The organism is Rummeliibacillus sp. POC4 (assembly GCF_003576525.1).
Taxonomy (GTDB): Bacteria; Bacillota; Bacilli; order Bacillales_A; family Planococcaceae; genus Rummeliibacillus.
The window spans coordinates 1-57,671 of sequence record NZ_QWUA01000018.1; the positions used below are offsets into that span (position 1 = coordinate 1).

General features: G+C 34.5%; 53 protein-coding genes, 2 tRNA genes and 1 other RNA gene (1 of these 56 running past the window's edge). 11 read left to right on the plus strand and 45 right to left on the minus strand.

Annotated features, from left to right (window positions below; genetic code table 11):
• Window positions 1-72: 72 nt before the first annotated feature.
• From D1606_RS07255 to D1606_RS07280, 6 genes are all read right to left on the minus strand, one after another.
• Window positions 73-161: transfer RNA gene (locus tag D1606_RS07255), tRNA-Leu, on the minus strand.
• Between the two features lie 8 nt (window positions 162-169).
• Window positions 170-244 (minus strand) — tRNA-Gly (locus D1606_RS07260).
• A gap of 196 nt (window positions 245-440) precedes the next feature.
• A complete protein-coding gene (locus D1606_RS07265; protein WP_119415342.1) occupies window positions 441-1,601 on the minus strand; it encodes a hypothetical protein in 1,161 nt (386 codons plus the stop codon).
• 172 nt (window positions 1,602-1,773) lie between these two features.
• Window positions 1,774-2,709, minus strand: a complete 936-nt coding sequence (locus D1606_RS07270; RefSeq protein ID WP_147414469.1) for a C39 family peptidase — start codon at window positions 2,707-2,709, stop codon at window positions 1,774-1,776.
• A gap of 157 nt (window positions 2,710-2,866) precedes the next feature.
• On the minus strand, window positions 2,867-3,685 hold the full coding sequence (locus D1606_RS07275; RefSeq protein ID WP_119415344.1) for a sulfurtransferase: 819 nt from the start codon (window positions 3,683-3,685) through the stop codon (window positions 2,867-2,869).
• Window positions 3,685-7,311, minus strand: coding sequence for a dynamin family protein (locus D1606_RS07280; protein WP_119415345.1), 3,627 nt, complete (start codon window positions 7,309-7,311; stop codon window positions 3,685-3,687). The genes D1606_RS07275 and D1606_RS07280 overlap by 1 nt, the downstream gene beginning before the upstream one ends.
• 357 nt (window positions 7,312-7,668) lie before the next feature.
• Here D1606_RS07280 and D1606_RS07285 point away from each other — a divergent pair, with 357 nt between their 5' ends.
• Window positions 7,669-8,127, plus strand: a complete 459-nt coding sequence (locus D1606_RS07285) for a chemotaxis protein CheX (protein WP_119415346.1) — start codon at window positions 7,669-7,671, stop codon at window positions 8,125-8,127.
• 293 nt (window positions 8,128-8,420) lie between these two features.
• On the opposite strand, the gene cysI is transcribed toward D1606_RS07285, so the two are convergent.
• The 8 genes from cysI to D1606_RS07325 form a co-directional block, all read right to left on the minus strand.
• Complete coding sequence (cysI, locus tag D1606_RS07290) at window positions 8,421-10,136, minus strand: assimilatory sulfite reductase (NADPH) hemoprotein subunit (protein WP_119415347.1); 1,716 nt, start codon at window positions 10,134-10,136, stop codon at window positions 8,421-8,423.
• A gap of 13 nt (window positions 10,137-10,149) precedes the next feature.
• The gene (locus tag D1606_RS07295; RefSeq protein ID WP_119415348.1) at window positions 10,150-11,904 is read right to left on the minus strand and encodes an assimilatory sulfite reductase (NADPH) flavoprotein subunit; all 1,755 of its coding nucleotides are present in this window, start codon (window positions 11,902-11,904) and stop codon (window positions 10,150-10,152) included.
• Window positions 11,905-11,922: 18 nt separating this feature from the next.
• Window positions 11,923-12,666, minus strand: a complete 744-nt coding sequence (locus D1606_RS07300) for a sirohydrochlorin chelatase (RefSeq protein WP_119415349.1) — start codon at window positions 12,664-12,666, stop codon at window positions 11,923-11,925.
• Between the two features lie 11 nt (window positions 12,667-12,677).
• The gene (gene cobA / locus D1606_RS07305) at window positions 12,678-13,457 is read right to left on the minus strand and encodes a uroporphyrinogen-III C-methyltransferase (protein ID WP_119415350.1); all 780 of its coding nucleotides are present in this window, start codon (window positions 13,455-13,457) and stop codon (window positions 12,678-12,680) included.
• Window positions 13,458-13,579: 122 nt separating this feature from the next.
• Window positions 13,580-13,744, minus strand: a complete 165-nt coding sequence (locus D1606_RS07310; RefSeq protein WP_119415351.1) for a YezD family protein — start codon at window positions 13,742-13,744, stop codon at window positions 13,580-13,582.
• Between the two features lie 162 nt (window positions 13,745-13,906).
• Window positions 13,907-14,491: an adenylyl-sulfate kinase gene (cysC, locus tag D1606_RS07315; protein ID WP_119415352.1), complete on the minus strand. Its 585-nt coding sequence runs from the start codon at window positions 14,489-14,491 to the stop codon at window positions 13,907-13,909.
• A gap of 12 nt (window positions 14,492-14,503) precedes the next feature.
• The gene (gene sat, locus D1606_RS07320) at window positions 14,504-15,643 is read right to left on the minus strand and encodes a sulfate adenylyltransferase (RefSeq protein ID WP_119415353.1); all 1,140 of its coding nucleotides are present in this window, start codon (window positions 15,641-15,643) and stop codon (window positions 14,504-14,506) included.
• Between the two features lie 18 nt (window positions 15,644-15,661).
• Window positions 15,662-16,366 carry a phosphoadenylyl-sulfate reductase gene (locus tag D1606_RS07325; protein WP_119415354.1) on the minus strand — a complete coding sequence of 235 codons (705 nt, stop codon included), beginning with the start codon at window positions 16,364-16,366 and terminating at the stop codon, window positions 15,662-15,664.
• A gap of 525 nt (window positions 16,367-16,891) precedes the next feature.
• Between D1606_RS07325 and D1606_RS07330 the strand changes: the two genes are divergently transcribed.
• Genes D1606_RS07330 through D1606_RS07345 form a run of 4 tightly spaced genes read left to right on the plus strand, consistent with a single transcriptional unit; the run spans window position 16,892 to window position 20,749 of the window.
• The gene (locus D1606_RS07330; protein WP_119415355.1) at window positions 16,892-17,938 is read left to right on the plus strand and encodes a sulfate ABC transporter substrate-binding protein; all 1,047 of its coding nucleotides are present in this window, start codon (window positions 16,892-16,894) and stop codon (window positions 17,936-17,938) included.
• A 14-nt stretch (window positions 17,939-17,952) separates the two neighbouring features.
• Entirely contained in the window at window positions 17,953-18,786 is an 834-nt protein-coding gene (gene cysT, locus D1606_RS07335; RefSeq protein WP_119415356.1) for a sulfate ABC transporter permease subunit CysT, read from the plus strand.
• Window positions 18,787-18,797: 11 nt separating this feature from the next.
• A complete protein-coding gene (gene cysW / locus D1606_RS07340) occupies window positions 18,798-19,664 on the plus strand; it encodes a sulfate ABC transporter permease subunit CysW (RefSeq protein WP_119415357.1) in 867 nt (288 codons plus the stop codon).
• A gap of 11 nt (window positions 19,665-19,675) precedes the next feature.
• Window positions 19,676-20,749 (plus strand): sulfate/molybdate ABC transporter ATP-binding protein, encoded by a 1,074-nt coding sequence (locus tag D1606_RS07345; protein WP_119415358.1) that lies wholly within the window; start codon window positions 19,676-19,678, stop codon window positions 20,747-20,749.
• A gap of 247 nt (window positions 20,750-20,996) precedes the next feature.
• Here D1606_RS07345 and D1606_RS07350 read toward each other — a convergent pair whose 3' ends face one another.
• Genes D1606_RS07350 through D1606_RS07370 form a run of 5 tightly spaced genes read right to left on the minus strand, consistent with a single transcriptional unit; the run spans window position 20,997 to window position 24,662 of the window.
• Window positions 20,997-21,932: an ABC transporter permease gene (locus D1606_RS07350; RefSeq protein WP_119415359.1), complete on the minus strand. Its 936-nt coding sequence runs from the start codon at window positions 21,930-21,932 to the stop codon at window positions 20,997-20,999.
• A complete protein-coding gene (locus tag D1606_RS07355; RefSeq protein ID WP_119415360.1) occupies window positions 21,910-22,824 on the minus strand; it encodes an ABC transporter ATP-binding protein in 915 nt (304 codons plus the stop codon). Before D1606_RS07355 ends, D1606_RS07350 begins: the two co-directional genes overlap by 23 nt.
• 1 nt (window position 22,825) lies before the next feature.
• Window positions 22,826-23,521 carry an ATP-binding cassette domain-containing protein gene (locus D1606_RS07360; RefSeq protein WP_119415361.1) on the minus strand — a complete coding sequence of 232 codons (696 nt, stop codon included), beginning with the start codon at window positions 23,519-23,521 and terminating at the stop codon, window positions 22,826-22,828.
• A complete protein-coding gene (locus tag D1606_RS07365; protein WP_119415362.1) occupies window positions 23,518-23,886 on the minus strand; it encodes a GntR family transcriptional regulator in 369 nt (122 codons plus the stop codon). The genes D1606_RS07360 and D1606_RS07365 overlap by 4 nt, the downstream gene beginning before the upstream one ends.
• A complete protein-coding gene (locus D1606_RS07370; protein ID WP_119415363.1) occupies window positions 23,883-24,662 on the minus strand; it encodes a hypothetical protein in 780 nt (259 codons plus the stop codon). The genes D1606_RS07365 and D1606_RS07370 overlap by 4 nt, the downstream gene beginning before the upstream one ends.
• A gap of 291 nt (window positions 24,663-24,953) precedes the next feature.
• Between D1606_RS07370 and D1606_RS19195 the strand changes: the two genes are divergently transcribed.
• From D1606_RS19195 to D1606_RS07380, 3 genes are read left to right on the plus strand one after another with little or no spacing between them, the layout of a single operon-like run.
• Window positions 24,954-25,076: a hypothetical protein gene (locus D1606_RS19195; RefSeq protein ID WP_255416305.1), complete on the plus strand. Its 123-nt coding sequence runs from the start codon at window positions 24,954-24,956 to the stop codon at window positions 25,074-25,076.
• 23 nt (window positions 25,077-25,099) lie between these two features.
• Window positions 25,100-25,582 (plus strand): cytochrome c oxidase subunit II, encoded by a 483-nt coding sequence (locus tag D1606_RS07375; RefSeq protein ID WP_119415364.1) that lies wholly within the window; start codon window positions 25,100-25,102, stop codon window positions 25,580-25,582.
• 59 nt (window positions 25,583-25,641) lie between these two features.
• The gene (locus tag D1606_RS07380; protein ID WP_119415400.1) at window positions 25,642-27,300 is read left to right on the plus strand and encodes a b(o/a)3-type cytochrome-c oxidase subunit 1; all 1,659 of its coding nucleotides are present in this window, start codon (window positions 25,642-25,644) and stop codon (window positions 27,298-27,300) included.
• 68 nt (window positions 27,301-27,368) lie between these two features.
• Here the strand turns inward: D1606_RS07380 and D1606_RS07385 are convergent, their stop codons facing one another.
• The 9 genes from D1606_RS07385 to D1606_RS18705 all read right to left on the minus strand — a co-directional run bounded on the left by D1606_RS07385 (window position 27,369) and on the right by D1606_RS18705 (window position 37,465).
• Window positions 27,369-29,270, minus strand: coding sequence for an ATP-dependent DNA helicase (locus tag D1606_RS07385; RefSeq protein WP_119415365.1), 1,902 nt, complete (start codon window positions 29,268-29,270; stop codon window positions 27,369-27,371).
• Window positions 29,271-29,427: 157 nt separating this feature from the next.
• Complete coding sequence (locus D1606_RS07390; RefSeq protein WP_119415366.1) at window positions 29,428-30,567, minus strand: THUMP domain-containing class I SAM-dependent RNA methyltransferase; 1,140 nt, start codon at window positions 30,565-30,567, stop codon at window positions 29,428-29,430.
• Between the two features lie 2 nt (window positions 30,568-30,569).
• The gene (locus D1606_RS07395) at window positions 30,570-32,309 is read right to left on the minus strand and encodes a putative bifunctional diguanylate cyclase/phosphodiesterase (protein WP_119415367.1); all 1,740 of its coding nucleotides are present in this window, start codon (window positions 32,307-32,309) and stop codon (window positions 30,570-30,572) included.
• Between the two features lie 80 nt (window positions 32,310-32,389).
• Window positions 32,390-32,779: RNase P RNA component class B (gene rnpB / locus D1606_RS07400), an RNA gene on the minus strand.
• Window positions 32,780-32,910: 131 nt separating this feature from the next.
• On the minus strand, window positions 32,911-33,237 hold the full coding sequence (gene gpsB, locus D1606_RS07405) for a cell division regulator GpsB (RefSeq protein ID WP_233548046.1): 327 nt from the start codon (window positions 33,235-33,237) through the stop codon (window positions 32,911-32,913).
• 88 nt (window positions 33,238-33,325) lie between these two features.
• Window positions 33,326-34,585: a ribonuclease H-like domain-containing protein gene (locus D1606_RS07410; protein ID WP_119415369.1), complete on the minus strand. Its 1,260-nt coding sequence runs from the start codon at window positions 34,583-34,585 to the stop codon at window positions 33,326-33,328.
• Window positions 34,586-36,868 (minus strand): DEAD/DEAH box helicase, encoded by a 2,283-nt coding sequence (locus D1606_RS07415; RefSeq protein WP_119415370.1) that lies wholly within the window; start codon window positions 36,866-36,868, stop codon window positions 34,586-34,588. It lies immediately after the preceding gene.
• Window positions 36,861-37,223 carry a YppE family protein gene (locus D1606_RS07420; RefSeq protein WP_367269415.1) on the minus strand — a complete coding sequence of 121 codons (363 nt, stop codon included), beginning with the start codon at window positions 37,221-37,223 and terminating at the stop codon, window positions 36,861-36,863. Before D1606_RS07420 ends, D1606_RS07415 begins: the two co-directional genes overlap by 8 nt.
• Window positions 37,224-37,288: 65 nt before the next feature.
• Window positions 37,289-37,465: a hypothetical protein gene (locus tag D1606_RS18705; protein WP_158582333.1), complete on the minus strand. Its 177-nt coding sequence runs from the start codon at window positions 37,463-37,465 to the stop codon at window positions 37,289-37,291.
• A 174-nt stretch (window positions 37,466-37,639) separates the two neighbouring features.
• Here D1606_RS18705 and recU point away from each other — a divergent pair, with 174 nt between their 5' ends.
• Window positions 37,640-38,245, plus strand: a complete 606-nt coding sequence (gene recU / locus D1606_RS07425; protein WP_119415371.1) for a Holliday junction resolvase RecU — start codon at window positions 37,640-37,642, stop codon at window positions 38,243-38,245.
• A gap of 35 nt (window positions 38,246-38,280) precedes the next feature.
• Window positions 38,281-40,893, plus strand: coding sequence for a PBP1A family penicillin-binding protein (locus D1606_RS07430; protein ID WP_119415372.1), 2,613 nt, complete (start codon window positions 38,281-38,283; stop codon window positions 40,891-40,893).
• A 140-nt stretch (window positions 40,894-41,033) separates the two neighbouring features.
• Here the strand turns inward: D1606_RS07430 and D1606_RS07435 are convergent, their stop codons facing one another.
• The 14 genes from D1606_RS07435 to dapB all read right to left on the minus strand — a co-directional run bounded on the left by D1606_RS07435 (window position 41,034) and on the right by dapB (window position 54,929).
• Window positions 41,034-41,381, minus strand: coding sequence for a YpoC family protein (locus D1606_RS07435; protein ID WP_119415373.1), 348 nt, complete (start codon window positions 41,379-41,381; stop codon window positions 41,034-41,036).
• Window positions 41,382-42,038 carry an endonuclease III gene (gene nth / locus D1606_RS07440; protein ID WP_119415374.1) on the minus strand — a complete coding sequence of 219 codons (657 nt, stop codon included), beginning with the start codon at window positions 42,036-42,038 and terminating at the stop codon, window positions 41,382-41,384.
• Between the two features lie 13 nt (window positions 42,039-42,051).
• The gene (locus D1606_RS07445) at window positions 42,052-42,786 is read right to left on the minus strand and encodes a DnaD domain-containing protein (protein WP_119415375.1); all 735 of its coding nucleotides are present in this window, start codon (window positions 42,784-42,786) and stop codon (window positions 42,052-42,054) included.
• Between the two features lie 98 nt (window positions 42,787-42,884).
• Entirely contained in the window at window positions 42,885-44,180 is a 1,296-nt protein-coding gene (gene asnS, locus D1606_RS07450) for an asparagine--tRNA ligase (RefSeq protein WP_119415376.1), read from the minus strand.
• A gap of 318 nt (window positions 44,181-44,498) precedes the next feature.
• Entirely contained in the window at window positions 44,499-44,981 is a 483-nt protein-coding gene (locus tag D1606_RS07455; RefSeq protein ID WP_119415377.1) for a cell wall elongation regulator TseB-like domain-containing protein, read from the minus strand.
• Window positions 44,982-45,046: 65 nt separating this feature from the next.
• Window positions 45,047-47,824 (minus strand): ATP-dependent DNA helicase DinG, encoded by a 2,778-nt coding sequence (dinG, locus tag D1606_RS07460; protein WP_119415378.1) that lies wholly within the window; start codon window positions 47,822-47,824, stop codon window positions 45,047-45,049.
• A 288-nt stretch (window positions 47,825-48,112) separates the two neighbouring features.
• The gene (gene panD, locus D1606_RS07465) at window positions 48,113-48,499 is read right to left on the minus strand and encodes an aspartate 1-decarboxylase (RefSeq protein WP_119415379.1); all 387 of its coding nucleotides are present in this window, start codon (window positions 48,497-48,499) and stop codon (window positions 48,113-48,115) included.
• Complete coding sequence (gene panC / locus D1606_RS07470) at window positions 48,499-49,353, minus strand: pantoate--beta-alanine ligase (protein WP_119415380.1); 855 nt, start codon at window positions 49,351-49,353, stop codon at window positions 48,499-48,501. The genes panD and panC overlap by 1 nt, the downstream gene beginning before the upstream one ends.
• Entirely contained in the window at window positions 49,350-50,189 is an 840-nt protein-coding gene (panB, locus tag D1606_RS07475; RefSeq protein ID WP_119415381.1) for a 3-methyl-2-oxobutanoate hydroxymethyltransferase, read from the minus strand. The genes panC and panB overlap by 4 nt, the downstream gene beginning before the upstream one ends.
• A 218-nt stretch (window positions 50,190-50,407) precedes the next feature.
• Window positions 50,408-51,391 carry a biotin--[acetyl-CoA-carboxylase] ligase gene (locus D1606_RS07480; protein ID WP_119415382.1) on the minus strand — a complete coding sequence of 328 codons (984 nt, stop codon included), beginning with the start codon at window positions 51,389-51,391 and terminating at the stop codon, window positions 50,408-50,410.
• Window positions 51,375-52,565, minus strand: coding sequence for a CCA tRNA nucleotidyltransferase (locus D1606_RS07485; RefSeq protein ID WP_119415383.1), 1,191 nt, complete (start codon window positions 52,563-52,565; stop codon window positions 51,375-51,377). Before D1606_RS07485 ends, D1606_RS07480 begins: the two co-directional genes overlap by 17 nt.
• On the minus strand, window positions 52,558-53,694 hold the full coding sequence (gene bshA, locus D1606_RS07490; protein WP_119415384.1) for an N-acetyl-alpha-D-glucosaminyl L-malate synthase BshA: 1,137 nt from the start codon (window positions 53,692-53,694) through the stop codon (window positions 52,558-52,560). Before bshA ends, D1606_RS07485 begins: the two co-directional genes overlap by 8 nt.
• A gap of 15 nt (window positions 53,695-53,709) precedes the next feature.
• Window positions 53,710-54,114, minus strand: coding sequence for a methylglyoxal synthase (mgsA, locus tag D1606_RS07495; RefSeq protein WP_119415385.1), 405 nt, complete (start codon window positions 54,112-54,114; stop codon window positions 53,710-53,712).
• A gap of 17 nt (window positions 54,115-54,131) precedes the next feature.
• Window positions 54,132-54,929, minus strand: a complete 798-nt coding sequence (dapB, locus tag D1606_RS07500) for a 4-hydroxy-tetrahydrodipicolinate reductase (protein ID WP_119415386.1) — start codon at window positions 54,927-54,929, stop codon at window positions 54,132-54,134.
• A gap of 320 nt (window positions 54,930-55,249) precedes the next feature.
• On the opposite strand from dapB, the gene D1606_RS07505 reads away from it, so the two are divergent.
• Window positions 55,250-56,116, plus strand: a complete 867-nt coding sequence (locus tag D1606_RS07505) for a YitT family protein (RefSeq protein ID WP_119415387.1) — start codon at window positions 55,250-55,252, stop codon at window positions 56,114-56,116.
• Window positions 56,117-56,191: 75 nt separating this feature from the next.
• On the opposite strand, the gene D1606_RS07510 is transcribed toward D1606_RS07505, so the two are convergent.
• The 3 genes from D1606_RS07510 to D1606_RS07520 form a co-directional block, all read right to left on the minus strand.
• Window positions 56,192-56,872 (minus strand): zinc metallopeptidase, encoded by a 681-nt coding sequence (locus D1606_RS07510; protein WP_119415402.1) that lies wholly within the window; start codon window positions 56,870-56,872, stop codon window positions 56,192-56,194.
• A 47-nt stretch (window positions 56,873-56,919) separates the two neighbouring features.
• A complete protein-coding gene (lhaT, locus tag D1606_RS07515) occupies window positions 56,920-57,531 on the minus strand; it encodes a lipoprotein heptaprenylglyceryl N-acetyltransferase LhaT (protein ID WP_119415388.1) in 612 nt (203 codons plus the stop codon).
• 108 nt (window positions 57,532-57,639) lie between these two features.
• Window positions 57,640-57,671 carry the 3' portion of a menaquinol-cytochrome c reductase cytochrome b/c subunit gene (locus D1606_RS07520; protein WP_119415389.1) on the minus strand. It continues 736 nt past the right edge of the window, so 32 of the gene's 768 nt are visible here — the last part of the coding sequence; its start codon lies off the right edge, out of view; it ends in the stop codon at window positions 57,640-57,642.

Consider the following 57,671-nt stretch of genomic DNA (forward strand, 5'->3'; position numbering starts at 1 on the left):
AAAAAATTATTGTATAAAAGCTTTATCTCACACTTTAAACATTTCAATATAATAATAAACTATTTATAGAGATGGTGCCGAGGACCGGAATCGAACCGGTACGGTAGTCACCTACCGCAGGATTTTAAGTCCTGTGCGTCTGCCAGTTCCGCCACCCCGGCATCTCTTATGGAGCGGAAGACGGGGTTCGAACCCGCGACCCCCACCTTGGCAAGGTGATGTTCTACCACTGAACTACTTCCGCTTAATGACAAGATTTATTATATATTATATTTTTTAAGAAGGCAATACTTTTTTGAAAAAATATTTTAATTTATTTTTATTATAGTAATAGATATTTTGAAACAATCTTTTTAAATCAGAAAAAATATATCATTATTCTTCTTCATCTATGTCCGGCCAAGGGAAATCATTTTCATAATACACTTCTTTTAATCGATTTAAATCAAATCTCCACTTTTCAATAGCATTTGCATATCTTTTTTGTCTTCTTCTCTTCCTAACTTTAGCCTAATTCTTTTATTTAGTTCATTTACAGTTTCTTGTAAGCTATGTTCATTCAAATACTTTTGTAAAGATTTCCACCTTTGTTCGTCTGTACGATTTGTTATTTGATATCCATAATTACGTAACTCGCTATAATTTGGGTGACGATAAATATAATCTTCAGGCTTAATATAAGTTTCTTTTACATAAAGATTATTGAAATGTTCAATTTTAATATTAAATATTTTGTTCAAAACTTTTTTAATCATCTCTGTTTTAAATAAATCAATACATGCTTCTTTATTACGAAAAATTTCAACAATAGATTGTAGAATACTAATATCCTTTTTTATCGAATATAGTTTATACAAACTGTAGATTTTTCTAGAATAATAAATTCGTTCACTATTAAAATATTTTTGAAACCTATCATACTTCTTAAATTGTTCGATTTTATCGTAATATATTATGTATAGAAAAATGTTCAATGCATCTTCATCAATATAATTATATAAGCATTCTGAATGTATCAGTTTTTCTAATAAATCATCAATTGGATCGATCAATTTTTCAGAATGATATACAATTAAAATTTTCCTAATATCCGATAGTTGAGCATTTAGGAATAATTGGTTGAAAACATCATAATTCTTTTTAAGTTCTCTTTTAATAGTCCTTTTTTGATAGTAATCCATAAAAGTAAAGGCATTACAGATAACATGAATAAATTCTCTTATATACTTAGTTATTTTTTCTTCATGTATTGCTAACTTAAGCAATTCTTTTAACAGTTCGATCTGTTTATCATTTTCCAGTTCATCTTCGCAAAGTAAGATGGTGAGGATTCCTGTAACGCTTGACCTACTTAATTTTTTATCAAGCTTCTTTAACAGCATTTCTCGATCATTATTTAACTCAAGATTTATTTTTTTCAGGGTTTTAATCGTTACAAGTAAAGCTTCTTTTTCCTTCTGCATTTCCTCCATTTGATGCTTCTTATGTTCAGTTTCTAGTTCAAGGTTTTTGATTCTTTCGTTAAAAAAATCATCCATCTCCCATAATCCTTGTTTTAATTGAAATGTCAACGATTCGAATAAAGTTTCTTTTGTTTTCATCAAGTCACCTCATTACAAATGATTGAGTAATACAAAAATATGGTTACAATCTTTATTCGACATAATAATTGTTTTTCCCTTTTATTTTTTAGATTTAACCTATTTTAAGTTACTATTCGAAGTCATATTATAAAAACAGCGCTGTTCTTTTTAAACACCGCTGTGAAAGTTATTAGCGTACTACAACTGCATATTTCAATGCATTATAAGCACGTTCAAATTCGTATTTATTGACCCAATATTCCCCTTTATTATTTGGATCTATTACTTTATAGCGTTTTGTCTTACTGCTATAGCCTGCTAATGTCATAACATGAAGGTTATCAACCATTTTCACTTTTTTTCCTGCAGCACCCATATTCCATTTTGTCCATATAGGTTTTGAGAAATCTAAGGTGACGTATACTACTATTGGGTTTCCTGCAGATAGTTCTTGGCGTAAATTCTTTGCAGATGCCCCTGTAATATTTTTCACAGAACTACTATACTTCTTACCATAATTCGCTAAAGGCTTAGGGAAAATAGATTGAAATACGCCATTAATCGAATAATAAGGAGATCCTGCAAATCCTTTATAAGGATTACGCTTTGTTTTCGGCATGTTGTTTAAAAATTTTTTATAACTAGTTTTTTTAGCATATCCTTTAAATTGCAAGGCTTGTAGCAAACTTGCTCCTTCGCATCCAAACGGGGCATAAATCGGTTTTAACTGATTGATATAGGGAACCTTTAATGAAATGGCTTTACTATCTCCGCTTGTTTTATAGATGATTTTTTTCGTCAATAGAGTACCTGAAATCCAACCATATGAAGAACCAATCTTTATCTTATACCAATATGTATTTTGAGAATTTTGCTTACGAACAATTGGTTTTATGGTTGTCCCTTTCTTAAGTGTTTTTAATATTTTATGATTTGTTCCAATCCCATTGCGTACATTACCATTTGCCTTTAACATATATTGGCTTGATACAGACTCTTCAACTGAAGCTGCTTGTGCAGATATAGGTTTTATAAAATCTGTGACAAAGGTCGTTGCCATTAGCGTTGTACTCAATGCGACAACGGTAAGTACTCTTTTGTATTTTCTCGTTGTGATATTAAACACTGTAAACCAACTTTCTATTTAAAACTCTATTATTTAATAAAAGAAGTGGAATCAACTTCTTTCTAAATCTCATTTTGAAATCTCTTTTGTATAAAGAAAAGAGTGCCATTGATTCCACTTCTATCATTTAATTTATTAGATATAGTTCTATTTAAATCTATCTATTTCCTTTTTCAACTTCATATTTTGTAATCCAGTCACTAAAACTGCCTGTGTATAGTTGGACATTTTTATAGTCCATTTCTTTTAACATCGCAAAAAGTGGAGATGCAGTTACTCCACTACCGCAATACACCGTAATAGGATCATTTTTCGATACTACGTTTAAAATAGTATCATTAGGAGCGAGATAACCGTGTTGCTTTAGTTGTTCCCAATCATAATTTAATGCCCCTGGAATGTGACCAGCTACTTTATCGATTGGCTCTTCTTCTCCTCTATAGCGGATATTCGATCTTGCATCTAGTAAAGTACGTTTCACTTTTCCATCTACAATTTCTTTTACCCCATTTCGGTCTATATAAAGTTGCTCTTGCCAATCAATTTTTAGATGTGTTGGCTCAATTACTTTGCTTTCGTTTGTAGTATTAAATCCAGCTTTGACTAATACATCATAGCCTTCTTGAACAACTTTAACATTCGTAAATCCACCATATTGCAACATCCACCATGCTCTTGTAGCAAATGGAGCGCCACCTTGATCGTATACTAAAATATCTTGATCTTGTTGTAGACCACTTTGCTCAAATAATTTTTTAAGTTGTTCTTTACCCGGCATTGGGTGTCTTCCTGCATCCTTTGTCATATCAGATAAATCTTCAACCAAATCCCAATATACAGCATTTTCAATATGACTCTCTTTATACAAAGTTTGTCCTTCAGACGTATCTTGTAAGTTGAAGCGTGCATCAATCCATTTATACTCATGTTGTTTAGCTAGTTCAATATCTTTTACTGAAATAAATACATTCCCCATCAATTTTCCACTCCATCCATTAATGATTCATATATTGCTTTCCATTCATCTAGTTTGCTACTTTCATGAAGTAAAGATTTTTCAATTTCGATTTGTTCTATAGCTTGTTTACTAATGTATAAACGTAATTCTTCAGCTTCTTTTGTAATGACATCTTCTGACCATTTTTTCATTCGTTCAGATTGTTCATCAAGATATGATTTTGCAGCTGGTTTTGTTAACTCTTCAAGAGCTTCTCGTAATTTCATATTATCACCTTTTTCAAAGAAGGCCTTGTTATTCTTGTAATATGATTTTACAGATTCATATGGTTTCGTAGATGTAAACGGACCTGTAAATTCTAATATTTGAGGTTCCTCTACTTCAAATGGCATAAATGAGAAGCTTGCGTTTAGATCTTTCAATTGCTTTGTATCATAGACATAGCGCTCTTGAATTTTTTTCAAAATAAATTTAGCTAAGCGGAAATTTGTAACACGCATTTCTTGTTCAAAGTCAAAGCTTAAACTTGCTAATACTTCTTTCAAGGCTAGTCCTAATGCGATAGACGATGCTTTAGAAGCAAATGTTGTAGGATTATAACCTTCTTTAAAGAAATCAGGATAACGATAATAAACACGTTGTAAAACAAAGTACACTAGCTCACTTAACTCTTGCAATGTATCTTTTCCAATTGTTTGTGCTGCTGAATTTGTAAAACGAGTATGAATATATTGCTCTAATTTTGCTAATTCTACTAATCGTTCATCTTTACGTTTTAAATTTTCTTCTGTTTGCTGGATCAACAATCGTAACCGCTCTTGGGCTTTTTCCGTTTCTTCGACTAAAGCTTGTACAGCAAGTGCTGTCAATTCTTCAGATAAAAACTGATGGAAGTTTTCTTCAAATAGAGGCATTCCTGAACTCAAATTGTTTTTTTCTACTTTTTCTTGCAATGCTAGTAAACTTGAAACACCAAATAATCTTGGTTTACGTATACCAAATCGTTGTAATTCTTGTTTAACATAAGTTTTAACATCTTCTGCTTCCTCTTCAGTTGCAGCAAGATCAATCGCATTGACAACGAAGAACATCTTATCAAGTTCAAAGGCATCTTTTACACGGCCTAACTGAATTAAAAATTCACGGTCAGCTTTTGCAAATGCATGGTTGTAATATGTGATAAACAATATGGCATCTGCATTACGAATATATTCAAATGCTACCCCTGTATGGCGTGCATTGATGGAGTCTGCTCCTGGGGTATCTACTAAAGTAACTCCCATACGTGTAAGTTCACAATCAAAATAGAAATCGATTGTATCAACGAAACAGCTTCTATTTTCCTGAGCAACGAATTTTTCAAACTCTTCACGGTTTGTACGAATGGTATTGCCTAATTGTTCCTTAAATCCAGGATATCCTTCTTTAAATGCACGGATAAATGATTTATGGACATGTAATCGTTCGTCTTCTAATTTCTTCATTAATGCCTCATCAGCTTTATCGTAAGCAATCTCTAGTGATGAAACTTGAATACCAATTGCTTCATAGCTTGCAATGATATCTTCTTGTAATTGTTCAGCTGTTTTCAAGTGTACATCAGCTGTTTCATGCGGATGTTCAGGTGTAACAGGACGAATTTTATTGATCGCAGCAGTTGTTGGATTTGGTGATACAGGCAATACCTTTTGGCCCATCAAAGCATTTGAGAAAGAAGATTTCCCTGCACTAAAAGCGCCAAATAATGCAATTGTAAAATCTTTTTTCTCTAATCGCTGCACTTTATTTTTTAAATAATTAGCTACTTCTGAAAATCCATGTATTGGAGATACGGCATTAGCTGTTCTTACAGCATTTTGAAGAGCGGTCGCTGTATGAACTGACACGCCTTTTTCACTTTGTTCTTCATCTATACCTTCTAAATCTGATGCTTCTTCTTTTACTAACATAGATGGATCAAATTTACGCATGTTATCGTAGGCCTCTTCATGTTCTTTTGACCAATTAGAAACAAATCGATCTGCTTCTGGATTTACAGTCTCGAATGATACTGTTTTTTGGATTTCAAAATATCTTTGTTGTTGTTCAATTGCTTCTGCAGCTACGATAATCTCTACTTTTTCTTTTAATAATGCACATTTTTTCTTTAATGGTTCTACAGTTGCCATTGATAATTCTTTAATATACTCTGCTTTTTCAAATTTCCAATCGTCTGTATTTTGCTTGTACCATCTTTTAGTTGCATCAGCTACTCGTTTTGCAAAGTTTAATAATGCATCACCTTTAATACCAGAGTCTAACCTTACTTGCTCCTCTATTAAACTCATTGGTGGTGTCAATGCTAGTTCATCAATTTCTAGAGAAGTTTCATCGGATAACGCATTCACAACTTTCAAGGAGTTCTTCATCAATGCTCGCAAATGGCCTGAAATTTGAGAAGCAGTAATAGAACAATATAATTCGTAAAGGCTTTCTTTACGCGCTAATTTTTCTGCTTGTGTTTTCTTTCCTGCAAAAAAAGTACCTACTTTGAAGTTAGGTTGAATACTCTCTAAATATAATTCTAGTTTTTCACGTAACTCGAATGGTACGATTGCAGCTTCAGCATTATCTAAAAGTTCATCACGTTTTAGATCAAAACTATGTTGCCAATTTGTAGATGAATAAAGTTTTAACTGATTCAAAACAGTGTCGTATTCTTCTCTGATTTCTTTATGATTTTTCCATTCTTCATTTGAAAGCTTATCTATATTGTTTTCTAATAATTCTTGTTTGTTTGTTTTCAAATAACTTTCATGCTCTATGTGGAGCTGTTGCAACGTTTTTTCAGCTACGTTCAACAAATTTTCTTGCCAACCATTCATACTATTCATCACAATTTCTTTTACTTGTTTGAAATCATTATGAATATTTGATGGATCTCGCAGTGAAGTAAAGAAGATACCTTTTGGATTTACGCCCCAATTTGCAAAAGAAGTGTAAACAGATTGTGAAAAGTCATCAAAGGATAGCTCATTTTCTTTGTGTTTATCGATTTGGTTTACGATTAGGAAAACATTTGGATTATATTTCATTAGATTTTTTGTGAATTGGAAATTCAACTCAGATTGCACATGATTGTAATCCATTACATAAAAGACAATATCAGCCAAGTGTAAAGCTGATTCAGTTGACATCCTGTGTGCATCATCAGTTGAATCGACTCCAGGTGTGTCCATTACAGTAATTCCTTCAGGTAAAACTGAATCTTCGTGTCCAATCTCTATTTGAGAAACAAGTGCTCCATTTTTCGCAAATTCCTTTACTGTCCGAATATCATAATTTTCATCGAACAATACAGGATCTTGGTCCGTTAAATACGCAATGGCATAATCTTTATCAGATTTATGTACTTTTACAACATTGGCGCTTGTAGGGATTGGACTTGATGGTAAAAGTTCTTCTCCTGTTAATGCATTAATCATACTTGATTTACCAGCAGAAAAATGTCCAGCAAATGCAATCATATATTCCTTATTTAAAAGCTTCTCAGCAAATAATTTTGTCTTTAGTAATCGCTCTTGATCTTCATTTTTTTGATAAATTAAGTATTGAACTGCTGTCTGTTTTAAAAGTTTTTGTAATTGCTGTTCGAAATCTTTCATAACGTTCATTTACCCCTTTAATAAGTGATAAATTCATTCTACCATGCAAATGCAAAAAAAATCCCCCTATTTAATAGAAGGATTAGAGAAATTATTTTAAATGTGCGGTTGTTTGATTAAAAACATGTTTTCCAATAGCCCCATAGATCAATAATGTAGCACCAATAAATGCATAAACCACTTTCACCGCTCCTTTTTATAATTATTCTTATTTTAAATTCATTGTTGAATATGAAAATCATTCTCAATTGATTGATTTAATCATAATAAATATTTTAAAATTCGTCAAGGTTTGCTATTAAATTTTTTGTTAGCATGATAATATAATTAAAAGGTCACATTAAAAAGGAGATAACAATGAGCACATCGGAGCAAATAAAAGCTATTTTGAATAGTACAATTCTTTCACTAAAAGCTGTACTACCTAAAGAAGTTCATGTTTCATCTCCCGCCATTACTTCTGACCCTTATCAACAATCCGAAATCGGTGTATTAATAGGAATGGTTGGAGATATTAAGGGACGCATTATCATTGACTCTACAACAACTACATTTAGTGCAATTGGCGAAGCGATGTTTGGCATGCAACTTGATGGAGAAATGTTAGAATCATTTACTGGTGAATTTGGAAATATGGTTGCCGGAAATCTTTGTACATATGTTGCTGAACAAAATTTAGAACTAGATATTACACCGCCTACAGTAATGGTGGGCAATACAAAACTTGTCGGCTTTAAACACGCTTTTAAACTTCCTGTAAATGCTGATGGTATAGGCGATTTAACTGTTTTATTGACAGTCGATCCTATTGAATAGCATATGCAGTCCAAAATTATTCATAACATGATCTATATATATTTCAAAAGAAAGTTGAAATATACGAAATTTAAATCTATTGAAAATGGGAAATTGCTTTCACGATGCAGTTTTCCATTTTTTTATATTGAAACTTGAAAATACAATCGCACAATAACAGAAAATGATAGCTACAATTTAGAAAAAAACAAGCCATGGAAATTTCATTACGTAAAATTCCGGTGGCTTGTTATAGGTATTTTGTTCTAAAACATTCTACTATTGTGCTTTTAATAAAAAATTTTCAAATTATTTTACGCATGAAAATTAGTGCCATCTGTTGTAGCTTTAATAATACCCTTGCGTACTACAAAATCTCCGAAATGTTCTCCGTCTTCCCGTTCTTTTGCAAATTGATTTAATAATGGTTTTAACTCCGTTAAAATTTCTGCCTCACCTATATTCTCACGATACATTTTACTTAAGCGATCACCTGTGAAGGATGCTCCCAAATACATATTATATTTCCCCGGTCCCTTGCCGATAAAACCAATTTCAGCAAGCGCTGCACGTGAGCAACCATTAGGACAGCCTGACATACGAATAACAATTTCCTCATCATGTAACCCTGCTGCATCAATAATTTCTTCGATTTTGGTTATAAGCGATGGTAAATAGCGTTCCGCTTCAGCCATTGCAAGTCCACATGTAGGAAGCGAAGTACATGCTATAGAATTTCTGCGAAGTGCTGAATAATGCTTACCATCCGTTAAATGATAGCGTTCGATCAGTGATTGAATTTTTCGCTTACTTTGAGGCGAAATATTGGAAATCATTACATTTTGGTTTGGCGTCATACGAAATTCACCTTTATGCACTTTAGCAATTTCTCTAAGGCCTGTCATAAGTGGATAATCTTCTGTATCCTTAATACGACCATTTTGGATAAACAACGTATAATGCCATTTTCCATCATTTCCTTTTATCCAGCCATATTCATCACCAGTTCTAGTGAAATGGAATTCTCTCGTTTCTTCTAATTCAAAGCCGGTTCGACGTGTTAACTCTTCTTTAAACCAATCAATTCCTACACGATCGATTGTATATTTGAAGCGCGCGTTTTTTCGGTTTGAGCGGTTCCCATAATCACGTTGAATTGTGACAATTTTTTCTGCTGTTATTAATAACTTTTCCTTAGGAACAAATCCGATTAAACGTCCAAGTTGTGGATACGTGGATTCCTCACCATGTGTCATCCCCATACCGCCGCCTACTGCAATGTTAAACCCAACTAAATGTCCATTTTCTTCAATTGCAATAATTCCAATATCTTGTGAAAAAACATCTACATCATTACTTGGTGGAATTGCTAAGCCTATTTTAAATTTACGAGGTAAATAATGCTCTCCATAGATTGGCTCTACATCCTCCGTTTGAGGTGTATCGAGAACTTTTTCACCATCTAACCAAATTTCATGATATGCCTTCGTGTGTGGAAGTAAATGTTCACTAAGTTTCACTGACCATTCATATACTTCTTGATGAAAAGCAGATTGATGTGGATTCACATTACTCATTACATTTCTATTTACGTCTCCACATGCAGCTAGAGAATCTAGTAAAACAGAATTCATTTTTTGCATATAGGCTTTAACATTCCATTTCAAAATGCCATGAATTTGAAATGTCTGGCGAGTTGTCACTTTTAACGTATTATTACCATAAGTATTGGCCATTTCATCCATCATTAACCATTGTTCGGGTGTAGCAACTCCTCCAGGTACTCGAACTCGAACCATAAATTGATAAGATGGCTCAAGCTTTTTACGCTGACGTATTAACCGTTCATCACGGTTATCTTGCATATAGCTACCATGGAACTTTATAAGCTGCTGATCAGATTCTGGAATCTTCCCCGATAAAGGCTCTTTGAAAGATTGGGCTATTGTACCTCTTAAGTAATTACTATCTTCTTTATATTTTTCATTTACACTTGGTGTGCCCTTTGATGCTTCAATTTTTCCAGTCATGAATCTGCCCCCTTTAGTAAACATCACGTTGGTATCTTTTTTCTTTTTGTAATTCAGTTAGCTTCTTTTCAGCTTCTTCAAGGGACACCTTTCCTTGTTGCTGAATAATTTGAATAAGTGTGTTGTGTACATCTTTAGCCATCGATTTTTCATCGCCACATATATAAATAACTGCTCCATTTTCTATCCATGCGTAAACTTCTTCTGCATTCTCAAGTAAACGGTGCTGAACATATATTTTTTCTTCATGATCTCGAGAAAAAGCTACATCCATTTTCGTCAATGTTCCCTCTTCTAAATAGCGAAGCCATTCAACTTGATAAAGAAAATCTGTAAGGAAGTGCTGTTCACCAAAGAACAACCACGAATCTCCCGCATCCTGCTCTGCTCTTTCTTCAATAAATGATCGGAAAGGCGCAACACCTGTACCTGCTCCAATCATGATAATCGGTGTTTTGGCATCTGGAAGCTTAAAGTTTGGATTTTCTTGGACAAAAATTGAAACTGTATCTCCAATTTCTAGTTGCTCTGCAATCTCACCTGAGGCAACTCCAATTCGCTTGTGATCATGTGCAGTATAAGAAACTTTACCTATTAACAATGAAACTTCATCTGGATTTGCTGTATAACTAGATGCAATACTATAAAGTCTAGCTGGAATTGGACGTAGTATATCAACAAGATCCTGTGGTGATCCTGTAAAATTATAATCTTTGAATAAGTCAGCTAAGTAGCGCCCTTCCTTGTACTCCTTCCATTTCCCATTTAAAAGATCCTCCGCACCGTTCGTATAAGGTGCAAGCTTTTCAATCAATGGTTTTGTAAGAACTGTAATTTCAACGGAATTTTTTAACACTTCTTTAATTGGCAATGTTTCTTTTTTGTATTGAACAAATTCATCGCCACTCAAACCTGCTGTTTCGATCAACTCATCGACAACTGACTGATGATTATGTGGGAAAATTCCTATGCTATCACCCGGTTGCCATTTGATATCTGACTCTTCTAATGAGAGCTCTAGATGATACGTTTCTTTGTTGGAACCATCCATGTTTAAGTTGATTTTTTCTATTATTTCTGCCTGATAAGGATGTTTTTTTGAATAATTAGATTCATTCGTATTTTGTGTAGCTGATGGAGTTATGTCTCTTGCAGGTACAAGCTTCTGTGACAATGATTTAAACCACTGCTCAGCTGATTCTTCATAATCTAAATCACAATCTACGCGCTCTATAATTTGCTGTGCGCCAAGTTCCTTAAGTCTCAGATCGAAGTCTGCACCTGTTTTACAGAACCATTCATAAGAACTATCTCCAAGTGCAAGAACAGCGTAATGCAAATCTGGAAGCTTCGGAGCCCGTTTACTATGTAAAAATTCATAAAAGGCTATTGCGTTATCTGGTGCATCTCCCTCACCATGAGTGCTTGAAATGATCAATAAATTATCCAGTTTCTTTAAATTTCTCACTTTAAAATCAAGCATCGAAGAAACTTCAACTTCAACAGACTGTTCTTCTAGTAAAGCACCGAGTTTCTCAGCTAGTTTTTGGCAATTCCCTGTTTGCGAACCATATAAAATTGTTGCTGTTACTGTTTGCTGTGAAACTGGAATCTCTAACTCTTCTTTAATATTTACCTCAACTTGTTGTGCCGCACTTAAATAGCCATTTAGCCAAATCTTCTGCTTTTCCGTTAAATTTGGTAACAATTCATTTAATAATTGAACTTGCTTTTCTGTAAATGGACTATTAATCACTTGTAATGTCATTTCTTCACCTCTTCTATATTAACTTGCACAGGATGTATGTAATCCTTTTATAGCCTCTCTTGTACGTTCTACTAAAACATCAAGTACTAAATCACCATAACCAAGACTATTACATACCGTCACAACCTCTATTCCCTCTAATTCTTTTTCTATATGCTTTCTAAGGAGTCCCTGGAATAATAGATATGGGACGATAAACAACGGTTTATCTGGTGAATTGGTCATTTTTTCTACAACATTACTAAATGAAGGTCCATTTCCATATAAAAAAGCAATGTTGACATGACGAAAACCATATCTTAGTTTAAAGCGTGTAGCAATTTCCAAAAAATCTCGAACAACTGATGGATCACTGCTACCCCTACCAATGAGCAGTATCTCTGCATCAGAAGTTATTTCAGTTGTTTGTTCTTCTATACGCTCATAAATTTGGACAATTAATTTATGATGGATTCCGAAAGGTTTACCATAAGAAAAAACAATATGTGGATATTTTATTTGTAATGGTTTAACTATTTCTGGAATATCCTTTTTTGCATGATTTGCAGTAAGTAACAAAATAGGAATAAGCGCAATTTGAGTTGCACCTTTGTTAATACAGTACTCGATTGTTTGCTCAATCGATGGTTTTACTAATTCTAAAAAACAAATTTCTTGTAATGGTATTGCAATATGTTTTTTAGCCCGTTCAACAAAAGCCTTAGCCTCTTCAATGCCTTCCTGAACACGAGTACCATGTGCAATATAAATAACTGCCTGCATATAGTTCCCTCCTAGAGAGCTACTGATTCAGAGAAATTTTTACTATTGTCCTTTTGTTCCTGAATCCATTGTATTTTTTCATGTAGTTTGACAACGTCACCTACAACAATCATTGAAGGGTTCGCAATATTGGATTCTTGTACTATAGTTTCAATGGATTCTAGAGTTCCCGTTACTGTTTGCTGTTTGTCATAGGTACCCCAATGTATTAGTGCAACAGGAGTCTCTTTTGCACGTCCAAACTTTAGAAGTTGTGATACGATATATGGCAAATTTTTCACCCCCATATAAATAGCAAGTGTTTCGATATGAACGAGCGCTTCCCATTTTAAATTGTCATCCTTATCTTTTTGCCGATGACCGGTTACAATAGCAAAACTTGAACTTAGTTCACGATGTGTTACTGGAATACCTGCATAGGCTGGTGCAGCAATACCTGATGTAATACCAGGTACAATTTCAAATGGAATTTCCTTATTGGCAAGTACTTCAGCTTCCTCTGCACCTCTTCCGAAAACGAAAGGATCACCACCCTTTAAGCGAGTAACTGTCTTCCCTTCCATTGCAAATCGTACTAGAGACTCATTTATACTTTCCTGAATCATTGCATGACGGTTCGGAAGCTTACCGCAAAATATAAGCTCTGCTCCAGATTTTGCATAATTTAATAACTCCTGATTTACTAATCGATCATATAGAATAACGTCTGCCTCTTTTATGCAGCGAAGGCCTTTCACCGTGATAAGCTCGATATCGCCTGGCCCTGCGCCAACAATGTATACTTTCCCCATGTCATCACCTCTATGATGTAGAATTTTAGTTTTAAAAAAAGGCACCCAGCTATAAAAACCTCCACAGCAATTCTGTGAAAGATTCATATAGCTGAATGCCTCTAGTTGTCTAGTCGGCTATCCTAGTCTCTTATTTTATGTTTTGTATTCTTATGAAATCGTTGTTTTTCAACTCGATTGATCTGTACAATCACACCATCTTGAATCGTAATTTGTACTTCTCCGAATTGAATACCTTCAATAGCTTTCTCAATGGCTTTTAACTTTTCCTGCTTAGTTAATGGCATTTGCTTCCCCCTCGTCCAAATACTTAGTAAACTAATAGGTTTTATGAATTTTATATTAATCTTGTAATTATTCATTGTCAATGTTTTTTACAAAATTTTTTCAATTTTGAAAGTAAAGCCACCTAGCTTATAGCTAGGTGGCTCAGATGTTCGACTAATCCACTAGTTGATGTTTAGTTCTTTTAATAACTGCTGTACACATTCCTCTAAAGAGTATTTTTCTGTATCTAGTATAATTTCTGGATCAATAGGTGCTTCATAAGGTGCTGAAATACCTGTAAAGTTTTGTATTTCTCCTGCTTTAGCTTTTTTATACAAGCCCTTTGGATCACGCTTTTCACATTCCTCTACCGATGCCTTTACATATACCTCGATAAATTCGCCATCTTCTACTAATTGTCGAACGACTTCTCTGTCTTGTCGATAAGGAGAAATAAAGGCTGTACAGACGATTTGTCCTGCATCTATAAATAATTTTGCAACCTCTCCAATTCTACGAATATTTTCCTTACGACTTTCTTCATCAAATCCTAGATCCTTATTTAAACCATGCCTAATATTATCACCATCGAGTACATAAATCTCTTTACCACGATTGAAGACCTGACGAGCAAAAGCATTAGCAATGGTTGATTTGCCCGATGCCGAAAGACCTGTAAACCATAGAATCACACTTTTTTGGCCACTCTTCTTCTGACGTTCTTCTTTTGTAACTGATGCCTCATGCCACACAATATTTTTTGCCATCTAGCACTCCCCCTATGCTTTCGCCTTTTCTTTCATACCTTTAATAAGCACTTCGACAACTTCTTTACGACTAAAGGTTGCTGGTGGTACCTCTCCATTTCGAAGCATTTCACGGACTTTAGTGCCAGATAGAATAATATGATGTGCATGATCATGAGGACATGTCTTAGTTGTGGCCATTCCTTCACATGCTGTGCAATAGAAACTATGTTCAAATTTAAGAGGCTGAATGCCTAACTCCTCTGTTGTAAATTGATCAAAGATTTTTTGCGCATCATAAGTTCCATAATAATCACCTACACCTGCATGATCGCGGCCAACGATGAAATGTGTGCATCCATAGTTTTTACGAACAAGAGCATGGAATATTGCCTCCCTTGGCCCTGCATATCGCATAGCTGCTGGGAAAATACCTAAATGAACACGATTTTGAGGATAATAATTTTCAAGTAATACTTGATAACTTTCCATCCGCACTTCTGCAGAGATATCGTCAGATTTTGTTTCCCCTACTAATGGATTTAAAAATAGACCATCAATGGTTTCTAACGCAGCCTTTTGGATATATTCATGTGCACGATGAACAGGATTTCTAGTTTGGAAACCAACGATTGTATTCCAACCTTTTTCATCAAAAATAGCCCTTGTTTCAGCGGGTGTAAATGTATATTCTTCAAACTCAGGTTTTTGTCTATGAACTAAAGTAACTTCTCCTCCAACATAAGTATTTGGTCGTGAGTAAAGTTTTGCGACACCTGGATGCGCTGCATCATTTGTACCATAGACATTCTTTGCTTCTAATTGTTTATCTGGTATATAAATAGAAGATACCTTAATGACTCCATAAGTAACTCCATCTTTTTCTAGTTTTACCTTATCGCCTATTTCTATATTAACCAGTTCTTTATCTATAACAGGTAAAGTAATGGGTATACTCCAAACCGTTCCATCAGCAAGTCGTAAACGTTCAACAACAGAAGTATAATCCTCCTCATTAAAGAACCCCGTAATTGGACTATATCCCCCAATACCTATAAGCTCCAAATCACTCAAAGCAATTGCATCAAGTGTAATCGATTTACTAATCGAAGAAGTTTTTAATGATGGATTGTAACGTGATATCAAAGTACCTCCATGTGGTGCATTTGTCATATTTAGTTCCTCCTCCAGTTAGCTGTGTAGGCCACATTCTGTTTTTCCTGTATTTTGCCAACGACCTGACCGTAAATCTTCAGCTGTCCAAGCGGGCTTCGTACATTTTTCACACCCTATACTTGGATAACCCTGATCATGTAAAACGTTGTATGGTAAATTATGTTTAGCCACATATCTCCAAACATCTTTCCATGTCCAATAAATAAGTGGGCAAATTTTAACTGCCTTAAATTTTGAATCTTTATTAAAATACTCAGTATTTGCTCGTGTTGGACTTTGTTCTCTTCGTAGTCCAGATATCCAAGCTGTTGCATGCGATAATTCCTCGAATAATGGATCAATCTTCCGAATTCTGCAGCACTCATTTGGATTGGTTTCCCAAAGTTTTTCGCCAAATTGAGAAGCTTGTTCTTCGAGTGAAAGACTTGGCTGCTTCAGTTCAATTCGAAGATTTGGATATTTTTCTTTCACCTTTTTAATCGTGTCGTATGTTTCCTGAAAATGAAGATTCGTATCTAAAAAAACAATACGTGCATCGGGTTTTACTTTTGTAATGAGATCAATAAGTACAATCCCCTCAATCCCAAAGCTACATCCATATACAAGTTTGTCATTATAAGTGTCAAAGCTCCATTTTAACACTTCAAGTGCTCCTTTATATTGTGGATCTAGTTCTATTGATGGAATCTTTGATTCTTCAAATGTTTCAAAAGTAAGCATTTATTGTCCTCCTTCCATAAAAAAAGACGCTCTAATGGCTAAAACCATTAAAAGCGCCTCCAGTTGTCTGGTCAGCTTCATATGTAGTTAATTCACAAATAAGTGAATTGGTTCGAAGTATAAATCATATATAACCAACCTGTCAACTAGTATTCTAAGAATGCAGAAAATAATAATTATTTTTTAATTCATAGTTGACTAATTGGAAATACGTGTTTTAATATTACATAAAGTGAAACTTCCATCAGTGAGAGGTGCTTCATCCCTCACTGATGGTTAGTTGAACCAATCGGGCTTTTACGGGCAGTTATCCCCCACCTATCTTTCTCATTTATCTCTCAATCTTGAGGTGGGGGGACTTACTGCCCGTTAATGCGGGATAAAGCAAAGTGAGCTGATCAGACAAACTGAAGGCTACATTCAATGACAAGGTAAAAATCATTGAATGTAGCCTTTTTATTTTTTCAGCTGCTCATCAAAATCTGATGCTGTAAAAACATTAAATCTTAAAGGAGTGAAAAAATTATGAAGAAAACAAAAAAATTAGCTGCATTTTTAGCTGCAAGTTCATTAGCAATGGTGATTAGTGGATGCTCTAGTTCGGAACAAAACAGTTCAGGTAGTACAACAAACAAATCTATAAATCTACTTAATGTTTCATATGATCCAACAAGAGAATTATATGAAGAGTTCAACAAATCCTTTATTAAAGAGTGGAAAGATGAAACTGGACAGACAGTGAAAATTCAGCAATCACATGGTGGTTCAGGAAAACAAGGAAGAGCTGTAATAGATGGATTAAAAGCAGATGTTGTAACACTAGCACTTGCTTACGATATCGATGAAATTGCAGCAAATCGAAATCTGATCAACAAGGACTGGCAAGAAGAATTACCGGATCATTCCTCTCCTTACACATCAACGATTGTATTTCTTGTTCGGAAAGGAAATCCCAAAAGTATTCATGACTGGAACGATCTTGTAAAGAAAGGTGTATCAGTTATTACACCAAATCCAAAAACATCTGGTGGAGCTCGTTGGAATTATTTAGCTGCATGGGGCTATGCTGATCGTAAATATCAAGGTGATCAGGCGAAAATAAAAGACTTCATGAAAAAGCTTTATAACAACGTTGAGGTACTTGACTCAGGTGCGCGTGGTTCAACTACAACATTTACCGAGCGACAAATTGGAGATGTATTAATCGCATGGGAAAATGAGGCCTATCTATCTCTTAAAGAACTAGGTGAAGATAAATTTGAAATTATTACTCCATCATTAAGTATTCTAGCAGAACCACCTGTAGCAGTTGTTGATAAAAATGCAAAAGCAAAAGGCACTGAAAAAGTAGCGAAAGCTTATTTAGAATATTTGTATACAGATGAAGGACAAGAAATTGCTGCCAAAAATTATTATCGACCACGTAATGAGAAAATCCTTGAAAAATATAAAGATCATTTTCCAAATCTCGACCTAATTAAAATTGATGATTTTGGAGGCTGGCAAAAGGCACAAAAAGAACATTTCAGCGATGGTGGTACTTTTGATTCCATTTATACACCTAAGAATTAGTAAGGAGGGATTTGATGACGACTACTTTTTTTCATAAAAAGAGATTGACCGTTCTTCCAGGTTTTAAACTTTCTATTGGTTTTACTTTACTATACTTAAGTATTTTAATACTATTGCCACTTTCAATGCTTTTTTGGAATACCATGCAACTTAGTTGGCATGATTTTATTAAAATTATAAGTGATTCTCGTGTTGTTGCATCATATAAATTAACATTTGGAACGTCCTTTTTAGCGGCAATTATTAATGTATTTTTTGGTACTATAATTGCTTGGGTACTTGTTCGCTATGATTTTGTTGGCAAAAAGCTTATGGATGGTCTTGTAGACCTTCCATTTGCTCTTCCAACTGCTGTCGCAGGTATTGCGCTAACAGCCCTCTATGCACCAAACGGCTGGATTGGAAACCTGTTTCCTTTTAAAATCGCATTTACTCCAATCGGAATTATTATTGCCCTAACATTTATTGGGTTACCATTTGTTGTTCGAACAGTACAACCGGTATTACAAAACTTTTCAACTGAATCAGAAGAAGCATCTGCGAGTCTTGGCGCGAATCGTTGGAAAACTTTCATAAAAGTTATTTTTCCAGAACTAATTCCTGCCATTCTAACTGGTTTTACTCTTGCTTTTTCCCGAGCTCTTGGTGAATATGGATCAGTTGTTTTTATCGCTGGTAATATGCCGATGAAAACAGAAATAACACCCTTACTGATAATGACGAAATTAGAACAATATGATTATCCAGGTGCAACAGCAATAGCTATCGTTCTACTTATATCTTCGTTCATGATCTTACTGATTATGAATATTATTCAATGGCTTGCCAATCGGAAATATAGCGTATAGGAGGAGGAAACATGGAAAAATTGACGATTGAACAAACTGTGGTTACCTCTAAGCAAAAGATAGGAAATACAACTTTAAAAGAGCCCTGGCTTATACGCTTGATACTCACGACTATTTCACTTTTATTTCTTTTAATTTTCTTAGTACTACCTCTAGTAACAATTTTCATTACTGCTTTTAAAAAAGGACTAGATGTGTATATAGCGTCTATTACTGAACCAGATGCACTTTCCGCAATAAAATTAACATTACTAGTAGCAGTTATTGCTGTACCTATTAACACGCTATTTGGTATAGCTGCTGCTTGGGCAATTACTAAATTCAATTTTCGTGGAAAAAATTTATTAACGACATTAATCGATCTCCCATTTGCTGTATCTCCCGTTATTGCAGGTTTAGTATTTATTTTACTTTTCGGTGCGGAAGGGCTATTTGGGGACCTTTTATCGAATTATAATGTTCAAATTATTTTTTCACTTCCAGGTATTATTTTAGCCTCACTTTTTGTCACTGTTCCGTTTGTTGCTCGAGAGCTTATTCCACTTATGCAAACACAGGGAACTCAGGAAGAAGAGGCCTCAATTAGTTTGGGCGCTGGTGCATTAACAACTTTCTTAAAGGTTACTCTTCCCAATATAAAATGGGGACTATTATATGGAGTTATTTTATGTAATGCACGCGTAATGGGCGAATTTGGTGCTGTTTCAGTCGTTTCAGGCCATATTCGGGGATTAACAAATACTATGCCTCTACATATAGAAGTCTTATACAATGAATATCAATTTTCGGCAGCATTCGCGGTCGCTTCATTGATGTCTTTATTAGCACTATTTACGATCATTATTAAGAACATAATTGAATGGAGAACAAAGCAATAGGAGGGTTGAAAATGAGTATTACTATTCAAAATATAAAAAAGAAATTTGGAAACTTTCAAGCATTGGATGATATCTCCTTAAACATTGAAACTGGTGAACTTATAGCTTTGCTTGGCCCATCTGGGTCTGGGAAAACCTCTTTACTACGCATCATTGCCGGCCTTGAAAATTTAGATGAAGGTGCTATTTTATTTGATGGTGAAAATATAACAGAAATTAATGCAAAGGAACGTAATATTGGATTTGTTTTTCAACATTATGCGCTCTTTAAACATATGACAGTATTCGAAAATGTCGCATACGGGCTAAAGGTTCGGCCACGAAAAACCCGCCCATCAAAAAAAGAAATTGCCGATAAGGTCCATACACTTTTATCACTTGTAAAGCTTGAACATTTTGCTGACCGCTATCCCAGTCAACTATCAGGTGGCCAAAGACAGCGCGTTGCTCTTGCACGGGCTCTTGCTGTCGAACCGAAAGTTCTTCTTTTAGATGAGCCTTTCGGAGCTCTTGATGCAAAAGTACGTAAGGATTTAAGACGTTGGCTCCGTAAAATGCATAATGAGTTTCATGTTACAAGTATTTTTGTTACACATGATCAGGAGGAAGCTTTAGATGTAGCTGACAGAATCGTTGTTATGAACAAAGGGAAAATTGAACAGGTTGGTACACCAGAAGATGTATATGATCATCCAAACAGTCCATTTGTTTATGACTTTCTAGGAAACGTTAACCTTTTTAAAGGACGTTTAAAAAACGGTCAGCTTGTTCACGGTAGTTATACAGGTCCAATTGATGAAACTTTGGCAAAGCATGATACAGAAGCAATCGGTTACGTTCGTCCTCATGATATTCAAATTGAACGCACAGCTAATTTAGAGGGTATGGTGCCTGCTAAAATTATTTTTATCCATGCCATCGGTCCAATTGTGCAAATCGAGTTACATCGTCAAGATATAGACGAATACTTAGAAGCCGAGATTTCAAAAGAACTATTTCACTCTTTGAAGTTACAACGTGGCGAGCAAGTTTATATACGTCCAAAACAATTGAAGGTGTTTATTCCTGATGATTTTTCAATTTAATAAATAATTATAGGCATATAAATCACTAAATCTAAGAAGAGGCACCCTCAGTTTATCTTAAAACTGAAAGTGCCTCTATTTCATTTTATAGAATTTACTGATTCAAAATAGTAAATCCGAATACTAAAACTCCTGAGTGGAAAATAGAGAAAAAAAGAAAACCACTGTTTAAATAATACAGAGTTCTCCTTTTTTCCATTGAATTTCATTTATACAACTAAAATGTACTCAGCTTTTATTCCTAATCTTAGGCTGTTACATCTCGTTTTATAAAAGTGATAAAACTTGCTACTAAGAAAATAATTGCATAAATCACTAATATTGTTAAAGAGAATGGCATTGTTAATCCATCAACAATAGAGAATCCGCCTGGTTCAAATTGCGTTAAGTCAGTATTTGTGATCCACAAATATTTAACAAATTCATATTTACTTAAGAGCATGACCAGACTTGCGCCCATAAAATTGATAAACAGTGTAAGTCCAATTGCTAAAGAGCTAGAACGGAAAATACTACCAATCATAAATGCAAAAATTACAGACATAAAAATATCCCCAAAATTTAATACATACATATATAAGGTATGACCAATTGATGATGCTTCTACTATTTTATTACCTTCAATTACTAAATCAGTTCCGTCTGAAGATCCAAACAAGATGGAACCACAGATGAAAGTTAAAACCAAAGATAAGGCTGCCAAAGTAATTACAAAAATGAAAACTGTTAAAAGCTTAGAAGTTAATATTTTTGCTCTACTAATTGGACGAGTTAGTAGCATTTTTATCGTACCGGTTGAAAATTCGCTTGATACTATGCCCGCTGCAATAATTGTTCCAAATAAACTAATAAAAGATAATAAAATTGTACCTTCTTCCATATACGATTCTGTACTTTTTGTTTCTACTGGAGGTACATTATTCTTTAATCGATATTCAGAAATTTTGATAGAATCTTTTGCTTCTTGTAGTTCATCTTTTGATAAATCTCCAGCACTAATCATTGACTGTTGTTCTTTAATTGATTGTTCTTCCGCCGCTTTCCAATTCTCTTTTTCTAAATTACCTGTCCATTTATAAAGACCAGCAAATGCAAATACTCCTAATATTAATAGGATCAACATTACCCATGTACCTTTTTTATGCCATAATTTCATCCACTCATTTTGCAGAAGCTTTAACAATTTGGCCACCTCCAGTGATTTCTAAGAATTGATCTTCTAATGATTGATGGTGAGGTTGTATTGCGAAGATATCTATTCCCTCACTTGATAATTTTGATATCAATTTTGGAACTGCATCTCTATCAATTGAAACTAAATAACCATTTCCGAACTTTTCAAACACATAATTTTGTGTTGTTAAAAGTTGTTCACTATCTGGTCCTGCTTCAAGATAGTAAATTGGTTGTTGTTCTGTAGTCATTTCACGAATTTCAATTAATTGACCACTTTTTATGACAGCAATTCGGTCACATATCAATTCAATTTCAGCTAGTAAATGACTAGAGACAAAAATAGATACTTGTTCCTTTTGGGCAATGGTTCTAAGATGCTCTCTAAATTCACGAATACCAGCTGGATCTAATCCATTGGTTGGTTCATCTAATATTAAAAATTTTGGATGGTGTAACAATGCCTGGGCTAGTCCTAATCTTTGGCGCATTCCAAGCGAATATGTTGATACTTTCTCATGTATTCGGTTTTCAAGACCAACGAGACTAACTACTTCTCCTATTCTTTCTTTCGTTACATTATCATGCATTCTAGCAAAGTGAAGTAAATTCTTGTAGCCAGACATAAACTTATACATCTCTGGATTTTCAACAATTACTCCTACTTTACTTATCGCCTTTTCAAAATCTTTAGCTAATGAAATGCCATCGATTAATACCTCTCCACCTGTTGGTTTCATTAGTCCAGTCATTAATCGAATAGTTGTTGTTTTACCAGCTCCATTAGGACCTAAAAAACCCGTTATCTGACCAGGGAAAAGCTCAATGTTTAAATCTTTAACAATTTCTTTACCTTTAATATTTTTCGATAAATGTTTTAACTCTACGATTGGTTTCATCATATCACCCTTTACTATATTGTTTTTTCATCCATTGTGTAGCATCTTGCTGCCAATCCTCTCGAAGTACTTCTAAGTTTTCAAAAGAAGCAACTTTGCCATCTTTTAATAGAAGTAATCCATCTAGAATTGGTTCCACTTCATGTAGTTCATGTGTTGACAGAAGAATGGTTTGATTGTTACCATCTAAAAACTTTATCAATCCCTTTATTAAAACTTCCCTTACCATCGGATCAAGTCCAGAAAAAGGTTCATCCATCAAATAAACGGAAACATTTCGGCCTAATGTAGCTGCCATTTTAATGCGTCCTCTTTGCCCTTTAGACATCTTCTTCATTTTCTTGTCGATTTCAACCTGTAAGAATAACGCAATTTCCTCAGCTTTTTGTTTTGAAAAGTCATTAAATTGGGATTGATAGAAAGAAAAAATATCATCACCAGTTAAATGAGGATAGAATTCATCGATATCTGGCAAATAGGCTATTTCTTTAGCACTTTGATGTGTTATTACCTGTCCACCTAACTCTATTTTTCCTTTAGTAGGGTTTTTAACACCTGCTAACAAACGTAGTAAAGTAGATTTACCACACCCATTTTCACCGATTAGGCCAATAATCTTACCTTCGGGCAACGTAAACGTAACATCTTCAAGTACAACTTTTTTGCCATATTGATACTTCACTTGTTGGACAGAAATCATTTATTTTCCTCTCCTTGTTTTTGAAGTTGTTCCATTATTTCTTTTTTCGTAAATCCAAATTCCTCAATACTATGAAAAAATTGCTCAACTATTTTTTCTTTCATCTGCTCTCTTAAATGATCCACCTTGTTCCTGTCATTAGTTATATACGTTCCTTGCCCTCGTTTAGTTTCAGTTAATTCCATTTGTTCCAGCTCCTTGTATACTCTTTGAACTGTATTAACATTCACACCAACTTCTAACGCATACTCACGTACAGATGGCATTTTATCTCCTAATCTCCTATTTCCACGTATTATATCTCCACAAATTTTTTCTACAAGTTGTGTGTAAATAGGTTTGTCTCTTGAAAAATCCACTGTCATTCTGTAACCACCTTTTTACACCATTTAACGCTGACAATAATCATTAAAACAGATATGAATATATTTAATAGATCCTCACGCCAATATAAGTCATCAACCAATAAAGTAGCATCGTATACCTGAACAATGGGATCAATAAAGTTGTCAATATATCCTCCTGATTTCTTACCAGTTAAAAATAATTTGCTATATAATGCTGAACTTGTTATTTTGACCAAGCCATAAACAATCCCAAAAAGTATTATCAACACTGTAAAAATGGAAAGTTTCCCTATCCATTTTTTCATCTTTACATAACACGAAAACATTAATAGCGTTAAAGGTAAGAGACTGAATAAGAAACTTATAGAAAAGAAAATCATTCCAATAATAAATTCCAATTGCGCTAGTAACGAGAAATCACTTTCGGTAGAAGCAACAATAACTGCCTCAATAGACATAATCAGTGTCAAAATTATACTTGTTAAAAGACTAAAGAAACCCTTTGCCCCTATTAACTCATAAAATGGTGCTGGGGTATGTAACCAAATATCAACACGTTGAAGTTCATGTTTGAGATTTGTGAAAAATTGGAAACATACGATAAGAAAAGAAAGAATGCATACTATTATCGCCATTATAAAAATGGTACTGTCTTGATTTATAGATGCATCTATATATTTTTTTATTAAAACAGGAATGCCTACAGTTACTCCTATACAAATAATACATGTGGATAATAACCACTTATAATATGTTTGCCACTCCCGAATGAATAATCCCCAAAATCTTCTCATACTCTAGCCTCTTCCGTTATAGTGTACTATTTAGATAGTACACTAAGACAACTGTAATTTCAACCAATAATTAGAAATTATTTTCAAACCTAATTATTTTGTACTGAAAAGGGCATGACAACTGGTTAAAAAACAACTTACCACATCTCTTCACTAATTCATCATTTCTTTTTCACACTTCATTCACAAATGCAGCTTTAAGGTGTGACTTTTATCACATCGAAAGCGCTTTATATTTTATATCATGAATTCGAGCAATAAAAGAAAGCCTTAAATAAAGGAGAGGATATTATGGCTAACAAACACGAACCAGAAGAAAACTTAAAAGGCACTCTTTACCTAGTCACTGGTGTAGGTATAATAATCGTTGCCATTTGGGCTGCATGCTTTGGTCTATTTCTTGATCGCTTTTAAACTGAAAGAAAGAAGGGAAAACTATGCATCTTCATAAGTATGAAAAATATTGGTTAACATTCGGTGTTGGATCCCTAATCGTTTTTTTATTGATTACTGGTATTATGGCATTTCATAATGGGAGCCATCCACCGAGTGCAAAGAATACGATTAATCACGAAAAGGTTGATGAAATCGCACCATTCAACAAACCAGGTGTACATAAAGTATCTGGAAAGGATTGGGATTACGAAGTAGTAGTTGTGGCCTCTGCTTTCTATTACAATCCACCTGAATTAGAAGTACCTGTAGGATCCAAAGTAAAGTTTATTGCTACCTCTAAAGACGTTGTTCACGGTTTTGAGATTTCAGGAACAAACGTTAACATGATGCTAGAACCTGGTTACATTTCAGAATACACCACAACAGTAGATAAAACTGGTGAGTACTTAATCGTATGTAATGAGTATTGTGGTGTTGGTCATGCTCAAATGCACTCTATGCTTAAGGTGGTGGATAAAAAATGAGTCAAACAACAATCGATCAATCTAAAGTAATTAAAGAAAATGTAACAGTTTCAAGAAAAATGGCAAATAAAACTGCGGAAATTTTAAAAGTAGATCCTAAAGATGCTAAACTTTCAATGGCTCATATTTTTGTAGCTTTTATCGCTCTGTTATTAGGTGGTACAGCTGGTCTCTTACAAGTTTTAGTACGTTCAGGCCATTTCGAATTACCTTGGGGCATTGGTTATTATCAAGTATTAACCGTTCATGGTGTTTTACTAGGGTTGATCTTAACGACATTCTTTATCTATGGTTTCCAAATTGCAGGAGTTAGTCGTACTTCTGGTACATTAACGCCAAAACAAAGATTAATATGTTGGATAGGCTTCTGGACAATGACAATTGGTACTGCAATGTCAGCTACTATGGTCCTTTTAAATGAAGCATCTGTTCTTTATACATTTTATGCTCCACTTCAAGCACACTGGATTTTCTATTTAGGTTTAGCACTTGTTGTAGTAGGGTCTTGGATTGGTGGTCTAGGTCAAGCGCTTCGATGGATGCAATGGCGTAAAGAAAATCCAAACCAAACATCTCCACTTCTATCATTTATGGTTGTTTGTAATAATTTAATGTGGTTTGTAGCTACAATTGGCGTTGCCGTTGAAGTTTTATTCCAATTATTACCTTGGTCACTCGGCCTAGTTGAACGTATTGATATATTGTTATCACGTACACTATTCTGGTCATTTGGTCATGCATTAGTATACTTCTGGTTGTTACCTGCATACATGGTTTGGTATGTTGTCGTTCCTAAAGTTATCGGTGGTAAAATCTTCTCCGATGCATTAGCTCGTTTATCATTTATCATGTTTGTTATTTTCTCAATTCCAGTTGGTCTACATCACCAATTAACTGAACCAGGTGTTGACGGATCATGGAAGTTCTTACAAGTTGTTTTAACAATGATGGTTGTTATACCATCACTTTTAACTGCATTCTCTTTATTTGCCTCTTTTGAATTAAGAGGTCGTGAACTTGGCGGTAAAGGTTTATTTAGTTGGTTTAAAAAATTACCTTGGGGCGATGCTCGATTCTTCGCACCGTTTATGGGTATGTTAATCTTCATCCCTGGTGGTGCTGGTGGTATTGTTAATGCTTCTCACCAAATGAACCAACTGATTCATAACACAATCTGGGTAACAGGGCATTTCCATTTAACAGTTGCAACTGCAGTAGTTTTAACTTTCTTTGGCGCAACTTATTGGTTAGTCCCTCACCTAACAGGACGTACATTAACAAAACAATTAAATCAACTTGGTATTATTCAAGCCATTATTTGGGCTTTAGGTATGACAATAATGTCTAGTTCTATGCATATTGAAGGTTTACTAGGCGCACCTCGTCGTTCAGCATTCTCTGATTACGGCGGTGCTGAAATTGCTAAAACTTGGGCTTCCTATCAAGTGGCACAAGCTGTTGGTGGTACATTATTATTCATCGGGATTATCATCTTCTTATTCATCTTTGTAAAACTTTGCTGGTTTGCACCTAAAGGTGAAGAAGAATTCCCTATCGGAACAGTAGCAGAAAATGCTGAAAAAACACCAGCGATTTTAGAAAACTTTAAAATTTGGATTGTTATTTTAGTAGCATTAATCTTAATCGCTTATACTTTCCCAATCTACGATATAATTCAAAATTCTCCTTTAGGTTCTAAAGGTTATAAGCTTTGGTAATTTAAAAATTCCCCCAAAAAAGATCCGCTTCTCAAATGAGAATGCGGATCTTTTTATAATTATTATAGTTATTTATATTCTTGTGCTGGGACAGCAAATATAGGCTCTATTTGATCTTTATATTGTGCTTCGTTTTCATTTAATAATATGTGAATATCGCCAAAATCATTTGATGTACGAATAAGTCTTCCCATACCTTGCTGTATTCGTAATAACATAAACGGAAGATCTACATCTCGGAAAGAATCTTCTGCAAATGCGCGTTTAGCATCAAATAATGGATCATTTGGTGGGAATGGCAAATCAAAAATAATCACACGAGTTAGCGCTTCTTCTGGCAAATCTAAACCTTCCCATAAATGGTAGGAACAAAGCACTTGTAATTTACCTTCTTGGAAATCTCGGACAATCGATGATAATTCTCGATCTCCTTCAAAGCCCATTTTAGATTTAAAGGATTCATGGACATGCTCTTTAAAGCTTAGCATGGCTTGTTTTGATTTAAATAAGATTAAGGTTTGCTTTTCTTCTTCTAGCAATTTCTCAACTCTTTGTATCTTTTCCGATTGTTTTAAATAATGTAAGAATATCTGCATGGCTTCTTCATAATCAAATGGAGATGAAACAGAGAAGGATTGATATTCTTTAATTCCTAAGCTGCCTGCGATATAACTGAAATCTTTATTGATTGATAAAGTTGCTGATGAGAATATATATGGAATTTTTTTAGAAAATACTTTTTCCTCTAATACTTCTGTAATAAGGCGTGGCATAATTACTAAAGTTTCTTCTCCATCCGTTTCTTCTAACCAATCAATAGCGTCACCTTGTGCTACAAAAATTCGTAAAGCAGCTTCATATTGTTCTAAAAATTCTTCGGCCATACGTAATTCGTATTCTGGAATTACGTATAATTCGGATTCAAACACAAATTCTTCTAGTAAAGTTTCAACTGTTTCAATTATCTTTTTGCCTAATTTAATAAGCATTGGTGATTTTTTTATACGTTTTCTATCTTCATCTGATTCAATCACATCATCTCGTAACTGATCAAAGAACAATTCGTGTCCATCTTGTAATTGTTCCATTGTAATGAGGGTCTTTTCACGTAAACCATCCACCATTAAGTGATCAAGTAATTGTACAATTGTGTAGTCTTGTACTTTATAAGTCATAGCTTTTTGCGCAGCATATTCCAATAAGTGTCCTTCATCTAAAACAATCATAGATACTTCTGGAAGTAATGCTAATTGACCTTCACGCTCACGTGACTCTTTTGTTGCAATGTGTTCCATTAAGAAGTCTTGAGAACAAATGATTAAGTCTGTAGATTTACGATAATGCGCTCGGTGAAGAGTTTGTCCACAACGATTTCGAAGATCGCAGACAGAACATTGTTGAATCGCATTATAATTTACTAGGTTCCATTCTTCATCACTAATATTAGGATAATCACTATGTTGACCATACAACCCTAAAGTACCTTGTCCAAATACACCATCTGGAATTGTTTCTGCAATATCATCTAAATATTCACCATCAGAAAATTTTTCAGCTTCTTCATAACGTTTTAAACATAAATATTGATCTCTAGATTTTGCTAATCGAACGTCAATATTTAAATCTAATAATTCTTGCAATTTATTTATATCGCCGCCCTCTTTTACGAGCTGGTCGATTAATGTTTCATCTGCACAGGCAACTAACGCTGGTTTCCCTGTATAACGCGCATATGCTATTGCCGGTAAGAGATATGCAATTGTCTTTCCAGTCCCTACGCCTGCTTCAGCAAACAGTACAGATTTTTCTTTTAATACTTTTTCAATTTGAAATGCCATGAAAATTTGCTCATCACGACATTCTAAACCTTTTTCAGGTAGTTCATCGTACAAAATATCGCCAATCCAGTCTCCTAGTGAATCAAAGAAAGACTTATCTTTGGATAAGGCAAATGGTATTGATTGTCTCATTCAAATTCCCCTCTCATACAGACAACGAAACGGAAGGGGTTCCCCCCTCCCGTCTAATACATATTCAAAAATGATTCTATAATATTATAGACAAGTTTATGTCAATATAAAATATGTTTTTTAAGTACTAAATAGTAATATATTTTATATTTTTTGATTAATCGTGTTTTGGAGTACGTTTTCCCCAAAATTGATAATAATCAGTTTTGATAAATCCATTAAAGAGCTTACGTTTTTTCGTAGCTTTTTTACCATATAAAGCTTCAAAATTTTCCATTGATGATAGCATATATACGGACCAAGAAGGATATTTGCTCATCATCATGCCCATATCACGAATCATTTTCTCTAGTACTTCTTTATCACCAATACGTTCACCATAAGGTGGGTTACCTACCATAACACCATCAGTAAGATTAGTGGTAAAATCCGTCACCTGCATTTGCTTCCATGATATCAAATCAGCAAATCCTGCTTCACGCGCATTTTCTTTTGCAATTTCAACCATTCGATGATCAATGTCTGAACCGAAAATTTGAAGAGGCTGATCGTAATTTGCTAAATCTTCTACTTCCATACGTACTTCGTCCCAAATTTTTTGTTTCATCCATGGCCAGTCTTCACTTATAAAATCACGATTATAGCCTGGTGCCATATTTTGCCCAATCATAGCAGCTTCTAATGCAATTGTACCTGAACCACAGAATGGATCCACAAATGGACGGTTAGGATGCCATTTTGAGATGAGTACGAGGGCAGCAGCCAACGTTTCTTTTAATGGTGCCTCACCTTGGTTCAAACGATAACCACGTTTATGAAGGCCGGCTCCACTCGTATCAATTGTTAAAGTTGCTACATCTTTTAAAATAGATACTTCAATTTTATATTTTGGACCTGTTTCTTCTAAGAACCCAAGTCGTTTATAGTAATATTTCATACGTTCCACAATTGCCTTTTTGGTTATTGCTTGACAGTCTGGTACGCTAAATAATTTTGACTTAACTGATTTACCTGTAACGGGAAATTCAGCGTCTACTGGTAAATACTTTTCCCATTCGATTGCTCGAACACCTTCAAATAGCTGTTCAAATGTTTTGGCGGGAAATTTGCCTGCAACAATTTTTACACGGTCTGCTACTCGTAACCATAAATTTGTTTTAGCAATATCTTTTTCATCACCTTCGAAATAGACTTTGCCATTTTCAGTATGTGTTGTATAGCCTAAAGATTTTAACTCATCCGCTACAATAGATTCTAAGCCCATTGCTGCTGTCGCTACTAATTGATATTTTGTCATACTTATTTCCCTTCTAACTCTAATTCCCAAAATTCAAGAAACTCCATAAACTCTTTCAATGGAAGAGGTCTTGAATAATAATATCCTTGAATCATATCACAATCTAATTTCCCGAGCAATTTTACTTGCTCGCGTTGTTCTACACCTTCTGCAATTACTTTCATTTTTAGACGATGAGCCATTTGAATAATCGCATCTACAACTGCTTGTTTATCGTTTAATGAACAAATTTGCTGAATAAAGCTTCTATCGATTTTCAAATAGTCCAACGGGAATTGTACTAAATAACTAAGTGATGAATAGCCAGTGCCAAAATCATCTACCGATAGTTTAAATCCCATTTGCTTTAATGTTATCAGCTTTAGAATCGTTTCTCTTTCATTTTCCATAATAGTTCGCTCTGTTAGTTCTAGCTCAAACTTTCTAGCTGGTAGGTTATTTTTCTCTAAGATTTTTTCTATTGAATGAATAAAATTCTGTTGATGAAAATGAATACTTGAAATATTAATTGCTATTGGTAAATTCCTGAAACCTTTTCTTTCAAGCGTATGAGCATCAGTACAAGCACATTCTAAAATACACTCACTGATTGGGATTATTAGCCCTGTCTCTTCAGCATAAGAAATGAATTCTGATGGAGGTACATTGCCAAGTCTTTCATTCTTCCATCTTACAAGAGCTTCAACTCCGATAATACGATGCTCCCTTATATCTATTTTAGGCTGATAGTAGAGCTCAAAACAATTATCTTTAATAGCCATTCTTAACTCTTGGTCTAACAATAAAGCACGTTTTACATCTGTCTTTAACTCATCAAAATAAAATACAAATTGATTTTTACCATTATCTTTAGCATAATACATTGCTTTATCAGCTTTATTTACTAAGATCTCCGTTTCCAATCCATCATGTGGATAAATACTAATACCTATACTTGCAGAAATATATATTTTTTGACCTTCAATTAAAAAAGGCTTTTCTAATAATTCAACTAGCTTTTTCCCATAATAAACAGCTTCACGAGAATCATGTATATCTGTAAATGTAATAACGAATTCGTCTCCACCATACCGAGCTAAAATATCTTTATTTTTAAGTAATGTTTGGATTCGCTTCGTCACTTCTATTAATAACTGATCACCAATTACATGGCCTAATGTATCATTCACTTGTTTAAATCTATCTAAATCAATGAAAAAGACTGCATGTTGATAATTATGGCTTTTAGAAGAATTCAATAAAACATTCATACGTTCACTATAGGCAAAACGATTTGAAACACCAGTCAGAGAATCTGTCATTGCACGTTTTTTCAGTTCACTTTCTATCTCTTTTTCATCTGATAGATCTGAAAATACACCACAATAACCTATTATTCTATCAGTTTCATCGTGAATGCTCATAATTTTTAGCCATTCAGGATAAATATCACCTGTTTTTCTTCGGTTCCAAATTTCCCCTTGCCATTCACCATTATGAGTTATTTCACTCCACATATTCTTATAAAATTCTATTCCTTGAACACCTGATCTTAATACATCTGGTTTTTTACCAACAACCTCTTCCTTTTTGTAACCCGTTACAAATTCAAAAGCAGGATTCACATCGATAATTTTGCTATTTATATCTGTAATCATTACGCCTTCGGAAATAGCCTCGAGAATTTTTGGTGTTATGTATTCGCAATTGTTAATTGTACTTGACATCTTACGAGTTTCTTGAAAATCTTTACTAATATTCATAGATTTATCACCATATCCTAAAAGAAAAGCTCTCCAAAAAAATGGAGAGCCTGTCTATTCGAGTTTAGCATCATTAAAAGAACGTAAGCCATGTTTTGTGCCCTAGTACTATAACGGCTCTCGCCTCGTACTACTGGGTAGTAATCATCTATCTACAAAAGCGTTAAAACACTTTTGTCTCTCCATCCATTCATTTCCTTCAGGAGAACGCCCCTACCATAATTTGGGTTGCTCACTCGCGGGGTTTACCTCGTTCCACTTATTACGTTTCCGTAATAACTTCGTCACTGTGGCACTTTCATAGAGTTTCAACCATATCCCAAATGAGACTTAGGTTTTCCTCTCGCCGTCAGCCATTAGACTGCCTTAGCTTATTTATTCACTAAGCACGAACACTACGGTCATCTCAGAACCGTGCGAGCATGGACTTTCCTCAACAACGTCAAGCGTTGCAGCGATTACTTGTTCTTTTATGATGACTTGATTATTATATGCCTATTATTCATTAATTTCAAGGGGTTAATAGTTATTAAATGAATTTTAATAAAAAATTTCTTGACATACGTAACAAATCACTTCAAAACTTTGCTTCTATTTACTATTAATCGTAAAGTTTGTCGCCAAATACATGCTTCTCTAAATTGGCAATTCGTTTTAGAATATCAAAGTTTGTATTATTTGTATACGCTGAAGATGTTGATTGGCGTCTTGGTTCAGTCGTTGTTGCTTGTAGTTGAACTTGTTTCAATTCATTTTTCAATGCATCAACCTCTTGTTGTTTTTTCGCTAATGCTTTCTCAAAAGATTCATAATCTTGGATAATAATATCTAGAAATTGATCTACTTCATCCTGACTATAACCTCTAATTCCTGTTTTAAAATCTTTATCTAATATCGTCTTTGCAGATAATTTAATGTCCATTTCCATCTTCCTTCCATATATATATATATGTCTTATAATTATAGCACATTTCGCTCTAGTCTATCTCTGTTACTTCCATTGTTAGCAAAGTTATTCATTTCCCAGGTGATGATATTTTTCTTTCGTTTCTAACTATTCTTTTTTCTATCTCACGTAACTTCTTGAATTTTATTTCATCGTTCCATATTATGCTATTTTCCACAAGTTTATAAGCATGTTGGCTATAATAAATTGCCTGTTCATAATTTTTATTTCGATGCTCATCAATTTTAGCTAGTTCAATCAAAGCAATAATTTTTTGTCTTTCTTTAATGAATGGAATAGCGCTTTTAAATGATAAATAAGCTTGTTCAAAAAGCTGTTGCTTTTTTTGTTGAAATGCAAGATGGTAATATGCATATCCTGCTTCATCACTCTTATATAGCTTTGTAACATTTTTTAATAATTCACTACTTTTTTCAGTTTCAGCTAAATCCCCATACCATTTTCCAATATTCGTATAAGTGGTAGCGGATTCTTTTTTAATATCTTCACACAATAGTTTTGTAGTTTGTATATAAAGTGTTATTAATGACAACAAATCGTATTCATTATGTTCAAGTACCTTTAATAATGTAGAAGGATTTCCATTCTTAACAGCATCTAAATAGATAATAGGCGCAAGATAACCCGGTATATCACCTATTCTATGAAAGCCTAATTTTTCTTCCTCTACTTGAGAAAGTTTCATACGAGATAGATCATCTTTCCATATCCGCTTAGAACCATGTAGTAGGTCGATTTGCTTTTGTTCAGGCAATTTAGGCAAATCTTTTCTATGCAAAGTAAAACGAGTTTGTAATTGTGGCCAATCAAAGCTTTTGCCATTGTATGTAACAATTGTCTTATTGGCTTGCCATAATTTTGACTCCCATAAGAAAGCTACTTCATGGCTGGGATCTGCTAGAACATATTGTTTTAATACAAAACCACCTGGCTCTGCTTCTAATATACCATTCAAAAAAATCTGTGTGCCTACACCTTTTAATCCCGTCGTTTCCGTATCGTAAAAAACTAAGTTGTTATCATTCTCTAGTGCTAACGGATGTTTTTGCTCTGTATTATTCCATAATTGAAATGCATTATATAGTTCACCTAAATAAAAATCACCATGCTTATAATTAGTTGAATAATGCTTTTCAAGCAAAAATACAATTCCAAATTTATTATCAATTCTTTTTAACCCTGCATCTTCCCATTGTTTCGCATATGTCGGTACATCAGGTTTTTTGAATACTTTTTCAGCATTTTGTTCTGATTCTGGCTTTTTTTTTCGCATTTTCTTCATTTGAAGAATTTTATTTTCATATGACATTTAATCATCCAACTCTGCTAATAATATTGTCTTTAAGAAAGTTAAAACCTGTTTTTTTCCTTCAGCACTAATATCTTGAGCTCCAATACAAGAAGGACATCCATTTTGACATGGACAACTTTTAACATGTTCATAAACATGGTGTAAAAGCTCATCCCATAGATCATAAATGCGTTCGCTCAATCCTATTCCGCCTGGATAACGATCATAAACAAAAAAAGTAGGTTTTTCAGAATGTGTTGCTTTTACTTGAGGAACTACATGAACATCACTACGATCACTTTGTAATAATAGTGGAATAAAGCTATTCATAGCATATGCTACCCCTGTCATAGCTCCTGTCAAATCATCTTCTTTCCAATTTTCAGGCTGGTCAAAAGATAACCATGTACCACTTGTATGTAGTTCTTCAGGAGGTAAATGTATAGGTCCACTTCCGATATTATCATGCGTTCCAAAACGTATTTTTTTGAAAATAGTGGCAGTAGCTAGTGTCATTAAATCTCCAAACGCAACTTCAGCATGCCCAATTTGTCTACTCTTATCTTCACTGATTACTTTCAACTCTACAGCTAAATTGGCATCTGTAAAATAGTCCACATCCACTTCACGTACATATGCTTTTTTTTCATCCCAGTCTAATTTTTCTACCTGAAATTGCGTTCCTTGATGTAAATAGATAGCTTCTTCATGGAGCAATGTCAATGCACTGTAACGATCCATTTCACCAATAACTTTCGTTTGTGCAGGGATAGATTGATCAATAATCACAACGTTTTCTTGCGAAGCTGATCTAAGGCTTATATCGTGTGCTGGAAAACTATCACTCATCCAATGCCACTTTTCTGAAGTCTTTATAAGAATACCCTCTTCTTGTAGATATTCTAACAAATCTTGCACTTCAAATTCTCCATAAGTGTCATTTACAGAAAACGGTAATTCAAAAGCAGCACATTTTAAATGATCCATCAGTATTAACATATTGTCTGGATATACCCTTGCTTCTTCAGGGGTACTTTCAAATAAATAATATGGATGTTTAATAATATATTGGTCCAAAGCCGTAGATTGGGCAACATAAATGATTAATGCGTCATCTTGTCTTCTTCCCGCGCGTCCCGCTTGCTGCCATGCACTTGCAATATTACCAGGATACCCTGTCATAATACATGCTTGCAATTGACCAATGTCTACCCCCAATTCTAGCGCATTGGTCGAAACAACACATTGTATAGTACCATCTCTTAATCCTTTTTCAATTTTCCGTCTCTCAGATGGTAGATATCCTCCTCGATACCCTCGGATTGTCTCATCTTGAATTTTCTTTGCAGTCAAAGATTTCATATAAGTAACTAGCATTTCAACACGAACCCGACTTTTCGCGAAAATAATCGTTTGGATATTAGAGTTATACAAATCTCTCGCTAAATCCCGCACTTCTAAAATGGCACTTCTACGAACGCCAAAAGTTGGATGGATAATCGGAGGATTATAAAACAAAAATGTTTTCTTGCCAGTTGGTGCTCCATTTTGCGAAATCAATTGATGCTGCGTATTGGTCAAGGTCTCTGCTAATTCCTTAGGGTTTTTAATCGTAGCAGATGTACAAATAAAAATTGGATGACTCCCATAAAAATGACAAATTCGAAGAAGACGTCTAAGTACATGTGCTACATGTGAACCAAATACTCCCTTATACGTATGCAATTCATCTATCACAATATACTGTAAATTTTCAAATAGTGAGACCCATTTTGTATGATGCGGTAATATGCCTGAATGCAACATATCTGGATTAGTCATCACAATATGACCTGCTTTGCGGACCTTTTGTCGAATTCCAGGTGCAGTATCTCCATCATATGTATAACTTAAAATTTCTTCACCACTATCTTCGATTAAATTATTTAAATCGCTTTTTTGATCTTGAGCAAGCGCTTTCGTTGGAAATAAATATAAAGCTCTCGATGCTTTATTTTCCAAAATGGCTTGAAGTACCGGTAAATGATAACAAAGTGATTTTCCTGACGCAGTAGGTGTTACAGCAGTAAAAGATTGGCCATTAATAGCATATTCAAAAGCTTCTCTCTGATGGGAATATAATTGATCTATCCCTCTCTTATGCAATGCTTTTACTAATGAAGGATGTAATTTACTAGGAAAGTCAACTAATTTAGCTGGTTTAGGTGGTATAGTATGAACATATTCAACTCTATCTTGCATTTCGGGATTGGCTTGCCATTCTTGTAAAAGTTCTTCGATGGTTTTCTTTTTACTAATCATCTAAATCATCCTTTTGTAAAATACGTTGCAAACTTTCTAATGTATATGTAACTGATTGAATCGATTGATATAATCTTTTTTTACTTGTTTTCTGATAAAAAGATTGCACAACAAACTGATCCATTGCATCGACAGCATTTCGAATTTGTGTTTTATGCATATACTTTGGCTTTTCTTGATCAATCCAAGTTTCTATTTCCTTTTGCCAGGTGATCAATTTTTGATGATACAAATCTGCATGTGGCTTTACATCTATAAAAAAATCTGGAGATGTGTCAGTTTCTCTCATTTTCAAAAATCGTTGCCAACATTCTTTACATTCATCTAATAACTCGTCTGTTAATGTTTGTAACATTATACACACCTCCAAAATATATTTTCCTCTACTATTTTAAGTGTATCAAAAAAGTTGTTATTTCACTACTTTAAAGCGAACAAATATTCTTTTTGTTCTTCAATCAATTCAAGGCGGTTTGCAACGTATCTCATATTTCTTTCAAGTGTTTTATTATACATTTCTTCCTCATGGTTTACTCTGTTTTCTAATAGTTTATCCACCATATCAATTAAAGTAATAAGCTTATCTATTCTTTGCATCTTCATCGCCTCCCTGCTGTTAACTTTCAAGATATAAAAAACAAATCCTTTATAGTGGACAAAACAAGTGGAGATTCGACGATAATAGTAATTTTTTTTAACATTTTCTAATGGAATTCTCATCATATAACCTATAAGGTTTATGGTATTATAGAATGCAGATGAGGTGTTTTTATGACTATTCGTTATCCAAATGGGAAGAAATATTCGCCAACCCAAAAACTAGAGGTAAAACTTCCGAAAAAGAAGGACTTATCTTATAGTAATCGTGGGAGAACTCTTGAAGAAGAAATAGATGAAACCAATGATTTCTATCGACAAAGGAATATTGCTGTAATTCATAAGAAACCTGTTCCTATTCAAATCGTCAAAGTAGAGTACCCATCGAGAAGCGCCGCTGTCATTCGTGAAGCATATTTTCGAACACCATCCACTACCGACTACAATGGTGTTTATAATGGCTACTACATTGACTTTGATGCAAAGGAAACAGAAAATAAAACATCTTTTCCTTTAAAAAATGTCCATCCCCATCAAGTCTCTCATATGGAGTCTTCTGCAAAGCAGAAGGGAATATGCTTCTTATTAGTACGTTTTTCTTCCTTAGAGCGCTATTTTGTAGTACCTTTGGAAATGCTATTAAAAGCATGGAATCGAATGCTTGAAGGTGGTAGAAAATCAATTCCTTTGAGTGAATTCGAGGAACAAGCTATAGAAATAAAACTAGGACTTGTTCCAAAATTAGATTATTTAAAAGCAATCACACAATTGCTACCATAACTTGATCGTAGTTATGAGAAAGTGAGGAGAATGTTGTGGATCAACAAATAAATTCTCGTAGGCAACGAAAGCAACTAGAAGAACAACAGAGAAAGCGACATACAAAGAAGAAAGGACCAAAAGGCCCCAAAGGACCTAATCGTTCATGGATTAAGAAAATTATCATTGCTATCTTAGCAATTGGTATAGCAATGTTTGCAATAGGTGGTGGAGTGTTTGCATTCTATGCAGCGCAAGCACCTAAATTAGATGAAGAATTATTAAAAGACCCAGTATCATCAAAATTCTTTGATAATAATGGCAAAGTATTTTATACAATGGGCGATCAAGAACGTGAACATGTAGCATACGAAGATATACCAACTAGTATGCGTGATGCAATTATCGCAACTGAAGATTCACGTTTTTTCCAACATCATGGTATCGACTTTGTCCGTTTAGGTGGTGCAGTGTTAGCTAATTTCCGTTTTGGATTTGGCTCACAAGGTGGTAGTACTTTAACACAACAAGTTATTAAAAACTCATTTTTAAATAATGGGAAAACATTAAAACGTAAGGCTCAAGAAGCATATTTAGCCGTACAACTAGAACGAGAATATTCAAAAGAAGAGATTTTCGAAATGTACTTTAACAAAGTATTAATGTCCGGTCGTATCTATGGTTTTGGAACAGCTGCTAAATTCTTTTATGGTAAAAATTTAAAAGACTTAACTTTAGCTCAACAAGCACTTTTAGCAGGGATGCCACAAGCACCTAATGCTTATAATCCATTTAAAAATCCAGATCGTGCAGAAAAACGTCGTAATATCGTTTTAGGTTTAATGTATCAACATAAAAAAATTACAAAAGAGCAAATGGAAGCTGCTAAAAAAGTTGATGTAGCAGAAGGTCTACTTCCTGAAAACAAAAGAAAAACTGCCTCTTCTTCTAAGTACGATGCATTTATCGACGTTGTCTTAAAAGAATTAGAAGAAAATGGGGATGAAAAAGCATTAGCGGATGGTGTGAATGTATATACAACATTAGATACATCAGCACAAAAAATTGTTGAAAAAACGATGAATAATGATGCTAATTTCCCTACAAAAGATATTCAAGCAGGCTTATCTGTTATTGATACAGAAACAGGCGCTATTGTAGCTGTCGGTGGCGGACGTGATTACGGCCCTGAACGTGGATTTAACTATGCAGAAGCGTTAACAAATCGTCAACCAGGTTCTACGATGAAACCGTTAATGGATTATGGTCCTGCAATTGAAAATCTAAAATGGTCTACAGGCCAAACAATCGTTGATGAGCCAATGACTTACACAGGAACAAACCAACAAATTAATAACTTTGACCATCAATACAAAGGAACAATTACAATTCGACAAGCATTATATAACTCACGTAATATTCCTGCTGTTAAAACATTTAAAGAAGTTGGTGCTGATAAAGCTAAATCTTTTGTTAAGAACCTTGGTATTAACGCAAGTAACGTCACTGAATCTGATGCAATTGGTGGAGGTAAAATCAACCTTTCTCCTATTGAAATGGCTGGTGCTTATGCTGCATTTGGTAATAATGGTATTTATACTAAACCTCATGCGATTAAGAAAATTGTCTATCGTGATGGTAAAACAGCTAAATCGTATACACCAGATCCAGTACCTGCAATGAGTGATTACACAGCATATATGGTAACAGATATGTTGCGAGATGTAGTAAGCTCTAAATTCGGGGCTTCTGGTACTGCGGCAGGTATCGCTGGATTAGATGTTGCTGGTAAAACCGGTACAACCAACTATAGTTCAGATGATTTTAGTAAGTGGGGTCTCCCTGAGTCATCTGTACCAGATTCTTGGTTTGCAGGATACACATCTAAATATTCAATCGCTGTATGGAGTGGATACACTAATTATAAAAATCCAATTACAACAAGTGCCGAACGTGTTCTACCACAACAACTATTCAGAACCGTTATGTCCCAAATTTCAGCAAATACAGAAACGCCTGATTTCACTCAACCAAACTCAGTTGTAAGAGTTGGAAGTGAATTGTATGTAAAAGGTCAACAACCGGTTACAACAAAACCAGAAGAAACAACAGATGAAGAACAAAAAGTAAATGCTCCATCTGGATTAAAGGCAACATATGATGCTAATTCAAATGCCATTAATCTAACTTGGTCACATGAAGCGACTAACGACGAAAAAGCTAATTTTAAAATTTCAGTCTCAGTTGATGGTGGAGGTTCACAAGCTTTAACTGAAACATCTTCAAATTCTTACACGTATAGTGGTGCCGAAAGCGGAAAGACATATGTATTCTCCGTTGTAGCAATTGCTGGTGGTAAGACAAGTAGCGCGGCAACAACGTCGATTCAGATCCAAGCATCTGAGCCTGAACCTGAACCTGAACCTGACGTAACAGAACCTGATCAAACGGAGACACCAACTACACCAGATCAATCAGAAACGCCAACTACACCTTCTGAAGGTAATGACCAAGATAATACGAATACAGATCAAAATGATCAAACAACAGAAAATTCAAATCAACAAAATAATCAATCGAATAACGGGAATGGGAATGGAAAAAATAAAGCAAATCTAAATAGCATAAAAAGAAATTCCTCTCCCGAAGAACTAGAAAGTCAACAATAGCTTCTTAAGATAATATTAGGCTGTCAACAAGTATAGGTAAAACTTGTTGACAGCCTTTTTAATTATTGCAATTACATCATATGATGAAAAAAAGGCAGAATCATGAGGAAATGATTCTGCCTTAACATATATCATATTGGTTAATGTTTTAAACGCAATCTTGCACATCTTTTTTTCGTTTCTATAAATAATTCATCCAACTGTCTATAACATGCATATTGACTCGGACGGGACTTGATAAACGATAATCTTTCTATTGCATTGATCGGTAAGATTTCGTAATCCTCATTTTCTACTAAATAATCTTGTCCATTAGATGCTTTTATAATAAAAGATTCATAAAGTTGTATTCCTTTATTCATCATATCTCCAGCTTTACCATCTCGAGCTGTATGTGAATGATGAATCTCTTGTTTTAATGATTCCCATTTAATAATCCACTCATCAACGAGCTCTTTTAATATGGCTTCTTTTTTGCACTCAATCATCTATTTCACAAGACCTTTCTTCGCTCTCTTTTGTCCTTCCCTACATATTTCAAATAAAGGACATTCACTACAGTTTGGATTTTGTGCTTTACAATGATAACGACCAAAGAAAATTAATTGGTGGTGAGTTTTAGACCACTTTTCTTTTGGCGTTTTTCTCATCACAGTATTTTCAACTTCTAATACACTATCTTTCCATTTGCAAAGCCCTAATCGTTTCGTAACACGTTCTACATGTGTATCAACTGCTAATGCAGGATGTCCAAATGCAACAGATAAAACGACATTAGCTGTTTTACGGCCTACACCAGGTAAAGTTACTAATTCCTCACGTGAATCTGGAATAATACCGTTATATTCGTCTAATAAACGTTGGCAAAGTTTTTGTATATTTTTCGCTTTACTACGATATAAACCAATTGAGCGAATATCTTGTTCGAGTTCTTCTAAAGAGACAGCTAAATAATCTTCAGGCGTTTTATATTTTTTAAACAATGTAGCGGTAACTTTATTGACAAGTACATCGGTACACTGTGCCGACAGCAAAGTCGCAATTGTTAATTCGAACGGATTTTCATGGACTAATTCACAATGAGCATCCGGAAACATTTCTTCCATTTTTTCTAGACAATATTCCCACTGCTTAATTGTTAACATTTAAATCCACCTCTCACTTATGACGATCTAGCCAGTTATAAAAAGGGACATTACTTGCTGGTGGCTTTTGTTCTGTCTCTTTTTTTGCGGACTTCTGTTCAACAGTTTTAGGAATAATATTTTTTCGGAAATTCTTGCTTTGTTTTTCAACATCTTCTAAAGTTTTTACATTATTCTTCTTCCATTCAAAAAGAATACGGTCGATATACCTTAAACTTAGCTTCTGAGACAAAACGGCTTCTTTTAATGCATGACGAATAATTTCAGGAGAATGACCATCTTGATCAAGCCACATGGAAATCATTTCAGTTTCCATAGGAGATAGGAACCTTCCGAATTCTTGTTCAAATAATTGAAATAACTGTCCTTCTTTTAACTTTGTTACTTCATTTTGATCAGTATCTCTTTTTACAAGAACAATATCCAGAAGTCTACTCCATAAAGGCATTAGGGTAATCACTTCATAAAGTACACCATTGTCATCTAACTTTTGATGAATTTCCATGAAACCCTTTTGCATAAGTCTTTGCATACTTGTAGAGATCATATCTTCAGTCATATTCATACGTTGAGCTATATTAGCAGGTGTAGGGAATTCATTTCCTTCTTCATGAAATGCATACAAATGCATAATTAGCATCGCTTCTACATCTGAGATTTGCAATTCCTTATAAAACTGAAAAAAAAGCTGAGAAATATTAACACTTCCCCGCTCTATCCAAGTTTGGAGACGCTCTGCTTCTTTCATATCATCGAACTCTCCTTTATTTTAAAATTGAACAAGAAGAATCGCCTAAGCGGTTCTTCTTGTGATTTACAACATAATAATATAAGCTAACCTACTACTTATGGATAAATACGGTTTAATAAACGAGGGAATGGAATAGTTTCACGAACATGTTCTGCACCTGTAATCCATGCAACTGTACGTTCCAAACCTAAACCAAATCCTGAATGAGGTACTGAACCATATTTACGTAAGTCTAAATACCATGCATAAGCTTCTTCGTCTAAGCCATAATCTGCAATACGTTTTTTCATCAAATCATAATCCCAGATACGTTCTGAACCACCGATAATTTCACCATAACCTTCTGGAGCGATTAAATCTGCACAAAGCACAACATCATCACGATCAGGATGTGGTTGCATATAGAATGGTTTAATACCAACTGGATAACATGTGATGAATACAGGTTTGTCGAAATGTTCAGCGATTGCAGTTTCGTGCGGTGCACCGAAGTCGTCTCCCCATTGAATATCATCAAAGCCTTTTTCGTGTAATAAATCGATCGCATCATCATATGAAATGCGTGGGAATGGAGCTTGTACTTTTTCAAGTTTAGATGTATCACGGCCTAGAATTTCTAATTCTAGTTTACATTTTTTTAGTACAGATTGGACAATATATGAAACATATTGTTCTTGAATTTCAAGAGATTCATCATGTTCTACAAATGCCATCTCTGGTTCAATCATCCAGAACTCGATTAAATGGCGACGGGTTTTAGATTTTTCTGCTCGGAATGTTGGACCGAAAGAAAATACCTTTCCAAGTGCCATTGCTGCAGCTTCCATATAAAGTTGTCCAGATTGAGAAAGATATGCATCTTGATCAAAATATTTTGTATGGAAAAGCTCAGAAGTACCTTCTGGAGCTGATCCAGTTAGAATTGGAGGATCAACTTTTGCAAATCCATTATTGTTGAAAAATTCATAGGTTGCACGAATAATTTCATTACGAACTTTCATATTTGCATGTTGTTTTTTAGAACGTAACCATAGGTGTCTATGATCCATTAAGAATTCAACACCATGTTCTTTTGGTGTAATTGGATAATCATGAGATTCAGCAATTACTTCGATTTCTTTCACTTGAAGTTCGTAACCAAATGATGAACGAGTATCCTCTGTTACTTCCCCAGTGATATAAAGTGAAGTTTCTTGGTGAATAGATTTCGCTGTAGCAAATGTTTCTTCTGATACGTTTGCTTTTACAACTACTCCTTGAACAAATCCTGAACCATCGCGTAATTGTAAAAATGCAATTTTACCGCTAGATCTTTTGTTTGCTAACCAAGCTCCAATTTTAACTGTTTCACCAACATGTTTTGGCATGTCTTGAATTGTGATTTTTTCCATATTAACCTCCGCATTTCAAGCATTCATTAAGCTAATCATTATTTATGCCTAATATTTGCGTATTCTAGTTGTTTTGACAATGAAATTCTTTACTTCTTTTTTAGAATTGACATAAGGTAAATTTAAATTACTTACTTGTCTTTCCATTGTGCAATGGGTCTTGATTTAGATCCACTTAATTCTTCAAAAGTATCAGCATAAATATTATGTAAATACAATGCAGAATTACTTATCTTTATTATATACGAGTTTCCTGTAAATTTCTTTTGAAATGATCTATTTCATGTTAAATTCGTGACCAGATCGCACTGTTGAATGTTATAAATTCAATATTCGTTTCCACCATTGTCCATTTTCGAACATGATATAGACATAATTAAGCTTATCTTGTTTGTTTAGATAAGTTATTTCCCATACAACGCCTGGTTTTTCTACTCCTAATTTTGTATGTAGAATTTCTTTTACATCACCTTTTCTAGTAGCTTCTGATATAGCTTCTTTTTTTGAAATTCCATCTTTCAGATAGACTTCTAGTGGCTTCTCATCGCTATTATTTTGAGAAACAAAAATAGCCTTTTTCTTACCTTTATCATCTTTACCAATTACAGTTACATATGGTTGTTTACCATGGTATACATAGGTTTCAGTGACTGTATTTAGTTGTTGGTTATGCAAAACGGCAGCTTTCGCAGTTTTTTCTACACTATGAAAAGGAGCGTTTGATCTCCATCCAACTATGACAACTAGCGATAGTGCTAGAATTAGTAAAAATATTGAGAAGAACTTAATCCAGTTTTTCATGATATCACCTTATGTTTCTTTTAGTCCTTATTTATGCCACTATAAACGTCGTAGCTAGCTTTGCTTTAATTATTATACCAATCTTCTAATTCATAGACCATATGTTCGAGCGACACTTTTTTGATAGGAATATCTGGTAATGCTTTTATAAATTCTTCTCCGTATGATTTCGTTTCGATACGACGATCAAGCACTATAAACACACCTTTATCATGTGATGAACGAATAAGCCTTCCAAATCCTTGTTTAAATCTTAGGATTGCTTCCGGTAACGATAATCTATAGAAAGAATTCATACCTTTACTAGACAACTTCTCAGCTCTAGCCTTAAAGAATGGTTCTTCTGGAGAAGAGAATGGTAAACGTACTACAATAACTGCAGAAAGGGCATCCCCTGGAACGTCAACACCTTCCCAGAAACTATTCGTTCCAAAAAGAACAGAATGCTCAAAACGCTGGAACATTTTTAAAAGTCTCATCCGACTTCCAGAAGACATTCCTTGTGCAAATAACATGTAATCCTCAAGAATGCCAGTCTCTTGGATAAGCTCCACTGTTTTTCTAAGCATATCTTGAGCAGTGAATAGAACAAAACATCTTCCATGTGTAGCTAATACAGTTTGCACAATCGCATCCGCCACAGCTTCGATATATGCTGATTGAGTCACTGTTTTTATATCGGGCATATCTTCAACAATGTATACACTTGCCCCATCATAATAAGATTTCGGTGCCTGCAATTGATATAAAGGAATATCTTCTGAAAGGCCCAATTGTTGTGCGATAAAACGTTCATTATTTGGGACTGTCAATGTCCCAGATGTCCAAATAATTCCTGATTGACCACGGAATCTTTGCAATACGTTTGTAATTTCATCTTCCACTTTTACTGGTCTTTTAAATAGATACAGACTTCCTGGAAGACTTCTTGTATCTACTTCGATCCAAGCAGTATCTTCTTCTAAATGACTTAAAAAAACAGCATCCCATTCTGCAGCTTTTACTTTTAATTCATTCAGTTGAAACTCCCAATCTGCAATATTTGCTTGTTGTTTTATCGATAAATCATCAGGATAACGTAAATAGATAGAAGTAATTGTTTCAGCGAGATGAATCCACTCTATAACTTTACGACTAAATTGTTCTCCAAAAGGTTGCTCTAATTGAACACTTGATAACAAAAAACTATTTTTATGTTGGCGATTTCTTGTTTTTTGTAATGGTAGTTTTCGTATTAGGCGATGGATTTCTTGATCAAAAAGTGTAACGATCTCTCCAAATAATAATTCTAACTTTTGCAATTTTCGACGTGGTATTTTATCTTCTTGTAACAGCTCTAAATAAAAAGGATGTTCCAACAATTTTGTTTCTGTTGAACCAAGCTGACCAAAGTGATACTTCCACTGTGTGTAGGAGAAAATTTTTTCATCTCTTAATGTAGCTGCTTGCAAAAATTGATGTCCTTCATCCAATATTACCCCATCTAAATCTTTGAGAACAGGCTCTTCTCTTACTAAATCTGCTAATATCATGGAATGGTTTGTTATAACTAAATCAGCCTTTTTACAATTTGACAGTGCTTGGATATAAAAATCATAGGCACCTTTATGATGCGTCTCAGATGTTGTATGAGTTCGACGTATTTTGTCTATGAAATATTTCCCTCCACCAGATAAAGTGATTTCTCCTAAATCACCTGTTTCTGTTCCTTGTAGCCAGACAAGGAGTTGCATCTTCGTAAAATTTTCATCATACGAATCATCTTCTACTCGTAAAAGATCACAAAAACGATCAATATCAATATAATGTTCCATGCCTTTAACAATTGCAGTAGAAACAGTAGTATTTAAAATTGTTTCTGCTTTAGGTAATTCTTCTAATAAAAGTTGATCCAACAAATGCGATGTATATGAACTAATACAGACTGTTTTAGCGTTCTTTTTAGCATATATGATTGCTGGTATCAGGTATGCAAGAGTCTTACCTATTCCTGTTGAAGCTTCCGTCATTATTTCTTGTTTTGTAACAAGTGCTTGCCAAACAATGTCCATCATTTTAAATTGGTCAGGCCGTACCTCAAAAGAATCAAATGCTTCTTTAAAAAGTTTTTCTTTTTCCTTAAAAGAAGATGGATAATAGAGCTGTTCAACATTTGATTTAACAATTTCTACAGGCTTTTTTATAGCGACATCACGGTAATATTGATTTGTATCTGAATCGTGAGAAGTTCTTCTTTTTGTATGAATTGCATCTAAAAAAAGTTGAGATAAATCGGATTTTAATCTGAAAGATCTCATATGAAGTTGCTCAATTGTTGTTAGCGGCAACGTTAATAATCTCTCCCAGCAACTCTTTAGTAAATAAGCAGTCGCCAATGCATCATCATCAGCACGGTGAGCATGTGTTAAACTAATCCCTAACTCCATCGTAATATCTTGTAACTTAAAGCTATATGCTGTAGGAAAAAGAATTTTTGATAATTCTACAGTATCCATATGTTTTCCTAGCCATTTTGGTAAGCCTGCTCTTTTAAACTCCGCTTGTAAGAATGGCAAGTCAAAATCTGTATTGTGTGCAACAAAAATGGTGTCTTGCAAAATTTCAAAAATCTCTTCAGCTTGTTCTTCAAAAGTGGGTGCTTTTTCAACATCTTGATCTGATATATGTGTTAGATCTTGTATAAAAAAAGGAATATCCTTACCTGGATTTACAAACGATGAATAAGTTGATACAACTTTCCAATCCTTCATTAATACAATAGCGATTTGAATGATTCGGTCTCCTTGTTGTGAGGAATGACCAGTTGTTTCTAAATCGACAATGGCATAAGTTTGACTTTCCATGTATTCTTCACAACTTTCCGTTCATGTTATATTGATGATTTTATCATATTTCAAAGAGAATAGCTGAATTGATACCATGTGTTTTTATTTATTTTAGGAACCGGCAATATCTATATTGAAAAATATTATAAATGGAAAATATATTCTGAAGGATTTTCAATTAATGTAAATAATATGATTTTTCTTTATTTTACAAAAATATAATCTTTAAGGATATGAACATCAAAAAGGCTGTTTAGTTAGTGATTTTCACACTAATTAAACAGCCCTTGCTAGCTAGTTATACAATTAATTCATAACGGTTGCTTCTGGTTCATAGTGAATTAATTGTTTTACTTTATTATTTTCATCTAGTATGGCAACTTTAGGTTCATTTTTTTGTGCCTCTTCCAGCGTCAAATAACTGTAGCCTATGATTATAACAATATCTCCTGGCTGAACTAACCTAGCCGCTGCGCCATTTAAACAAATCACTCCAGAACCTCGTTCACCAGCAATTGTATAAGTTTCAAAGCGAGCTCCGTTATTATTGTTTACAATTTGAACTTTTTCGTTTGGGAGAATTCCAACCGTATCAAGTAAATCAGCATCTATTGTAATACTACCCACATAGTTTAAATCAGCTTGAGTAACTGTTGCACGGTGAATTTTCGAAGTCATCATCATTTTTAACATTATTTAGTCTCCTCAATCGAAAAAAGAATATTGTCTATTAATCTAACGTTTGAAAAATTAACTGCTGTCGCAAGTAAAAAGTGACATGTATCAGGATGTACTTCTTGTAAATCCGGATAACTACGTAATTCTAAATAGTCAATTTTCCCTGATGTTTCACTTTCAATCATCTTTTCAGCTATTTGTATTGCTTTTTCTTTATCGTGTGATTTTACAAATTCTGCTTTTGCCTGTTGCAAAGCTTTTTGTATATTCGGTGCCTGTTCTCTTTCTTCCTCTGTTAAAAAAACATTTCTTGAGCTTTTCGCAAGGCCATCTTCTTCCCGAACAATTGGCACACTGCAAATCGTAACTGAAAAATTATAATCTCTCACCATCATTTTAATAAGTGCTAATTGTTGAGCATCCTTTTGCCCAAAATAAGCATTTGTTGGTTGAACAATATGGAATAGTTTTGAAACAACTTGTAAAACCCCATTAAAATGGATGGGTCTTGTTGCCCCACAAAGAATTTTAGATGCAGGACCTGCTTCAAATCGAATTCCTCCATCTGTTGGATACATTTCTTCTACTGTCGGAGCAAACAAATAATCTACACCAGCTTCTGTAGCCAATTTCATATCATGCTCTAAATCTCTTGGATAACTATCATAGTCTTCATTTGGTCCAAATTGTGTAGGATTGACAAAATCACTCATTACAACTAGATCATTTTCTTCTCTTGCTGCTTTCGCTAAAGTTAAATGACCATCATGTAAAAAGCCCATAGTTGGAACTAATGCAATTTTTTTCTTTGTTTCTCTATGCTTTTCTAATTCTTGTTGTAATTCAAGGATGGTTGTGACAACTTTCATCTTTTAATTCCTCCATATAGATGACCTAGAGCTTCTGCTGACATTGAAAATTGATGTTCAGGTGCTGGAAATTCCCCTTTTTTAACAGCATCTTTATAAGCAGTGACACCATGTCTTATTTCGAAACCTACATCTGCGAATTTTTTCACAAATTTTGGAACGTGATGACTACCATATGATAATGTGTCATGGAATACTAATACCTGTCCATCAACCTCTTTACCTGCTCCAATACCAATAACAGGAATGTCTAATCTTTCAGTTACAATTCCTGCTAATTGGTGTGGTACACATTCTAGTACGATAGCACAGACACCTGCTTCTTGAAGTTCAAGCGCATCTTGAATCAGTTTTTCTGCTGCTTCAGTTGTTTTCCCTTGTACTTTATATCCCCCTAACACAGCAGCTGATTGTGGCTGCAACCCTAGATGTCCAACTATTGGAATACCGGCTGATATTAGTGTCTTAATAGAATTCACTAGATTGCCAGCACCTTCTAATTTCAAAGCATTTGCGCCTGTTTGTTGAAATAGCTTGACTGCATTTTTTAATGTATCGCCTACATCGCCATGATAACTGCCAAATGGCATATCTACTACGATAAACGTATCTTTTGCGCCTCTTCTTGTTGCTTTACCATGATGAATCATATCATCTAAAGTTACATTTACTGTTGAATCATAGCCTAGAACGACCATTCCTAGTGAATCTCCAACTAAAATCATGTCAATGTCAGAGCTTTCAGCGAGCATAGCTGAAGGGTAATCATAAGCAGTTAACATGACGATTTTCTCTTTTCGTTCTTTCATCTTTAGAAATTCAGTTGTACTTTTCATACACTCTCTCCTCCTTTTTGGGGAAGAAAACAAAAACCCCTCTGTCTAAAAATGGACAGAAGGGTAGTGTAATCACATTGAATCGTTTTCTTCCGTCCCTGTCTTCAAAGATCAAGGCAGATTTTTTTGTTATAGTGAAACTCAAATCTAAGGTACAGTTCTATAAAGATACTGTCCTGTGATTCCACTATAACAATTATTAAAACGATTGCCAATATTTATTTTTCAAGTTCGATATCTGCTGAATAAATTTCTTTTATTGTTCCATCATCAAGTTGCAACTTTAGAATACCTTCATTGGTTATACCAATGGCTTTTCCAACAAAAACATCACGTAAAGTTGTTGCTTTGATGCGACTACCGATTGTGCAGGAATATTCTTCCCACAATGCTTTAATATTTGTAAATCCTTCTGCAATATACTGGTTGCTAAATTTTTCTAAATAATAAAGTATCTTCGCAACAAGTTCCGCACGATCAATCTGCTTACCAATAGTTATTTTTAATGACGTTGCAATATTTGCAATATCTACATCAAAATCTTGAGAATCGTGGTTTACATTAATACCAATCCCCATAATTATTGCATTAACTCTATCTGGATCGGCTTGCATTTCTGTTAAAATCCCCGTACATTTCAAACCATTAATCAATAAATCGTTAGGCCACTTAATATCCGGACGAATTCCAGCTACATCCCGAATAGCACATGTGACTGCAACTGCACCAACTAATGTAAATTGTGGAGCTTCATACGGTGGAACATTCGGACGCAAAATAATACTCATTGCAATTCCTTTACCACTTTGTGATTTCCAAGGACGCGTTAAACGACCTCTGCCTTCTGTTTGTTCCTCACAAATGACCACTGTTCCATTAGGTGCTCCATCTTGAGCCTGTTGATGGGCTGTAGTTTGAGTGGAAGATAGGGTTTTTTCATAGATAATTTTCTTTCCGAATTGTTCTGTCTCAAGTGCTGCTGTAATTTTAGCCGGATCTAATGTATCAGGTGCCGATAGCATCATATATCCTTTTTTTCGGATAGACTCAAATTTATAGCCTTCTTCCTCTAATTGTTTCATATGCTTCCAGATTGCTGTTCTTGAGATGTTTAGGTCATCTGCTAATTGTTGTCCTGAAATTGGATCACCATTTGCAGCACTTAAACGTTTGATAAGCTCATATTTAATGGGTAAGCTCATTTAGATACCATTCCTTTATCTGTTGTCTCTCATTCAGTAAACGATTTTCTAAAATTTCTATAAGGATTTGGTCAAGTGTTTCCTTTAACCATGGTCCACTTTTTTTACTACTCCATTTAAGCAAATCATGTCCTGTGATGACTAAATCCGATTTATGCTGTATTGCTAGATTTGATTTTATATGTTCGATTTCTAATTTAGATTTTGGTTCAAAAACTATTTTTCCTAAAACCCTTGAAAATTCATAAGCAATTGTTAATACTTCTATATCAAATGTAAAGTAATCTTTTTTTGTCCATCCCGTTGAAGTTAACAATTGATAAGCTATAAGAATATTTTCCACCTGTTTTTTTTCATAGTTGGAGCATTTATATGCTCGCAAAACTTCTATATCCTGTGAGGGCTGTAGAAGACAAAAAAGTGCCCATCCTTTCCAAGACTCTTTACTTGCTCTAAACTTTTCCCATATAGCTGATTGTTGATCAAAATCGCCAGGCAAAAATTTAGCTAAACCAGATTGTTGAATATTTTGGATGGCCTTTTCTGGATGTTCACTTGTAAAGATTTTATCAAATTCTGCTTTTATCCTTTCAATTGCGATAAAATGGATATCCTGAGCTTGCTTTGATATTGCTTGGAATGTTGCTTTCTCGATTTTAAATCCTAATTGAGAACTAAAACGAATGGCACGAAGCATTCTTAATGCGTCTTCTTTAAACCGTTCCACTGGTTCACCAACAGCTCTTATAACACCATTTTGAATATCCTCTTTACCACCAAATAAGTCGATAATTTCTTGATGTCCGGTCATTGCCATTGCATTAATCGTGAAATCACGTCTTTTTAAATCTTCCGCTAAAGAAGACACAAAGTTGACTTGATCTGGTCGACGATGGTCTTGATAGGTACCTTCTGTACGATATGTGGTCACTTCTACAGGACTAAGTGGATGGATAACTAGAACTGTTCCATGGGCGATTCCTACATCAGCAGTACGCTTAAAAACAGTTTTCACTTCTTCAGGAACGGCATTCGTCGCAACATCTACATCGTTTGCCTGATGACCTCTTAAAGAATCACGTACTGCACCACCTACAATAACTGCCTCATAGCCATGCTCTTCAAGTGATGCAATTACGTCAAAAGCTGCTTTCCAAGCGGTTTGTTCAATCATGTTTTCGTGCCACCTTTTCATAGAGCGCTTCATACTGTTCCACAATATTAGAAGAATGGAATTGATTATTCGCTGTAAAAATTGCAGTCTCTCTAAATTGTCGAAGCTTTTCTTCATCCAATAATAGACCTATTGCATATTCTGCTGCCTTTTCACAATCACCAAGTTCTACAATATAGCCATTTTCCCCATGCTGTATAACTTCAGGTATTCCTCCAATATTCGTTCCAATCCCTGGTACCCCACATGCCATTGCTTCCAATAACACTAGACCAAACGCTTCTTTTTCAGACATCAATAACTTCAAATCACTCATTGCATATAGCTCAGATAAATTTTCTTGTTTTCCTAAAAATAAAATATCTGATGCAAATGGACATTTTTTTACTTCTTGCATAATTTGGTTTTTCTCAGGTCCATCACCGACCAACAATAATTTAGCCGGTATTTTTTCTCTTACTTTTATAAATGTTCGAATGACATCCGGTACATGTTTTACTTTTCTAAAATTCGAAACATGTATTAAAACTTTTTCATATTCTTGTATACCGAATTCTTCCTTCAACAAACTTCCATCTTTTGGATAATACTCGCGTTCATCCACAAAATTATAAATGGTTTCAATTGGTTTATCGGTTTCAATCAAATCATAAGTTTGCTGTTTTAAAGAGTTTGACACAGCAGTTACAATATCTGATTTCTCAATGCCATATCGAATAGCACTTGTTAAAGATGAATCATATCCTAAAACCGTTATATCTGTACCATGTAGGGTAGTTACGATACCTACATCCTTGCCTGACATATCACGTGCTAATGCTGCACAAACAGCATGTGGAATAGCATAATGGACATGCAGTAAATCTAAATCTTCACTTTGAATAACATCTGCCATTTTACTTGCTAAAGCAATATCATATGGCGGATATTGAAAAACGGAATAATTGTTTACTTGGACTTCATGATAAAAAATTGTTGGATAAATTTTATTTAGTCTAAATGGCATACTAGAGGTAATAAAGTGTACTTCATGCCCTCTTTCTGCCATCATTTTACCAAGCTCTGTAGCCATTACACCAGAGCCTCCAACGGTCGGATAGCATGTGATACCGATTTTAAGTTTTTTCATCCGACCACTACCTTTCTATTTTCTTCTTTCTTGTATTAATCGCCAATCGATAAAACCTTTTTCTAATCCTTTTAGCAAAACTTCTGCAGTTCCCATATTTGTTGCCAATGGAATTTGGTATACATCACTTAAACGGATTAATGCTGACACATCTGGTTCATGTGGTTGTGCTGTTAATGGATCACGGAAGAAAACTACCATATCCATGTCGTTATTTGCAATCATTGCGCCTATTTGTTGATCTCCACCTAATGGACCAGAGCGGAAGCGATGTACACTTAACCCTGTAGCATCTATAACTCTTTGCCCTGTTGTTCCTGTTGCATATAATTCATGTTGTGCCAAGATATCGCGATATGCAGTTACAAATTGCACCATATCACTTTTTTTCTTATCATGTGCAATTAAAGCAATCTTCATAGCATTCTGCCCCTCTACTATAAAATATTTTCAAGTCCATAGACTAATTCTTTTAATCCCATAACTTTTTCAATCGATAATTTCACACCTGTCATAAAAGATTTACGATCAAATGAATCATGACGGATAGTTAATAACTCCCCTGTTCCTCCGAAGAGAACTTGTTGATGTGCTACAAGACCTGGTAATCGAACACTGTGAATACGCATTCCTTCTATATCAGCGCCTCTCGCACCTGCAATATTTTCGTGTTCTTCTGGATGGCCTTGTTTATGTTTCACACGACTTTGGGCAATTAATTGGGCTGTTTTCACCCCGGTACCAGATGGTGCATCTAATTTTCGATTATGGTGCATTTCAATAATTTCAACATCTGAAAAATAATTTGCCGCCATTTGAGCAAACTTCATCATTAAAACAGCACCAATCGCAAAATTAGGAGCAATTATACAACCAACCTCAGAAGTTTTAGATAGAGACACAAGTTCTTCTAATTGAGCATCTGAAAAACCAGTTGTTCCAATTACAGGTCGTACCCCAGCAAATAGCGCTGTTTTTGTATGTTCATACCCTACTTTAGGGGTTGTTAAATCGACAAAAACATCTGCTTGGATAACATCAAACAACGTATGTAACTCTGTGTATACCGGTACATCGTATTCATCTGGAAACATTTCATATTGTGCTAAGTTCGGGGCTAATTCTTTATGGTCTAGTACTGCTACTAATTCCATATTATCATCATTCATAACCGTATGTACCGCTTCTTGTCCCATTTTCCCTCTTGGTCCAGCAATTACAACTCGAATCGTCATTATATCTCATCCTTTCATATTGAACAATGTCTGATTAAACGTTACGTTTAAATGAATAGTTTTTAGTCATTAAATTAACCTATTTTTAAGTTTAAATTACTGTTTACTCCTATTCCTATCCTAAATAACTATCAACGTTGTTGTCAAAATACCAAAAATGCATGATAATATAGTCTTGTGAAGCTATTTAAACGGAACATATCTAACTAAACACGAAACATTCCCAATTAGCACAAAAATTATTGATAACTTCAAACTAGAATATTTTTCTACACATTAACGTTATTATACTCTACAACTAAAAATTGAGGTGAAACTAAATGCCAAATATTAAAATAAAAAATACTTTATTCATTATACTAGGGGCAGCTATTTTCAGTTTTGGTTTTGTACATTTTAATATACAAAATCATCTTGGTGAAGGTGGATTCAACGGTATTACATTAATCCTATACAATGTATTCAAACTAGACCCTGCTATTATGAACTTAGTATTAAATATACCAATGTTTATCATTGGATGGCGAATACTCGGAAAAAAAACTTTTGCTTATACAATTATCGGAACCGTTTCTGTATCTGTCTTCTTAAAAGTTTTTCAAATTTATCAATTTCCTATCGATTTGCATGACGACATGTTCCTTGTTTCATTATTTGCGGGTATCTTCCTTGGAGTTGGACTTGGAATTATCTTTCGCGTTGGTGGAACAACGGGTGGAGTAGATATTATCGCTCGACTTGTAAATAAATTCTTCGGTTGGCCAATGGGAAAAACGATGTTTATCTTCGATGCAGTTGTCATTATTTTATCTTGGGCAACTTATTTAGATGCTCGTTCTGTTATGTATACATTAGTTTGTGTTTTTGTAACAGCCAAAGTAATTGACTTTGTACAAGAAGGGGCTTATGCCGCAAAAGGAGCAATTATCATCTCTAATCATAATCACGAAATTGCAGAGCGAATAGCGAAGCAAATGGATCGTGGTGTTACTTTTTTAAAAGGCTATGGATATTATACAAAAGAAGATCGAGAAGTCATTTATTGTGTCGTTGCAAAAAATGAGATGTTTAGATTAAAAAGTATTGTACTATCAATAGACCCACATGCATTCATATCTGTTTCTGAAGTTCATGATGTCAGTGGTGAAGGGTTTACTTTAGACGATCAAAAAAGACCCATTGAATAAAATAATATTTTTATCAGATTATTAGAAAAAGCAGCGTGATTGGTTATCCAATCACGCTGCTTTTTAAATTAACTACTAATCTTCATTATTATTCAAGCCGGTGTATATTAACAACAAACGTGCTAATTCCATAACAGCTGTTGCCGCTGCTGCAACATATGTTAATGCAGCTGCACTTAATACTTTTCTGGCATGTGATTCTTCTTCGTTTCTAATAATCCCTAGGCTAACAACCTGATTGAGAGCACGTTTAGATGCATCAAATTCGACTGGTAAAGTCACTATTTGGAACAACACACCGATTGCTAATAGGATTATACCTATAAGCATTAATGAGCGCATTGATGAACTAAGCATACCAATCATGATGAAAATCCAAGATAAATTAGAAGAAATATTCGCTGCAGGCACTAATTTTGAACGAAGCGTTAAGAATGCATAAGCTTCTTTATGTTGAATAGCGTGTCCGCATTCATGAGCTGCTACAGAAGTACCAGCAACTGAAGCATTGTGATAGTTTTGAGATGATAAGGCAACTGTTTTACTCCTAGGATCATAATGATCAGATAATACACCAGGAGTTTCTACAACTCTTACATTACTTAACCCATTACTATCTAAAATTGTTCTAGCTACCTCCGCCCCTGTCATACCAGAAGTAGATCTTACCTCTGCATACCGCTTATAGGTTTTCATTACCTTTCGTTGAGCATAAAGCGGTAATAACAATAGTACAGCAAAATACACGATATACATCGCTATTGACAATTAAACCATCCTCCTATTACTTACTTACTCTCATTTTAAAGGGAAACTTTTTTAGCCGCAAATGATATCCTTTTTCGTGAAACATAATAAGCTAATGCTATGCAAGCAATAGACAACCAAAATGTAAAATAGCCAATTTCAGACATATAGGCAGAAAGCATACTATAGATTGGCATTTGGCCAAAAACATAATCTATAACATCATTATGTAGTGTCCAGATTGCTGCAATACTAACTTGAGTTAGTTTAATATCGTACATAGGTATATATAAAATTCCTTGTATAGCCATTGCCAAATGAGAAACAACAAGCATCCAACCAAGAAAACCAATAGAACCTATTTCTATGATTGCTAATAAGTTCATAACGACAGCCCATAATCCATATTTCACTAAAGTAATAAGTGCAAGTGCTTCTATAACGCGCCAATTTTTTCCTAAAAGCCATCCAATTACAGCTATCGAAAAAAATAAAGTAGCGGTTGGACTATCTGGAACAAATATATAAAAAAGAGGTCTTGTTATAGATAATTGTCCACCATACCAGATATATCCGCCAATTGTTCCTAAAATATTGACAGTTAATAGTAGCCACAGAAAAGCCCTATGGGATAGTATCTGCCACACTTGAGAAAATAAGTTATTCATTGGTACCCCCTCGATAAAATATTCTAATTATGTTATAACCTTTTTTGCTAGGGTTCGTCTATGTATATAGAAAAAAAGAGTCAGTTTCCTGACTCTTCTTTCTAGCTATTATTCAGCTTTTAAACCAGATATAAATTCAG

Bases quoted from the DNA above. Each gene is read 5' to 3' on its own strand.
- D1606_RS07265 (WP_119415342.1), bottom strand. From the start codon at position 1,601: ATGAAAACAAAAGAAACTTTATTCGAATCGTTGACATTTCAATTAAAA.
- D1606_RS07275 (WP_119415344.1), bottom strand. From the start codon at position 3,685: ATGGGGAATGTATTTATTTCAGTAAAAGATATTGAACTAGCTAAACAA.
- D1606_RS07280 (WP_119415345.1), bottom strand. From the start codon at position 7,311: ATGAAAGATTTCGAACAGCAATTACAAAAACTTTTAAAACAGACAGCA.
- D1606_RS07285 (WP_119415346.1), top strand. From the start codon at position 7,669: ATGAGCACATCGGAGCAAATAAAAGCTATTTTGAATAGTACAATTCTT.
- cysI (WP_119415347.1), bottom strand. From the start codon at position 10,136: ATGACTGGAAAAATTGAAGCATCAAAGGGCACACCAAGTGTAAATGAA.
- D1606_RS07295 (WP_119415348.1), bottom strand. From the start codon at position 11,904: ATGACATTACAAGTGATTAATAGTCCATTTACAGAAAAGCAAGTTCAA.
- D1606_RS07300 (WP_119415349.1), bottom strand. From the start codon at position 12,666: ATGCAGGCAGTTATTTATATTGCACATGGTACTCGTGTTCAGGAAGGC.
- cobA (WP_119415350.1), bottom strand. From the start codon at position 13,457: ATGGGGAAAGTATACATTGTTGGCGCAGGGCCAGGCGATATCGAGCTT.
- D1606_RS07310 (WP_119415351.1), bottom strand. From the start codon at position 13,744: ATGCCATTAACTAAGCAGGAAAAGTTAAAAGCCATTGAGAAAGCTATT.
- cysC (WP_119415352.1), bottom strand. From the start codon at position 14,491: ATGGCAAAAAATATTGTGTGGCATGAGGCATCAGTTACAAAAGAAGAA.
- sat (WP_119415353.1), bottom strand. From the start codon at position 15,643: ATGACAAATGCACCACATGGAGGTACTTTGATATCACGTTACAATCCA.
- D1606_RS07325 (WP_119415354.1), bottom strand. From the start codon at position 16,366: ATGCTTACTTTTGAAACATTTGAAGAATCAAAGATTCCATCAATAGAA.
- D1606_RS07330 (WP_119415355.1), top strand. From the start codon at position 16,892: ATGAAGAAAACAAAAAAATTAGCTGCATTTTTAGCTGCAAGTTCATTA.
- cysT (WP_119415356.1), top strand. From the start codon at position 17,953: ATGACGACTACTTTTTTTCATAAAAAGAGATTGACCGTTCTTCCAGGT.
- cysW (WP_119415357.1), top strand. From the start codon at position 18,798: ATGGAAAAATTGACGATTGAACAAACTGTGGTTACCTCTAAGCAAAAG.
- D1606_RS07345 (WP_119415358.1), top strand. From the start codon at position 19,676: ATGAGTATTACTATTCAAAATATAAAAAAGAAATTTGGAAACTTTCAA.
- D1606_RS07355 (WP_119415360.1), bottom strand. From the start codon at position 22,824: ATGATGAAACCAATCGTAGAGTTAAAACATTTATCGAAAAATATTAAA.
- D1606_RS07360 (WP_119415361.1), bottom strand. From the start codon at position 23,521: ATGATTTCTGTCCAACAAGTGAAGTATCAATATGGCAAAAAAGTTGTA.
- D1606_RS07365 (WP_119415362.1), bottom strand. From the start codon at position 23,886: ATGACAGTGGATTTTTCAAGAGACAAACCTATTTACACACAACTTGTA.
- D1606_RS07370 (WP_119415363.1), bottom strand. From the start codon at position 24,662: ATGAGAAGATTTTGGGGATTATTCATTCGGGAGTGGCAAACATATTAT.
- D1606_RS19195 (WP_255416305.1), top strand. From the start codon at position 24,954: ATGGCTAACAAACACGAACCAGAAGAAAACTTAAAAGGCACTCTTTAC.
- D1606_RS07375 (WP_119415364.1), top strand. From the start codon at position 25,100: ATGCATCTTCATAAGTATGAAAAATATTGGTTAACATTCGGTGTTGGA.
- D1606_RS07380 (WP_119415400.1), top strand. From the start codon at position 25,642: ATGGCAAATAAAACTGCGGAAATTTTAAAAGTAGATCCTAAAGATGCT.
- D1606_RS07385 (WP_119415365.1), bottom strand. From the start codon at position 29,270: ATGAGACAATCAATACCATTTGCCTTATCCAAAGATAAGTCTTTCTTT.
- D1606_RS07390 (WP_119415366.1), bottom strand. From the start codon at position 30,567: ATGACAAAATATCAATTAGTAGCGACAGCAGCAATGGGCTTAGAATCT.
- D1606_RS07395 (WP_119415367.1), bottom strand. From the start codon at position 32,309: ATGAATATTAGTAAAGATTTTCAAGAAACTCGTAAGATGTCAAGTACA.
- gpsB (WP_233548046.1), bottom strand. From the start codon at position 33,237: ATGGAAATGGACATTAAATTATCTGCAAAGACGATATTAGATAAAGAT.
- D1606_RS07410 (WP_119415369.1), bottom strand. From the start codon at position 34,585: ATGTCATATGAAAATAAAATTCTTCAAATGAAGAAAATGCGAAAAAAA.
- D1606_RS07415 (WP_119415370.1), bottom strand. From the start codon at position 36,868: ATGATTAGTAAAAAGAAAACCATCGAAGAACTTTTACAAGAATGGCAA.
- D1606_RS07420 (WP_367269415.1), bottom strand. From the start codon at position 37,223: ATGTTACAAACATTAACAGACGAGTTATTAGATGAATGTAAAGAATGT.
- D1606_RS18705 (WP_158582333.1), bottom strand. From the start codon at position 37,465: ATGCAAAGAATAGATAAGCTTATTACTTTAATTGATATGGTGGATAAA.
- recU (WP_119415371.1), top strand. From the start codon at position 37,640: ATGACTATTCGTTATCCAAATGGGAAGAAATATTCGCCAACCCAAAAA.
- D1606_RS07435 (WP_119415373.1), bottom strand. From the start codon at position 41,381: ATGATTGAGTGCAAAAAAGAAGCCATATTAAAAGAGCTCGTTGATGAG.
- nth (WP_119415374.1), bottom strand. From the start codon at position 42,038: ATGTTAACAATTAAGCAGTGGGAATATTGTCTAGAAAAAATGGAAGAA.
- D1606_RS07445 (WP_119415375.1), bottom strand. From the start codon at position 42,786: ATGAAAGAAGCAGAGCGTCTCCAAACTTGGATAGAGCGGGGAAGTGTT.
- asnS (WP_119415376.1), bottom strand. From the start codon at position 44,180: ATGGAAAAAATCACAATTCAAGACATGCCAAAACATGTTGGTGAAACA.
- D1606_RS07455 (WP_119415377.1), bottom strand. From the start codon at position 44,981: ATGAAAAACTGGATTAAGTTCTTCTCAATATTTTTACTAATTCTAGCA.
- dinG (WP_119415378.1), bottom strand. From the start codon at position 47,824: ATGGAAAGTCAAACTTATGCCATTGTCGATTTAGAAACAACTGGTCAT.
- panD (WP_119415379.1), bottom strand. From the start codon at position 48,499: ATGTTAAAAATGATGATGACTTCGAAAATTCACCGTGCAACAGTTACT.
- panC (WP_119415380.1), bottom strand. From the start codon at position 49,353: ATGAAAGTTGTCACAACCATCCTTGAATTACAACAAGAATTAGAAAAG.
- panB (WP_119415381.1), bottom strand. From the start codon at position 50,189: ATGAAAAGTACAACTGAATTTCTAAAGATGAAAGAACGAAAAGAGAAA.
- D1606_RS07480 (WP_119415382.1), bottom strand. From the start codon at position 51,391: ATGAGCTTACCCATTAAATATGAGCTTATCAAACGTTTAAGTGCTGCA.
- D1606_RS07485 (WP_119415383.1), bottom strand. From the start codon at position 52,565: ATGATTGAACAAACCGCTTGGAAAGCAGCTTTTGACGTAATTGCATCA.
- bshA (WP_119415384.1), bottom strand. From the start codon at position 53,694: ATGAAAAAACTTAAAATCGGTATCACATGCTATCCGACCGTTGGAGGC.
- mgsA (WP_119415385.1), bottom strand. From the start codon at position 54,114: ATGAAGATTGCTTTAATTGCACATGATAAGAAAAAAAGTGATATGGTG.
- dapB (WP_119415386.1), bottom strand. From the start codon at position 54,929: ATGACGATTCGAGTTGTAATTGCTGGACCAAGAGGGAAAATGGGACAA.
- D1606_RS07505 (WP_119415387.1), top strand. From the start codon at position 55,250: ATGCCAAATATTAAAATAAAAAATACTTTATTCATTATACTAGGGGCA.
- D1606_RS07510 (WP_119415402.1), bottom strand. From the start codon at position 56,872: ATGTATATCGTGTATTTTGCTGTACTATTGTTATTACCGCTTTATGCT.
- lhaT (WP_119415388.1), bottom strand. From the start codon at position 57,531: ATGAATAACTTATTTTCTCAAGTGTGGCAGATACTATCCCATAGGGCT.